Source organism: Tigheibacillus halophilus, from assembly GCF_042683165.1.
In the GTDB taxonomy this organism is placed as follows: domain Bacteria; phylum Bacillota; class Bacilli; order Bacillales; family Amphibacillaceae; genus Tigheibacillus; species Tigheibacillus halophilus.
Window position 1 is genome coordinate 780,628 of the sequence record NZ_JBHUIZ010000003.1, and the last position, 57,671, is coordinate 838,298.

Sequence of the window (57,671 nt, forward strand, 5' to 3'; positions counted from 1 at the left end):
AGAAGGGAAACATTTTGAAGGCAAAGAATGATGTAGCAAAAAATGACCGGATTACAGTGAAAATCTCAGATGCTCGGCTTGATTGCAGGGTCTTGGATATCAGGGAGGATTAAACATGGAATCTAAAGAAGAATTATCATTTGAAGATGCAATGAAGGAGCTAGAAAGCATCGTAGAGAAGCTTGAAGCTGGAGATGTTCCGCTTGAACAAGCAATTACCTATTATCAAAAAGGGATGGATCTTTCCAAAATTTGCAATGATAAATTAAGTGATGTCGAAGAAAAAATGGTGAGAATTATCAACTCCCAAGGAGAGACAGAGCCATTTGAGATGCAGGAGGAAGAATAACCGTGGCAAACAAGTTACAACCATTTTTCAGCGAAGTGCAACAGCTGGTTGATGAAAAATTTGACAGCTGTTTTGAGCAAGCAGGTATTCCGCAAAAACTGAAAGATTCTATGCTTTATTCGTTAAAAGCGGGTGGTAAAAGACTTAGACCGATTTTGGTGTGCGCAAGTTATTTCGCTTATGCCAAAGATGTGAATAAGGTAATCTCGACAGCTGCTGCGCTGGAGATGCTACATACATATTCACTCATTCACGATGATTTACCCGCAATGGATGATGATGATTACCGTAGAGGGAAACTGACAAATCATAAAATGTTTGATGAAGCAACAGCAATCCTGGCTGGTGATGCCCTATTGACAAACAGCTTTGGCCTGATTGCAAATGATGGACAACTGACTGCAGAGGAAAAGGTGGAAATCCTTGGTCTCCTGTCCTTATGCAGTGGCCCGGCAGGGATGGTGGCTGGACAGTTTCTGGATATGGAAGCTGAAGACAAAAAGTCGACGTTGCAACAGCTGGAACAGATTCATTCATTGAAAACAGGTGAGCTGATCCGTTTTGCCGTATATGCAGGAGCATATTTGGGCAATGCGAATGAAACGCAATTAACATATTTAAACAAATTTGCCTATCAGTTAGGACTGCTGTTCCAGGTACAGGATGATATTCTGGATGTGGTGGGGGATGCAGGGAAATTGGGCAAATCTGTCGGAAGCGATGAAGGCAATCTTAAAAGCACTTATCCAAAATTACTTGGTATCGATGGTGCGATAGCTAAAAAAGAAACCTACGCTCAATCTGCCAGGGAGCTATTGAAAAAAGCAGATGCAGAAGCGTCATATTTGCTGCCTTTGGTAGACTATTTCAGCCAGCGTGATCACTAATGCCTTGCAATTTGTCTGCTTGAGATTTGACTTTGATCTATGATATAATAATCATATATTAGGAATGGTGCAGTATTCTAGTCAGTCCTCCGTTTCTGAAGGCGGGGCTAAAAATCCGCTAAAGGGCACATCGATGAAGTTCCTTGTGCCGGCTTGAGGCGCCCAGCCTTGGGTCGGTGCTGGGAGTTAAGGTTTTCGGGCGATCCACAAAGGCATGTGGGCGATGACCCGATTACCGTGGAGGCCCATCTCTGTAGTAGCTTCTAAGCCTAGACACTGCTATGGAATGGGGTATGAACCTGCATAAAAGGGTAAGGGAAACCCAATTTGCAGCGTAGCCTGCCTTGAGTGGTGACCGAGGGGATTAAAGCCAAGGATGATAATACTGGTGGCCACTGGATTATCATTGTAGATCTTTATGAAATCGGCACTGCAAAAGAGGCTAGGATTCGGCCAAAGGCTGTTGAGGAAATCTCCTAGACTGTTCATCAGACATTTTTGCGGGATTATAGTGCGGACTTAGTGGTAATCCAGTCTAGCCTATGGTGACAAGCTAAGATGGATTTAAAGGGGAACCGCCTACATGGCAACATGTGGTATCTATCTGGGAAAACCTACTGGACCTATGCCGCAGTTTTAATCGTAAAAATGGCCATTCCTCTTACATAATTTTAATTATGGGGTTAAAAATGAAATCACAAATAAAACGTTCTGTAAAATTCAGCTTGATCATTGCCGTTATCACTTTTGTGTTAGCGGCAATTTTTTCAATCGTATCCTCCTCTATCCTCAGTAAAGTGATGTGGGTTGTAGGGCTTATTGTTGTTCTATTGATCGTTTTAATCGGTGTCATGTTTGACATGCTCGGAATTGCTTCAACTGCCGCGGATGAGGCGCCGTTCCATGCCATGGCAGCTGAAAAAGTAAAAGGGGCTAAACAGGCGGTGGTAATCATACGCAATGCGGACAAATTCGCCAGTTTTTGTAATGATGTTATTGGAGATATATCCGGAATTGTGAGCGGAACAGCGTCCGCTATTGTCGTTTTGCAGATTGCCAAGCTGCTTGGTCACTCAGATGGTTCCCCCGTCCAAATCACTTTATCGGTAGTCCTGACCAGCCTTGTGGCGGCACTGACAGTAGGTGGAAAAGCTGTCGGGAAATACTTTGCGATTCATGCTTCTACAGCAATCATTTTTAGAGCCGGAAAAGTAGTCGGGTTCCTGGAGGATAAATTGAACATCAGTATATTGTCAAATCAGAAAAAATGATGGCGTCCGGTTTTTTTGCAGCGGACTACAGAAAAGCGTTTGAATACTAGAACTTGGAAATTGATAATTTGAGGGATGCAAAATGAGCAAAAAAAGACTAGACGTCTTATTAGTGGAGCGTAATTTGGTTGAAACCAGAGAAAAAGCAAAACGTCATGTGATGGCGGGGCTTGTTTATTCCAAAACTTTGCGATTGGACAAGCCGGGGATGAAAGTGGACGAGGATATTCCCCTCACACTTAAAGGAAAAGTCCTTCCGTATGTGGGCAGGGGCGGGCTGAAGTTGGAAAAAGCGCTGCAAACTTTCAACATTGCTATCAACGGTGCGATCATGATCGATGTCGGTTCCTCCACGGGAGGTTTTACAGATTGTGCCCTGCAAAATGGTGCAAAACTTTCCTACGCTGTAGATGTCGGTTATAATCAGCTTGACTGGAAATTACGTTCGGATCCACGTGTCGTGGTGATGGAAAGAACGAACTTCCGTTACGTGACCGAGGATATGCTGCAACAAGGCAGACCCAATTTTGCAACAATCGATGTCTCCTTTATATCATTAACATTGATATTGCCTGTCCTGCGTACTTTGTTGTCTGCCGGCAGCGAGATTGTTGCTTTAGTGAAACCTCAATTTGAGGCTGGGCGGGAACAAGTCGGAAAAAAAGGCATCGTTCGCGACAAGGGTATCCATCTACAAGTATTGCAAAAAATCATCTCTTTTGCGGTAGCTGAAGGTTATGGAATTTGCGATTTGACATTTTCGCCCATCACAGGGGGGGATGGCAATATTGAATTTTTATTGCATATGTCTTGGGGAAAAGAACTCTTTGAGCCCGGATGGCAAGCGGAAGAAATAGAAAAAGTAGTAGAGCAGGCCCACGAAACTCTGAAAGCGAAATAAGAAGCGGTTATTAGATGGGGGGATTTGATGAGTAAACTGCAGCGTCATATTAAAATAAGAGAATTAATAACGGAAAAGGAAATTGAAACACAGGATGAATTGGTGGAACGGTTAAAAAACCTCGGTTATAACGTGACTCAAGCGACAGTTTCCAGAGATATTAAGGAAATGCATTTAGTGAAAGTTCCATCTTCATTTGGTAAATATAAATATAGTTTGCCCGCTGATCAACGGTTTAATCCGCTTGATAAATTAAAAAGGCTGATCAAAGATGCTTTTGTCAAAATTGATCATACAAGTCATTTTATCGTTTTACGTACTTTACCTGGAAATGCGCATGCAGTAGGGGTTTTAATCGACAATCTGGAATGGAATGAAATAATGGGAACCATCTGCGGTGATGATACTTGTCTGTTGATATGCAGGGATGAAGCAGATACAGTATCAGTAAAAGATCGTTTTCTGAATATGCTATGAGTTCTCGGAAAAGAGGTGTCGAGTGATGCTTACACAAATAAACATCCATAACTTTGCCATCATTGAAGATGTCTCAGTCACTTTTTCTGAAGGTTTGACTGTTTTAACAGGTGAAACGGGAGCAGGTAAGTCCATTATCATCGATGCTATCCAATTGCTGGCAGGCGGCAGGGGATCAGTTGAATTTGTTCGTCACGAAACAGATAAAGCCGAGATTGAAGGATTGTTTATTATTGATGGAAAGTACCATCCGATCTTTGAAGTCGCTAAAATGTATGGGTTGGAAATACTAGATGGACAGGTGGTTTTGCAAAGAACAATTACTTCAAGCGGAAAAAGCATATGCCGCGTCAATGGAAAGTTAGTCACGTTGGCAATTTTACGTGAATTCGGAAAAACGCTGATCGACATTCATAGTCAGCATGAAACACAGTCGTTGATGGACTCAGAAAATCACATTGACCTCCTGGATCTATATGATGAAGCAAAAATCAACCAAGCAAAAAAGGAATATCGCACACTGTATCATAAATTGGATAAATTAAGGAAACGATATCAACAATGGAACGAAAATGAGCAAGAGATGGCACAACGACTCGATTTAATACAATTTCAGCTAAAAGAACTGGAAGAGGCGGATTTACAGCCTGATGAAGACAAAATGCTGGAAGAAGAGCGCAACAAACTGGCCAACCATGAACATATCTACAAGGGACTCCAGGATGCTTATCGTGCACTGTACGGAGAACAAAAAGGAATGGATCTCATCAATGAAGCACAAATGGCGTTGTTGAACAACAGCGAATATGATGATTTTATTTCAGAAAAAGCGGATCAATTGGCGAATCAATATTATTTGCTCGAAGAAACCACCTTTGCGATACGTGATTACCTTGATAACCTGGAGTTCGAGCCACAACGGTTAAATGAAATTGAAGCTCGTCTTGATGAAATCAATCGTTTGAAAAGAAAATACGGACCATCCGTCAATGAAATGCTGCATTATATGGGAAAAATAGCTGAGGAAATCGAAGAGATTACGAATAAAGATTCGCATCTTGCCTTACTTGCAGAGGAAATGAAAGAAATAGAAAAAGATGCTGAAGTGGAGGCAATGGAGTTGCATGCGCTTCGCCAACAGTCTGCTGCTGCCTTAGTGAAAGAAGTGGAACAGGAATTAAGAAGTCTTTACCTTGAAAAAGCACGTTTTTCCATTCATGTTGAAACCGGAAAAAAATTGCAGGAAAATGGCTTGGATCATGTGGTCTTTTTAATTTCTACCAATCCTGGCGAACCATTGAAAGAACTTGCCAAAGTTGCTTCTGGTGGCGAGCTGTCCCGGATTATGCTGGTACTGAAAAAGATTTTTGCGAAGCATCAAGGTGTGACCAGTTTGATTTTCGACGAAGTTGACACAGGTGTCAGCGGAAGAGTCGCCCAAGCTATCGCGGAAAAGATTTATCAGATTTCCCGGGATTCACAAGTACTTTGTATTACTCATCTGCCTCAGGTGGCTTCCATGGCGGATACGCACAAGCTGATTGGCAAAGCGGAAAAAGACGATCGTACGAAGACATATGTCTTGGAACTGACCCGACAACAAAAAACTGATGAGCTTGCCCGAATGATCACCGGCAGTAAATTGACAGGAACAGCCATAAATCATGCTAAGGAAATGCTTGACCTTGCAGCAGCATATAAAATAACTGTTTAATTAGAAAGTCGACATCATCGGCTTTCTTTTTACCTCCGATCACCTCGCTTTCTTTATACAAGGAAATGTTACACAAGTTTTCTTCTCTTTCCCCAGTTTAAAAACACCGTTTTAAGGTCAAATTAGAAGTACACCAAAGAAAATTGGTATGGGTTGGGATCAGGAGTGTGAATAGATTGAAACAGAACCAAATTATCCGCATGTTTACCGGCCTAGTGCTGCTAATCGCTTTGATTACTATTCCCTTGATGCCCCCAGTAAAACATTATTTATCCATACCGAATAAAGTAGTCACTGTCAACAACAACTCCCCTATGCAAGTTGCTGATTTAGGCAGTGCTGTGAAAGCTGATTCTGTACCGAATAATGTCATGAAAGCCGCAAATAAAGATTTTTACGCGAAGTCCCCTGGTGAAGGTGAAATCTTATATAAACTCGCCGGGCTGCCAATAAAAAAGACGAATGTCTCTGTTCTAAAGAATAAAAAGGTTATACCAGGCGGGCAATCCATTGGGGTGCAGCTTCATACGAAAGGTGTCCTGGTTGTTGGCCATCATCTGGTACAAAACGGCGGAACAAGCGTTTCTCCTGGTGAAGATGCCAATATAGAAGTAGGAGACATCATTTTGCGTATCAATGGAAAAGACATCGGGAATATGCAAGATGTGAAACCAATTGTGAAGAAAGCTGGAAGTGACGGGAAACCATTAAGCATCACGGTTAAAAGAGGAGACAAGAAAATAAAGACCAAACTAAAACCTGTTAAAGATGACAAAGATAATGATTACCGAATTGGTCTATTCATAAGGGATTCGGCAGCAGGCATTGGAACAATGACTTTTTACGATCCACAATCAAAAAAATATGGCGCTTTGGGCCATGTCATTTCCGATATGGACACAAAAAAGCCAATCGAAATCAATAATGGCACTATTGTCGGTTCCACCGTGACTTCCATTGAAAAAAGCAGCAATGGCACGCCAGGAGAAAAACAAGCTAATTTTTCAGTGGAAAGAGACCGGATGGGAAAAATCACAAAAAATAGTGCGTTCGGTATTTTTGGAACACTGGATAACACTTTAACAGATGGGAAATATAACAAACCGATGCCGATCGCCTTATCCAATGAAGTAAAAGAAGGCCCTGCGAAAATACTGACGGTCCTTGACGGAGAAAAAGTGGAAGAATTTGATATAGAAATCATCAGCAGTATTCCACAAAAATCACCCGCAACAAAAGGAATGGTGATTGAAATCACTGATCCAAAACTGTTAGAAAAAACAGGAGGTATCGTCCAGGGTATGAGCGGCAGCCCAATTATTCAAGACGGCAAGCTCATTGGTGCAGTAACACATGTATTTGTAAATGATTCAACTTCAGGTTACGGTGTTCATATTGAATGGATGCTGGATGAAGCTGGAATAAATCTGAACGGAAAAGAAACACCAAAAGCAAGTTAATGAAGATGGCTCCCAGCAATGCTGCGAGCCATCTTTTTCAGTTGCATGTCCTTGTCGAATAATATCGAATCTATGCGAATAATAAAGAAAACGGGAGTAATTTTAAGGAAAACAAAATTATTTTAATTTTTTTTCTAAAAAAAAAGGGTTATATCATCATTATGTCGAATATTAAATATAAGAAGGTGAGTTGAATTTAAGGAGGATAAGCAAGTGGAGAAAATTACAGTATGTTTGGTGGACGATAATCGGGAATTAGTACAAATGATGGAAGAATATTTTGGTGAACAATCAGATATTGAGGTGATCGGTACAGCCTACAATGGAAAAGAATGTCTGGAAATGCTGGAGGATATGACTCCGGATGTACTTGTATTAGATATAATCATGCCGCATATTGATGGTCTGGCGGTATTGCATGATATGAAGGAAGTTGGCAAGAATGTCCACGTAATTATGCTGACAGCTTTCGGTCAGGAAGAGGTCATGAAAAAAGCTGCTAATCTCGGGGCATCCTATTTCTTGCTGAAACCTTTCGATTTGGAGCATCTGGCAAACCAAATCCGCCAGGCAAATGGTACCAATGCTTTATATTCAGCGACACCGAAGGGGAGGAAAAATGCTTCGGTAAATCGGAAGAAAAAAGACCTTGAAGCCAGTATTACAAATATCATTCATGAAATAGGTGTGCCGGCCCATATAAAAGGTTATATGTATCTTCGGGAAGCAATTACCATGGTTTATAATGATGTAGAACTTTTGGGCTCCATTACGAAGATATTATATCCAGATATTGCCAAAAAATTTAATACAACAGCATCGAGAGTAGAAAGAGCTATCAGGCATGCGATTGAAGTGGCTTGGAATAGAGGCAACGTCGACAGTATATCTGCTTTGTTTGGTTACACTGTCAGCGTCTCCAAGACAAAACCTACCAATTCCGAGTTCATTGCAATGGTGGCTGATCGTTTGCGGCTGGAGCATAAAGCGAGCTGATCGAATAAAAGTGCAATCATAGTACAATTAAGCACGAAACGAAGACTGCTGATGAAAGCGATTAGTCTTCGTTTCGTGCTTTGTTGGCAAGGGTTAGGCGAAAAATTTTTGATACAGTGATTTGATTGACTTTGTCATGTCTTTGTCTTCGACACCGAACATCATGGACACTTCTGATGACCCTTGATTGATCATTACAATATTGACATTTGCTTCAACAAGTGCGCTCGTAGCTTTTTGAGCGATACCAATGGTATTCATCATTCCTTCCCCCACTACCATGATCACCGCTAAATTCCGTTGTACCTTGATGGTGTCGGGTTGCAGCTCTTCTTTAATTTGTTCCAGAATCCTTTGTTCTTTATTGTCTGTTAATTGGTGTGCCCTGATAATAACAGTCAAATCATCAATACCTGATGGAATGTGTTCAAAAGAGATATTTTCTTTTTCCATGATTTCAAGCAGCTTTCTGCCGAAACCTAATTGTCGGTTCATTAAATATTTACTGACATAAATGCTTATAAAACCAGTATCACTTGCAATCCCGACTACACCATTTTGTTTCGTGGATTTTTCTGAAACAATCATCGTTCCTCTTTGATCAGGATTGTTCGTATTTTTGATTGCGACGGGGATTTTTTTGTTGAAAGCTGGCATCAATGCTTCGTCATGAAAGACAGAAAATCCAGCATAGGATAGTTCCCGCATTTCCCTATATGTAAGCTGGTCAATTTCCAACGGATCTTTGACGATATTTGGATTGACGGTATAAACGGAATTGACGTCCGTGAAATTCTCGTAAAGACTTGCTTGAATCCCCGCAGCGACAATGGATCCGGTAATGTCTGAGCCTCCTCTCGAAAAGGTAGTCAGCTTCCCTTCAGCTGTATATCCGAAAAAACCCGGAATGACGTAAATGCCTTTATGGTTTCGCAGATTGTATAGTTTTGGAAAGCTCTCGGGCAATATTTGAGCGTTTCCAGGTTCGTCTGAAACAATAATACCTGCATCTCTCGGGTTTAAATAATGTGCGTCCAATCCAATGGACTGAAGATATTGACTTATGATTTTTGCGGAACTGTCTTCTCCAAATGCTTTCAGACAATCATTTCTCGTATTCGACTGCATTTCAGTGATGGTTGACAAGTGCTGCAGCAGTTCTTCCAGCAATGCATCTGAAAGATCCAGCGAGCTGATTATGCCGGAAAGTCGCTGCGCGATTGTTTGAACATGGTCTTCAAAAATTTGGCTGCCTGTTGTTGAACCAGCCAGGCCGATTAATATGTCGGTGAGTTTCTTATCATTTGCAAACCTTTTTCCAGGTGCGGAAACCACAATGAATTTCCTGTCAGAATCTGCTTTGATGATAGAGGCTACTTTTTTAATTTGATCCGCGCTCGCAACGGAACTACCTCCGAATTTTGCGACTTTCATGATTCATCTCTCCAATAGGTTGTTCGATTTATTTTTAAAAATCATAACATAAAAACATACAAAAGTGTATTATCCGTACAAAAAATAAAACTACAAACAGGTGAAATGGCGCTCATCTGTTTGTAGTGTGTGATCGGTTTTGGTTGTACCGTTTTTCTTTTTTTCTGATTTGATGCATTTTGCGATCTCTGTAAAAAATGAATCCTCCAATAAAAGCCAATCCCCCGATAAAAAGGATACAACCAATAATGAATTGGATCCCCGCATTGAAAAATAAGAGGTAATAATCATTAAATAAAGCATCTCGTATTAGCTTGATGCCAATAGCAGAAAATACCCCGGGTAACAGCAATATTAAAAATGCAATGATTCTGGCCATATCTGCCTGCTCCTTTTACATAGAATCCTTGAAAAAAGCTATATAGTATCAGTATATCAAATTCCGTTTTGGAAATACATGGTTATCTAAGCTGTTGCAGATCGCATTGCATTATAATTTGCAAAAAACTGCAAGTTGCTTTAACATAAAACATGCATAATCTTGCAGGGGTGGGATGGAATGAAAAAAGTACTCATTATAGGGGCGGGCAAGGGTGGAAGCAGTTTACTCAAAACATTGCATGTAGCTTCTAAGTTGCAGGTTGCTGCAGTGATTGATCGAAATCCGTTTGCAAGTGGCGTGAAACTTGCGGAAAAACTTGGCATATCTGTTTCGTTGGACTGGGAGCAGTGGCTTGCAGAAAACCATGCATCGGTTGACATCGTGATCGATGCAACTGGTGATGAAGAGGTCCTGGCAAAATTGATGACTTATAGTAATACAAAAACACAAGTCATACCGGGCAGCATCGCTCATATCATATCGGACATGATCGAGGAAAAAGAAGACTTGTTAGAACATATGGAATTTCAGTCAAATAATCAGAAATTGATTCTGGATATCATTAGAGATGGCATGATTGTTGTAAGTAAACAGGGCAGGATCGAATTCATCAATAATAGTGCCGAAAATATTGTGGGGGTGACGAAAACGGATGTGCTGGGAAAAGATATAACTACGGTAATTGAAAATTCCCGTTTGCCCGACGTTTTGCGCACCCGACAAAAGGAGATCAATCAAAAATTAAATCTTGAAAACGGCAGGAGAATCATCACCACCAGAATGCCTATTATCAATGACCAAGAACAACTTCTTGGGGCCTTTGCGATATTTAAGGATATTTCTGAGATACTCGATCTGGCTGAAGAAAATACAGATTTAAAAGAAATAAAGACGATGCTCGAAGCGATTATTCAATCTTCTGAAGAAGCGATCAGTGTAGTCGACGAAAATGGGACTGGTATTATGATCAACCCTGCTTATACGAGAATAACCGGGCTTGCTGAAAAAGATGTTGTCGGAAAACCGGCCACTGTAGATATTTCAGAAGGAGAAAGTGTCCATATGAAAGTACTAGAGACAAGAAGACCTATCAGGGACGTTCGCATGAAGGTCGGGCCCGTCAAAAAAGACGTGATGGTCAATGCTGCGCCAGTCATTGTAGACGGTAAACTGAAAGGCAGCGTAGGTGTGCTGCATGATGTGTCCAAAATCCAATCTTTGACAAGTGAACTGAAACGAGCCAGACAGATTATCCGTAATCTGGAAGCAAAATATACCTTTGATGACATCATAGGAGCGTCATCTGAAATGAGACTGGCATTGGAAAAAGCTAAAGTTGGCGCAAGGACTCCCGCAACTGTTTTGCTGCGAGGTGAATCCGGTACCGGGAAGGAATTGTTTGCTCATGCCATCCATAATGAAAGTGAGAGAAAGCATCGCAAATTCATACGTGTCAATTGTGCAGCATTATCAGAGGCGGTTTTAGAAAGCGAATTGTTTGGTTATGAAGAAGGAGCATTCACCGGTGCGAAGCGTGGTGGAAAAATCGGCTTGTTCGAAGAGGCAAATCAAGGAAGCATTTTTTTGGACGAGATTGGAGAACTTTCACATAACATGCAGGCGAAATTGCTTAGGGTATTGCAGGAAAATGAAATCCTTCGTGTGGGAGGGACCACGCCGATTATGATAAATGTCCGGGTGATCGCCGCAACAAATGTCAACCTTGAAAAATCAATCATGGCAAAAACTTTTCGAGAGGATTTATATTATCGGCTAAATAAATTGCCAATTTTCATCCCTTCACTGCGAGAAAGGTTATCGGACTTGCCAGAGCTTATCCATCATCTTATCCAAAAATTGAATCAAGATTATGGGAGAAATGTAAAAAGTATTTCTGAGGAAGCAATTGATCAATTGTATCACTATGATTGGCCAGGTAATGTACGAGAACTTGAAAATGTTATTGGACGGGCCATGATTTATATGGATATCAGTAAAGAAATCATTGAAACAGCCCATTTGCCTAATCTTTCGGGAGAAATGCATCATACTGAACAGACAGTGAGTAAAATAACATCGGGAGAAAATAAAGCTTTGCAGGATAGAATGGATGCCTATGAAAAAGAAGTGATCGCGAAGGCATACAAAGAAAATAACCATAATAAGACGAAAACAGCTCGCGCCCTGCAAATCTCGATTCGCAACTTATATTACAAGCTCGAAAAGTACCGACTTGAATAATAATGCGTGCAATAAATTGCGTATATGCATATTGTTGCATTGTTTGGATCTCGCCAAATGAAGCGCTTACATTGTTTTGAGGTTGGCACGTGATTTGCATAATAGTAAACGGGAGGATCATGTTATATGCCCGACTTTTTAAAATTACTGGAGGATGATCAAGATGGAAATTTTCTCATACATGGAAGAATATGATTACGAACAATTGCTATTTTGCCAAGATGAAAATTCAGGTTTGAAAGCAATCATTGCTATTCATGACACAACGCTTGGCCCGGCATTAGGCGGAACTAGAATGTGGACATATAAAAGCGAAGCAGAAGCAATCGAGGATGCCTTGCGCCTTGCAAAAGGCATGACATATAAAAATGCTGCTGCCGGTTTGGATCTTGGCGGTGGTAAAACAGTCATCATAGGGGATCCAAAAAAAGACAAGAACCCGGAAATGTTCCGAGCGTTCGGTCGATATATCCAAGGACTGAACGGCAGATACATCACTGCTGAAGACGTAGGTACGACCGTGGATGATATGGATTTGATCCATTTGGAAACAGACTTTGTAACAGGGACTTCTGATGCTGCTTCATCCGGAAATCCATCCCCTGTAACAGCTTATGGTGTCTACAAAGGAGTTAAAGCAGCAGCGAAAGAAGCTTTTGGTGATGACTCGCTGGAGGGCAAAACAATTGCCGTTCAAGGTGTCGGAAATGTTGCATATACCCTTTGTGAACATTTACATAAGGAAGGCGCGAAATTGATCGTAACAGATATCAACCAAAAAGCTGTTCAGCGTGCTGTAGAAGCTTTTGGTGCAAAAGCGGTCGATCCAAATGATATTTATGATGTAGATTGTGATATTTATTCACCATGTGCATTAGGGGCGACAATTAATGACGATACATTAGGGCGTTTGAAAGCGAAAGTGATTGCTGGTTCCGCTAATAATCAGTTGAAAGAAGCGAAGCATGGCGATATTGTTTTCGAAAAAGGCATCGTTTACGCTCCTGATTATGTTATCAACTCCGCTGGTGTAATCAATGTCGCAGATGAGTTACACGGTTATAACAGAGAAAGAGCATTAAAGAAAGTGGATACGATTTATGACAGCTTAAGCAGAATCTTCGAGATTTCACGAAGAGACAACATACCAAGTTATATTGCCGCAGATAAGATGGCCGAAGAACGGATTGCATCCGTTAGCAAATCAAGAAGTCAATTTTTACTAAATGGCCATCACACACTTAGCAGAAGATAAAGAATTTTTAACAGGGGGGTGGGCTACATGCAAACGCATCGAATATTAACAATCAATCCAGAAATACATGCGACGAATGTATGTGTATTTGATGATGATGTGTGCATATTCGAAAAATCGATTCACCATCACCCTTCCGAACTAAGACAGTTCGCAAACTTCCATGAGCAGGCAGCATTTCGCGAGAATGAAATATATGACCATTTGGATTATGAAGGGTTGAATGTCTCTAAACTCCATGCAGTCTGTGGCAGAGGAGGGTTACTCCATCCGATTGAAGGAGGAACATACTATATTAACGAAGCGATGATTGCTGACTTGGAAGCTGACGTTTTTGGAAAACATGTCAGCAATTTAGGCGGCATTCTTGCATTTGCTATCGGTAAAGGGTTGCATGTTCCTTCTTTTGTCGTTGACCCCGTAGTTGTGGACGAATTGGAACCTGTTGCCAGAATTTCTGGCTTCCCAGAACTGCCACGTAAAAGTATTTTTCATGCTTTGAACCAAAAAGCTGTGGCGAGAATGGCAGCTGCAGATCGAAAGGCAACATACGAAAATCTGAATATGATTGTCGCGCATATGGGTTATGGTATCACTATCGGCGCACATCGGAATGGGAAAGTAATTGATGTGAACAATGGCTTGAATGGCGAAGGCCCCTTTTCAATGACCAGAGCGGGGACTGTGCCAATCGGTGATTTGCTGAAATGGTGCTTAGAAAAGGGATATGGCATTAGTGAAATAAGCAGTAAGTTGTTTTCACGAGGCGGTATGCAAGCTTATTTGCAGACAGATGATATTGCTGATGCGGAAAGAAAGATCGATCAGGGTGATCAACTGTCGGAAACTGTATATCATGGGTTGGCCTATCAAATTTCAAAAGAAATTGGCGCAATGGGGAGCGTGCTGAATGGACAGGTGGATGTCATCGTCTTAACTGGTATGCTGGCTTACCGAAAGAAATTAACCGAGTTGATTTCGAAGAGCGTTTGCTGGATATCTGATACGCTGGTCTACCCAGGTGATTATATTATGCCTGCGCTTGCTGCTGGGGCACTACGGGTGTTAAGAAAGCAAGAGGAAGCGAAACATTATGAAAGTATAGAATGAAGAGGAGGAGCATCGCATGACAAAAGAATACGATCTCGTTGTACTTGGCGGTGGGACGGGTGGATATGTAGCTGCAATCAGAGCTTCTCAGCTGGGCATGCAGGTTGCGGTTGTCGAAAAATCCAATCTGGGAGGTACTTGTTTACATAAGGGATGTATCCCTTCTAAAGCTTTATTGAGAAGCGCGGAGGTATTGCGGCAGACCAAGTCAGCAAAAGCATTCGGCGTAACAGCGGAAAATGTAGCGATCGACTTTCAGGCTGTACAGCAACGGAAATCCAATATTGTCAATACCTTGTATCAAGGGGTACAGGGCTTGATGAAAAAAGGCAAGATAGATGTCTTTTCTGGTTACGGCCGTATTTTGGGTCCAAGTATTTTTTCGCCTGTTGCAGGAACAATTTCGATTGAATACGATGACGGCAAGGAAAATACGATGATAGTTCCCAAAAATGTTCTCATTGCCACTGGATCCAGGCCAAACAGTCTGCCGGGATTACATGTTGATGGGGAATACATCCTAACTTCAGAGGAAGCACTGAAAATGGAAACATTGCCTGCATCAATAATTATAGTCGGAGGCGGTGTAATCGGTATCGAATGGGCTTCCATGCTTTGTGATTTTGGAGTGAACGTCACTGTTTTGGAATACTTGGATAAGATTTTACCGACTGAAGACGCCGAAGTGGCAAGAGAAGTGGAAAAAATGTTGGCAAAAAGAGGAGTCAAATTCATTAAAAATGCCAAGGTTTTACCAGAAACAGCAGAAAAAGAGGGTCAAGTAAAGATATCTGCTGAAGTTGATGGAGAAATCAAGCTGTTCACAGCGGAAAAAATGCTTGTATCTGTAGGCCGAAAAGCGAATACAGAAAATATTGGACTTGAGAATACAGAGATTGAACTTGACCGTGGATATATCCGGACTAATGCGTTTTACCAAACAAAAGAATCACATATATATGCCATTGGAGACTGTATCGGCAATATGCAGCTTGCACATGTAGCATCCCATGAAGGAATCACCGCGGTGGAACACATGGCGGATGCCAACCCGGCTCCATTGGACTATGAAATGATTTCTTCTTGTGTCTATTCGCATCCTGAAGCCGCAAGTGTCGGTCTGACAGAAGCATTGGCTAAGGAAAAGGGGTTTGAAATAAAAATTGGGAAGTTTAGCTTCAAAGCAATCGGTAAGGCTTTAGTCCATGGTGAACCGGATGGTTTTGTGAAAATCATCGCCGATAAAGCGACAAATGATATCCTGGGAATCCATATGGTCGGACCGCATGTAACAGATATGATATCAGAAGCAGGACTGGCAAAAGTATTGGATGCGACCCCTTGGGAAATTTCCCAGACTGTACATCCACACCCAACTCTTTCAGAAATCATCGGAGAAGCAGCTTTAGCAGTGGATGGACTGCAGATCCACGGATAAATTATCAAACTGATTATAGGAGGGATGACATTGGTAAAACATCGTCATGAAACAATGGGTTTATCAGATGAACGAGTTTTGAACATGTTTGAAACCATGCTGTTGGCACGTAAAATTGATGAGAGAATGTGGCTGCTTAATCGTGCAGGAAAAATTCCTTTTGTCATTTCCTGCCAGGGACAGGAAGCAGCACAAATCGGTGCCGCTTTCGCTTTGGACCGGGAGCAGGATTACATCGCACCTTACTACCGTGACTTGGGTGTAGTGCTTGCGTTTGGAATGACTGCGAAAGAATTGATGCTTTCCGCCTTTGCAAAAGCGGAAGATCCCAATTCCGGCGGCAGACAAATGCCAAGCCATTTTGGTCAAAAGAAGAACAGGATACTTACCGGTTCATCACCAGTAACAACACAGCTTCCGCACGCAGTCGGCGTCGCACTTGCAGCCAAAATGGAGAAAAAGTCATTTGCATCATTTGTAACACTTGGTGAGGGATCATCCAATCAGGGTGATTTTCATGAAGGACTCAATTTTGCCGGGGTGCACAAGCTTCCAGTAATAACGATGGTGGAAAATAATAAATATGCCATTTCGGTACCGATGGCGAAACAACTGCCTGCCAATGTTGCGGACAGAGCACAGGGTTATGGAATGCCTGGCATCACTGTAGATGGCAATGACCCGCTTGCGGTATATGAAGTTGTCAAAGAAGCGAGAGAAAGAGCCCTGAACGGGGAAGGTCCGACTTTGATTGAAGCAATCATGTACCGGTTTACTGCCCACTCAAGCGATGATGATGACCGTTATTACCGTGAAAAATCAGAAGTGGACGAGGCAAGAAAAAATGATGCGATTATCACTTTTGGCACTTACTTAAAGGAAGCTGGAGTATTGAATGAAGAGTCGGAAAAAGCGCTTCACAAGAAACTGGATGATATCGTGAATGAGGCAACCGACTACGCGGAAAATGCCGAATACGCTCCGGCTGAATCTGCCTTAAAATATGTATATGAAGAGTAAGGAGGATCATGATGCCTATTATGTCTTATATCCAAGCTGTCAACGCAGCTCTGAAAGAAGAAATGCACCGGGATGAAAAAGTTTTTATCTTAGGTGAAGATGTCGGGAAAAAAGGTGGAGTATTTCGGGCAACTGATGGTCTTTTCCAGGAATTTGGTGAAGAAAGAGTAATGGACACACCTTTGGCTGAATCGGCAATAGCAGGTGTTGGAATTGGTGCAGCCATGTACGGTTTGCGTCCGGTTGCCGAAATGCAGTTTGCAGATTTCATCATGCCCGCTGTCAACCAAATCATTTCTGAAGCCGCAAAAATCCGCTATCGTTCGAATAATGATTACGATTGTCCTATCACCATTCGCGCACCATATGGCGGCGGTGTTCATGGCGCATTATATCATTCGCAATCTGTTGAGGCAATTTTTGCCAATCAACCTGGGCTTAAAATCGTGATGCCTTCCACACCTTATGATGTGAAAGGACTTCTGAAAGCTGCCATTAGGGATAATGATCCCGTTTTGTTTCTTGAGCATAAACGTGCGTATCGTTTGCTGAAGGGAGAAGTACCTGAGGAAGATTATGTTTTGCCAATCGGTAAAGCGGATGTGAAAAGAAAAGGTTCAGACGTTACAGTAATCACTTACGGATTGTGTGTGCATTTCGCTCTTCAGGCTGCCGAAAAGCTTGCTGAAGAAGATATCGATGTTCATATTCTCGATTTACGCACTGTGTATCCATTGGACAGAGAGGCTATTATCGAAGCAGCAAAAAGGACAGGGAAAGTCTTGTTGGTAACAGAGGACACGAAAGAAGGCAGTATCTTAAGTGAGGTAGCTGCAATTATCTCTGAAAGCTGTCTTTTCGAACTGGATGCGCCAATTCAAAGACTGGCAGGACCAGATATTCCTGCAATGCCTTTCGCCCCGCCAATGGAAAAGTTCTTTATGGTGAATCCGGATAAAGTGGAAAAAGCGATTCGGGAATTAGCTGAGTTTTAAGGAATAGATTTTGAATGCAGAGGAGCGTATATGAAATGGCAATTGAAAAAATCACTATGCCGCAGCTTGGGGAAAGTGTCACAGAAGGCACGATCAGTGCTTGGCTTGTCAAACCTGGCGACCAAGTCAATAAATATGACCCTATTGCCGAGGTGATGACCGATAAAGTTAACGCTGAAGTACCTTCATCGTTTAGTGGTACAATCAAAAATTTAATAGCAAACGAAGGAGATACGTTGGAAGTTGGAGATGTCATGTGTGAAATAGAAGCAGCGTCAGCTAAAGATGCAGCACCTGTGGCGACAAATGAAAAACAAGAAGATGCCCATGCTCCAAATCAGGACGCTGCTAAACCGGAAGATCCATCAATGAAAAAACGCTATTCACCAGCTGTACTGAAGATAGCGCAAGAAAATGACATAGATCTTAATCAGATACAGGGAACTGGTAAAGGCGGAAGGATCACCCGGAAGGATCTGGAGAAATTATTGGCTTCTGGTGAGGCCAAGACGCCTCAAAGTACTGCTGCTCAGCCAATAAAACAGCCTTCTCCGAGCAAAGACAAAAAAGCAAGTGCGGCTTCTGCTAATGTACCGACAGCTGCAGGTGATGTGGAAATTCCCGTCACGGGCGTGCGAAAAGTGATTGCACAAAATATGGTAAGGTCCAAGATGGAAATCCCCCATGCTTGGATGACTGTAGAAGTGGATGTGACTGATCTTGTTGCGTATCGCGACAAGTTAAAGCTGGAATTCAAACAAAAAGAAGGATTCAATCTGACTTACTTTTCGTTCTTTGTGAAAGCAGTAGCACAAGCACTGAAAAAATATCCTCAGCTAAACAGCATGTGGGCTGGAGATAAAATCATTCAGAAAAAAGATATCAATATATCCATTGCTGTGGCAAATGAAGACCAGTTATTTGTTCCGGTTATCAAGAATGCTGATGATAAAAGCACAAAAGGCATTGCAAAAGAAATTAATGAGCTTGCTGTCAAAGCAAGGAGCAACAAGTTAACAACAGAGGATATGCAGGGTGGCACATTCACTGTAAATAACACGGGCTCATTTGGTTCCATCCACTCCATGGGAGTGATCAATTATCCGCAGGCAGCCATTTTACAAATTGAATCGATCGTGAAACGTCCTGTAATTATAAATGGGATGTTCGCCGCCCGGGATATGGTCAATCTGAGTCTGTCATTGGACCACCGTATATTGGATGGTCTTGTTTGTGGAAGATTCCTTGCTCATGTAAAAGAAATCCTGGAAAATATCAATGAGGACAATACAAGTATGTATTAGCATGGATACGGGTTTTCTCCATCCCCTTTACAAGGGGGGAGTGTGAGTCCGACTTAGGGAAAGCGATATGCAAAATAGATAATGGTACACAAGGTGCAAGATCAGTTCAACAAGCAAAATAGTTTTACATTGATATTTACCACTAATATTGGTAAGCTATCATTGAAGCATGAATTACTAATAGTAAGGGGATGAATATTCACATGGATTTCAACCTATTCATGAACGACGTTGTCGACGCGGCACGTAAAGATATTCGCGAAGCGGGCTATGAAGAATTAAGAACGGAAACAGATGTTGAAAATGCAATGTCTCGTCCTGGGACCACACTGGTCATGGTCAATTCTGTTTGTGGCTGTGCCGGCGGTGTTGCACGTCCAGCAGCAGCAAACGCAATTCATTATGATAAACGGCCGGACAATCTGGTTACTGTATTCGCCGGACAAGACAAAGAAGCTACTGAGAAAGCAAGGGAATATTTTGAAGGGTACCCGCCTTCATCGCCTTCCTTCGCTTTCTTGAAAGACGGCAAGATTGTTACCATGCTCGAAAGACATGATATTGAGGGTTTTAGCGCAATGGATGTCATGGGAAAACTTCAAAATATCTTCGAAGAGAACTGCGAAGAAGTATAATATGAAGATACTTAGCAAATATTTAGGCTGTCCCCGTAGCTGTGATGGGCAGCCTAATTTTTGGTTAATCAAACCGATTTATTTGCAGATGGCGTGAGCCTATATAAATTAACTTCTGAAGGAGAGAAATAGGGTCGTGAAGATTGGCTATCGTACAATTAAAACAGCCATAGGCGCACCAATCGCAATCACTATCGCCCAACTTCTGGGGCTGCAAAATTTTGCCACAGCGGGAGTATTGACGATGCTATGTATCCAGCCTTCAAGAAAGCGGTCCGTACTAACTGCTTGGGATAGATTTCTTGCGTGTGTCCTTGCAAGTCTGTTTTCCTTTGTATTTTTTGAACTGTTGGGATATAACACAATTGTGCTTGGTCTGATGCTGGCTATTTTTATTCCAACTACTGTGGTCATGAAGATCACACAAGGCATCATGACAAGCTCTGTGATCATCATCAACTTGTATATTTCCCAACATATCGATTACGCATTTTTGTTCAATCAATTCATGCTGATTCTTGTCGGAATCGGTGTTGGCCTGCTTGTCAATGTGTATATGCCGAGCATGGACAAAACTTTTAAGGAAAAACAGCGGAAATTGGAACAGAATTTCCAGATTATCTTATTGGAAATTGCCGCTTATATTAGGAACAATAATAAAACCTGGGATGGCAAGGAAATAACTCAAACAGAGGAAATGTTGGAGAAGGCCACTGATCTTACGGAGGTAGATAAAGAGAACCATATGCTGCGCAGCGAACATACTTATTATGACTACTTTGTAATGCGCAAAAAGCAATTCGAACTGCTGAAGCGCATGTTGCCGCTTGTAGCGAAATTGCCAAATCATGATAAATTTTCTGATAGAATCGCCGATTTTTTTGAGAAACTTTCTGAGGCGGTGCATCCGGGAAATACTGCGATTTTGTTTTTGGATGAACTGGCAGATCTGAGGAAGTCTTTTTATGAAAGTGAGCTGCCCCAGACAAGAGAAGAGTTTGAAACGAAAGCGAATCTATTTCGGCTGCTCCATGAAATTGAAGATTATTTGCTTATCAAAAAAAGATTTAAAAAAAGTGATATAACAGAAGGAAAAAAACATAAAAAGAAAGCTTTGGATTAAAAGTATTATGGACGCCAATGCATGTTTTTTTCCTTCGTTGAAACTTATAGAAACATTACGAGTCCTGTTGTTATGGAAGATAAAAGCATGGCGATAATCATGATATATACAACGAGTTGCATACGGCGCTGACGTTTTGACTTTTTTCCAGGACGTGCTTTTGCTATCTGTTGTTGTTTCGCTCCCATCAATGTTTACCTCCTATTCACTATATATTTGTATTTTATCGTGAATAAGAAATTCGGACAAGGGTAAAATGGAGAAAAAACTTCGTATGCGAAAGACACTGCATGCATTGGAGGAAAACAGTCTTGGATAAAATCGCGCATATCGGCATAGCGGTTAACAGCATTGCGAAAGCCCTGCCTTTTTATACAAATATACTTGGAATGACAGTCGAGCACGCAGAGCACATCGAAAGAGAGGATGTCCATGCTGTCTTTCTGGCAGGTGGTGGACTAAGGATCGAATTACTGGAACCTACAAGTCAATCATCTGCTGTTTTTCGGTATATACAGAAAAAAGGTGAAGGAATTCATCATATCGCACTTGAAACGAAAGAAATAAATGGCCAGCTTGATCGGCTGTCAGCATCAAAAGTCCGTCTGATTGATAAACGGGCGAAAAAGGGAGCGTATAATAGTCAAATCGCATTTATACATCCTGAGGCTGCCAATGGTGTACTATTTGAATTATGTCAACATACATAAAGGTTAACTAGTCATTTTCAAAGTTGAAAAACCCACTTTTATTCAGAAAACTAATGAATAGCCTTGCTGCATGACCACGACTTGGGTATTCGCTATGCTTCTTTAGCGTTGCAAAGGTTTCTATACTGGAAACTGGTAAGTTGTAGGTGGTATGATTATGAATATCTATTATTTACTGTTAGGGCAATCACAATGAAATGAAGGGAAGAAGAATCATGGTTGAAATCAATACAGAACGACTGGTCGAGGAATTCATGGAATTAGTAAAAGTGGACTCAGAAACGAAAAACGAAGCTGAAATTTGTGCTGTTTTAAAAGAAAAGTTCACTGCACTGGGCTTAGAAGTCGTAGAAGATGATGCAAAAGAGAAAACAGGGCATGGCGCAGGCAATCTCATATGTACATTGAAAGGGCGCAAGACAGACGCTGATGTCATATATTTCACATCACATATGGATACTGTAGTACCAGGCAATCAAATCAAACCATCTATTAAAGATGGTTACATCGTTTCAGACGGTACAACAATATTGGGATCTGACGACAAAGCAGGCTTGGCTGCGATCTTGGAAGCTATCAGAAGCTTGAAAGAAAATAACACTGAACATGGTGATATCCAGTTCATTATTACTGTTGGAGAAGAGTCAGGACTTGTTGGTGCTAAAGCACTGGACGAATCATTGCTGCGTGCGCAATATGGCTACGCAATCGATAGTGACGGTCCGGTCGGAAACATTGTTGTTGCAGCACCGACACAGGCTAAAGTACTGGCTACTGTTAAAGGAAAAACAGCACATGCCGGTGTTGCTCCTGAAAAAGGTGTTTCAGCTATCACACTGGCAGCCAAGGCAGTGGCAAATATGCCGCTTGGCCGTATTGATGCTGAAACAACAGCTAATATCGGCTATTTTCGCGGCGGTCAGCAAACCAATATTGTTTGTGATTACGTAGAGATTTTAGCAGAGGCTAGATCGCTGGTCCCTGAAAAAATGGAGAGACAGGTTGAAAAAATGAAAACTGCATTTCGATCTGCTGCTGAAGAATTCGGTGGCGAAGTGGAACTTGATGTGCAGGTAATGTACCCAGGGTTCAAGCATCAGGCAGGAGATAAAGTAGTTGAAGTAGCTAGGGCGGCAGCAAGGTCGATTGGAAGAGAAAGTGAGCTTGTTCAAAGCGGAGGCGGAAGTGACGCCAACGTTATCGCAGGTTATGGCATTCCAACCGTGAACCTTTCTGTCGGCTATGAAGAAATTCATACTACAAATGAAAGAATTCCTGTTGCTGAACTTGAAAAAGTATGTGAGCTTGTCACTGCCATTGTAGCGGAAGCAGCTAAGTAAAACTGTAAACGGAAAATTCACCGGAGTCCACTGGGACTGCTGAAATAAGCTTTTTGGTTCAAGATTTATTTACTAACAACGAAATCTCCCCAAATTTTCCTGGATAGGAATGTTAGGGGAGATTTTTTTAATAAAACAAGGGATATTTCGCTAAATATGCTTCCTAGCCAACAAGGAAAATCCACCGCTTTATGTTCAATAAGCGCGCGCATCCGGGTTATCGGAATAAGAGCGTACTTTTGTTTTTTTTGTACAGTCCTTTTAGATGATGAAGCGTCAACTTAATGCGGGAATAGCTGCTTAATCTTTCTTCGTTTTCCACTGTTGGTCAGGAGCTCCCTGCCATAGTAAAAATGAAAAAATCTGGTATAATGGGAACAGATGATTCTCTAGCAAACTGTACCAAGGGGGGGAGGATATGGCTGGTAGTATGAATAGATCCCGAGTCATTTTCCATATTGATATGAACTGTTTTTACGCTTCGGTTGAAGTTGCCGCGAATCCTAAGCTAAAAGGGAAACCATTGGCGATAGCCGGAAACCCGCAGGAAAGAAAGGGCATTATTGTCACCAGCAGTTATGAGGCGAGAGCAAAGGGAGTTAAAACGACAATGCCCTTGTGGGAAGCAAAAAGACTTTGCCCAAATTTGATTGTGCTGCGTCCCGATTTCACTAAATATCGCGCAGCCTCTGAAAAGCTGTTTCGAATGCTTGCTGAGATTACTCCGATAGTTCAACCTGTATCGATAGATGAGGGCTATATGGATTTATCTGAAATAGCCTTGAAACAACATCCGGTCGAACTTGCTTATAAGTTGCAGAACAACATTCTTCAAGAACTTCATCTGCCAGCAAGTATCGGGATTGCCCCGAATAAATTTTTGGCAAAGATGGCCTCAGATATGAAAAAACCACTTGGAATCACCATTTTGCGAAAACGTGATATCCCCCAGAAACTATGGCCCTTGGCTATTGGAGAAATGTATGGCGTGGGCAGCAAGACAGCGGAAAAATTTGAAAGAATCGGGGTCCATACGATAGGTGATTTGGCACACGCCGATTTGTACCAATTGAAGCGGCTGCTAGGCATCAACGGCGAAAGACTTCAAAATAGGGCGAACGGAATCGACAGCAACCCAGTTGACCCAGATGCTGTCCATGAATTTAAAAGTATAGGCAGTTCACAGACTTTGCCTGAGGACACAGTAGATCTTAACGAGATACAAAAGTTGATTTCCAAACTTGCAGAAAATGTGGAAAAACGTTTGCAGCGCAAACAAGCAGTTGGTAAAACAGTTCAATTGATGATTCGTTACCACGATCGCAAAACCATTACAAGAAGCAAAAAGCTGCCGAATTTTATTGATAGCAAAGAAGATATCGTGCAAATCGCGGGCGAATTATTGCAGAAGCACTGGAATCAGGATCCTGTCCGTCTTATAGGTGTCACTGTTCTCGACGCTGAAGATAAAACAGCTGCTGCGAAACAATTAAACTTATTTACGTATGAACAGGAAGAAAACAAAGCAAAGCTGGAGAGCGTAATAGGTGAAATGACAAAGAAATACGGAGAAAACATCATCAGGAGAATGCAAACTGACCACAAAGAAGACAATCAAGTGAGAACGAGTTTTCAAAAGGACTTTCTAGATGATTTCAGAAAGAAAAAGTGAAAGAGAATGCACAATTACGCATTGCATTCTCTTTCACTTTAGCTTTTGTCAATGAAACAATTTTTGGATAAGTCTTTTGCCGATTTTACTGTTAGGATAGCGCAATCCAACGTCAAATTTAGTTGTTTGCTTCATGATGCTTTTAGAATGGGAAAAAGTTTCAAAACTGTATTTACCATGATACGCTCCCATACCACTTTCTCCAACTCCCCCAAAGGGTAAATAAGGATTAGCAAGATGGTATAATGTGTCATTGATGCAGCCACCGCCAAATGAAACATTTTCTATCACTTGCTGCTGACTCTGCTCATCTTCCCCAAAATAGTATAAAGCAAGAGGCTTTCCTTTTGTTTTCAATATCTCGATTACTTCGCTCAGCTTATGAAAAGTAATAACCGGCAACAGCGGTCCGAAAATTTCTTCCTGCATGATGGGACTGTCCCAGTCTATCTGGTCGATGACAGTTGGTTCTATCTTGCGTTTTTCTTCATCAATTGCTCCGCCAAGTAGAATATTACCGTCATCCATGAAATGCTGCAGACGCTGAAAGTGCTTTTGATTCACAATACGTGTGTAATTTTTATTTTCTAATGGATTTTTTCCATAAAGTGCACGCATTTGTTTTTTCATGGAACGCAGCAATTTATTTTTCACCTTTTCATGGATGAACAGATAATCTGGAGCGACACAGGTTTGACCGGCATTAGTGAACTTTCCCCATACAAGTCTTTTTGCTGTTACATCAATTTTGGCATCTTTATCGATAATGGCAGGACTTTTGCCGCCAAGTTCAAGTGTCACAGGTGTCAAGTGCTCGCTGGCGGCCCGCATTACCGCTTTTCCCACAGTGCTGCTGCCGGTAAAGAAAATGTAATCGAATTTTTCTTTCAGCAACGCTTCGCTCGTTTCTTTCTCTCCCAGCACTGCGCAAAAAAATGCTGGATCGAAGGCTTCAGAAATTATTTCAGCCAGACATGCTGATGTAGCAGGACTATACTCTGACGGTTTTAAAACCGTCGTATTCCCAGCTGCGATTGCCCCGATAACAGGAGCTATAGCTAATTGCAGCGGGTAATTCCATGGTGAAATCACAAGTGTCACGCCATATGGTTCTTTCACAATGTAGTTTGCAGTTCCTTTGTGAGTGATAGGGGTACTCACTTTTTCCGATTTCATCCAATTTCTAAGGTTTTTCGCAGCCATATCAATTTCAGCATAGAGAAAACCTATTTCTGTTGTCAGTGATTCCTGGCGTGATTTGTTCAAATCTTTCCGTAACGCCTGGTACAGCGCTTCTTCGTTTTCTTTCAACATCGTCTTTAATTTTTTTAACTGTTCCATACGAAACGGATGGGCCAAAGTTTTCCCCGTTGCAAATAAGTCATGCTGTTCAGCGACTATTTTTTTGATATCTGTCATTTTAACCTCTCCTCTTTAAGAAATATGGACAGTGTGAAAATCACTGGCTATTTCCGTATTGGGGAATACCTCCCTGGATTCCTGCAGCAGGCCTGGTACATCCTCTGCCTGATAGCGGGAAGAGATGTGAGTAAGAACCAGCTTTTTAACGTTAAATTGTTTTGAAAGCTCTGCAGCCTGGACCGTTGTAGAATGAAAGTAATTTTTAGCCATTTCAGAACTTATGGCGTTAAAAGTGGCTTCATGGACCAAAATATCAGAATCAGTGACAAAAGGGCCGTGGGCTTCCGGTAAAGACCTAGTGTCACCCAGAATGGTAATGATTTTACCACGCTTAGCCGGTCCGATGAAGTCTTTGCTTTCGATGATACTTCCTTCTGGAAGGACCACCGTTTCGTTCTGTTTTATTTGTTTATAAATTGGACCAGGTTCAATTCCGAGCTGTTTCAGTTTATCGACAAGTAATTCACCTGGTCTATCTTTTTGCATAATGCGGAAACCATAACTGTCGATGCCATGATCAAGCTTCATACATTTCACCTGGAAATTTTCCTCATCAAAAACCATTCCATCCGCAATTTCAACAAATGAAAGGGGATAGTTTAGATGTGCTTGACTGACAGCTAAGCTGACTTGAATAAATTCTTTTATGCCTCTTGGTCCATAGACGGTTAAACCTTCCTTGCCGCCTTGAAAAGACCTGCTGCTTAGAAATCCGGGCAATCCGAATAAATGATCACCGTGCAGATGGGTGATAAAGATTTTATTGATTTTGCCTGGTTTAATCGTTGTATGCATGATTTGGTGCTGGGTGGCTTCGCCGCAGTCAAAAAGCCAGATGTGGTTTTCTTCTTGCAATAGCTTTAAAGCGATCGATGTCACATTTCGTTCTTTGGAAGGAATGCCGGCACCGGTCCCTAGGAATAGCAATTCCATTTCGTTTCACCTGCCAATATTTATTTCCATCCTCGTTCATATTGCCGAGGTGCTGTAATCTCCTCTTGCAGTTCATCAGCAGCAGCTTTTGCCCAATAAGGATTCTTTAGCAAGGCTCTTCCAACAAAGACCAAATCTGCACGTTCATTCTGCAAAATTTCTTCTGCCTGTAGGCCGTTCGTGATTAAGCCGACTGCTCCGGTGGGAATATCTGTTTCATGTTTGATCTGCTCACAGCGCCTGACTTGGTAGCCGGGAAATACAGCGATCTTCGCATGGACAACACCTCCGGAACTGCAATCAATGAGATGAACGCCATCCTTCTTCATTTCTTTTGCAAAGTAAATCATATCTTCCTGACTATTGCCATCCTGGTGATATTCATCGGCTGAAATACGAACAAACAAAGGCCCGTCCCATACTTTCTTGACGGTCTGAATGATTTCTTTCAAAAAACGATATCTATTCTCTGCATTGCCGCCATACATATCAGAGCGTTTATTAGACAACGGCGACAGGAATTCATTGATCAAATAGCCATGAGCTGCATGGATTTCTATTAGGTCAAAATCTGCTTGCTTTGCTCTTGATGCGCTTTTCCCGAAAGCTGCAATGGTTTTTCGGATATCCGCTTCCGTCATCTCATTCGGTTTCTTAGCGTCTTTATCAAATGGAATAGCAGAAGGGGCGAAAATGTCCTCGTCCAATACCGCCTTCCTTCCTGCATGTGCCAACTGGATCCCGGTTTTTGCACCATAGCTGTGTAATTGTTCATTCAAGACACTAAGCCCTGATATTTGTCCATCATCCCAAAGGCCTAAATCCTGTGGAGAGATTCTTCCTTCTGGAAGCACCGCAGTTGCCTCAGTCATGATCAAACCGACTTGTCCAACTGCTCGTGAGACATAGTGGCTCATGTGAAAGTCCGTTATTTTCCCATCTTCATCTTCACACGAGTACATACACATAGGTGACATAGCGATTCTGTTTTTCAACGTAAGATTTTGAATAGTTACTGGTGTAAATAGTTTTGACATATCTATTCCTCCCGATGGTGAATTAAAGCTTTAAAATTTTGCGGCACGCAACTGCCTTATCCGGATAATCCGTGATCAAACCATCGCATCCAAGCAGCATGCAGTGCACAAGCCGTCTCTTTCTGTTTGGGGTATACACCCTTAATTTGATGCCTTCTTTATGACAGGCTTTTACCAGCTTCAGATGGAGAAGTGTTGTCTTTATATGCAGTGCATCTGCGCCGGCTGCTTTGGCCGCTGCCAGCGGATTTGCAAAACGTCTTCCGGTAAGCAATGCGGTTTCTATATCTGGATTGATCTGTTTCAATTTTTTTAAACTAAGTGGGTTGAAACTGGAAATGACTGTCCGGTCCAGCAAATTGTAAGCATCCAGCTGTTTCAGCACGATATCTTCCAGATGCCTATATGTTATTTTATTATTTTTAAGCTCCAAATTTAAATGTAAAGGTTTATCTTTTGCCCATTCCAGGAATTCCTCCAGTGAGGGAACAGGGGTATTCACCTCGGTTGGAAAGCCAGCATTGGCATTCAGCGCTTTGATTTGCTGGTATGTAACGTCCTTGACATACCCTCCGGTTCCGGTGGTACGCCTCAAACGTTCATCATGAATGAGAACGGGCACGCCGTCTTTTGTAAGCTGCACGTCAGTTTCAATACCTTCCGCTTCTTCAGATAATGCTATGCGAAATGCGGCCATGGTATTTTCAGGAGCTTTGCCGCTTGCTCCGCGATGTGCATAAATAACAGTTGTCATTTCTTCACCCCTTTTAATGATTGTGTTTGTTTTTTGGCAGAAAGTCAAAGAAGATGCAACAGAGTTTAGTTTGAGCATGAAAATACTTTATTCTTTGCATAGTACAGCCAAAAAACACCAGACGCAGAGGATGTGACTTTCTGCAGGAATGCGGGTAGAATGATGGTAAAAACGTCTGTATTGGAAAATGGATGCAACGCCAAGCGAAACGGCAGAGAGGATTGCAACAGAATGACTGATGATAGATTAAACAATAAAAAAATTATCGTGACAGGGGCTTCCAGTGGAATTGGCGCGCAACTTGCCAAGGAAATCGCCAAAGCAGGAGGCAAGCCAATATTGATTGCAAGATCTGCCGATAAGCTGGGAGAATTGTGCAAAACCATCTACAGGGATTACCAAATCGATTGTCCCGTCTACCCCCTTGACTTAAAGAGTGAAGCAGCCGTTCAATCGACCGCTGAAGTTATCTTCGAGGACAATGGGGAGATCAATGCTTTGATCAATAATGCCGGCGCAGGGAGATTTGCTGGAATACAGGAATTCAGTATGGGAGAAATTGAGGATGTGTTTTCGTTGAATGTGAAAGCACTCATGCAAATGACAATGCTATACTTGAATCAGTTTTCGAGTACTCAGGGGGATGGCCATATTATTAATATCGCTTCACAGGCAGGGAAACTGGCTACACCAAAGTCGGCAGTTTATGCTGCATCGAAACATGCTGTCCTTGGTTTCTCCAATGCGTTACGAATGGAGCTGGCCCCCATAGGAATTCATTTAACTACTGTCAATTTGGGCCCAGTAAACACGAACTTTTTTGATAATGCTGATCCGAGCGGGAAATATCGTCAAAGTGTAAGAAGATATATGCTGGATCCGCATAAGGTAGCACAAAAAATTGTAAAAAACCTCTTTAAGAAAAAAAGAGAAATCAATTTACCTTGGTGGATGGAAGCTGCAAGCAGAATGCATGGGATTGCTCCACGATTTTTGGAAACTATGTTAAAGAAACAATTCAATAAAAAATGAAAGAGTTGAATGAATGTGAAACTCAAACTAACGTTAAATGCAAGCGAAAAATTACGGGAATTAAATAAAGGGAAATATCATTATTTGGTACTTTGGTACGATATTGAAGGGTGCGGATGCGGGGTAAATGGAGTAAATAGGATCATTTTCTCCAATGATGTCAAAGATACGTATCGAAAGGTCGATTCAAGCAGTACGGAATTTTCCATATGGGTACCTGAACAGCAAGCTATTTTCTTTAGTGAAGAACTAGCATTGGATTTTAAAAATAGTATGTTTCGGCTGTCCAGCGCGGGAGAAATACTCAACGCTTTCATTTCTCCACGTAGTTTATTCCATGAATGAAAACAGGACTAGCACGATGTCTTGTCCTGTTTTCATTCATGTTCATGTTAGCGGTGGTTCGTATATTTATTTTGCTTTGTCAAGTGTCTCAGTTGTTCATAAACCTTCTTGCTGACTGGAGCAAGACTTGCAATATTTTCATGTAATTGATTGATAGAACTAGCACCAAAAACAACACTGGCGACAGCGGGTTGTCTAAGAATATATTGTATGGCAAGCTGGTTGACAGACTTTCCTTGCACAGCAATCTTTTCCAATTCCAGCTGAATGGAACGTAATTCATCAACGGTATACGTTAAATAACCTTCAGGATGTTTATCGAACAATTTTTCTTTTCCTTTTTCAGTAAGGATGCCTTTTGCCAACGGTCCGCGTGCAAGTATGCTGATTTGTTCTGCTTCTAACAGATCGATTATCTCTTCCTCTGCACGGCGGTCGAGCATACTGTATTGAAGCATGACAGCATCGATATTGGATTTTTTCACAAATTCCCGAATTACATTTGGCCTGATGGACGAAATGCCATAAGCACGTATTACCCCTTCTTTCTTCAATGATTCAAAGGCCGCAATCGTTTCATCTATCGGGTCGTCCAGTGTACCGCCATGCAACATATAAAAATCGATATAGTCCGTTTGCAGGCGCTGCAGGCTAGCTTTTACAGCTTTTTGAATATAAGAAGCAGAAGGATCCCAGAACCAGTCTTTTGTTGCTTTATGGAAGTGATTGCCGACTTTTGATGTGATGATAAGGTCTTCACGCTTGTTTTTGATAGCTGTGCCGACCATTTTTTCATTTTCACCAAAATCATATAAATCTGCCGTGTCGAGGTGGTTGATGCCATGATACAGCGCTTCATCAATGATCCTCATAGATTCTTGTTTGCCCGGGGCTAAGGACATGCATCCCAGAGTCAGCTCCGAAATATAGATACCTGATTTACCAAGCTGATTTCGTTTCATCAAGAATTCCTCCTCATACTAAGTAGTACAATGTGATGTAATCTAATCATAAAGGGTTCGTACTTGTGAAACAAAACATTTACTTTGCCGTATAAAGATAGCGTGTAAAATAATATGTTAAAATAAGAGTAAAGAATGAAGAATTAGGTGATATCGAATGGATAAATTTGTGGAAAAAACATTAAGCACTGAGCAGATATACAGTGGCAAAATCGTTCATTTACAGGTCGATAAAGTGATGTTGCCAGACGGGAAGATCGCAACCAGGGAACTGATCAAGCACCCAGGAGCAGTTGCTGTCATTGCAATAAATGATGACAATAAATTGATCCTGGTCGAGCAGTACCGAAAGCCGTGCGAACGGACCCTTGTGGAAATTCCTGCCGGCAAATTGGAGCAGGGGGAAGATCCAAAGCAGGCTGCAGTGCGAGAATTAGAGGAAGAAACCGGTTATGTGGCGAAGGAGTTGAAATATATAACATCGTTTTATTCATCTCCTGGCTTCGCTGATGAATTGCTCCACATATATTTCACAGACAAACTGGTGAAATCGGATGATCCGAGAGAAGCTGACGAGGATGAGTTTGTAGAAGTTCTTGAACTAAGTTTGCAGGAAGCTAAGCAGTATGCTGCCATTCAAAAAATATGCGATGCCAAAACAAATTATGCAGTCCTTTATTTGGAAATGCAGGAAATGATGCAACGATGATGCAAACCTATTTTGCCGATATGCATATTCATATTGGCAGAGATATGTACAACCACCCTGTAAAAATTACCGGTGCAAAAACGCTCACATTGACAAATGTTCTAAAAGAAGCCAGCAGAAACAAGGGTATTGATTTGGTGGGGGTAATTGATTGCCATTCCCCGCATGTGCAAGCGGAAATCAAGCAGCTGATTGCGGAAGAGAAGGCATATGAACTCACTGATGGGGGAATCCGTTTTGAAAAAGTGACGCTTTTGCTCGGCAGTGAAATTGAAATATATGATGATCATTGCCAGGGTCCGATTCACGTCCTTTGTTTTCTTCCAAGTATGATGGCAATGGAGAGATTCAGCGAATGGCTTGCTGAAAGAATGAAAAATATCTCGCTGAGCTCACAGCGCTACTATGGAACTGCAAAAGAGCTGCAATATAAAGTGAAAGAATTAGAAGGTATATTTATTCCGGCACATGTTTTTACACCTTTTAAGAGTCTATTTGGCAAAGGTGTGCGCAAATCTCTTCAAGAGGTGCTTGACCCGGTGTTGATTGATGGCATCGAACTTGGGTTGAGTGCAGATACGGAAATGGCTGATCAAATTGCCGAGCTGCAGAATTATACATTCGTTTCAAATTCAGATGCACATTCCCTCGCGAAGATTGCCAGAGAATATCAGGCAGTCCAAATGGAGGAACCATCATTTAAAGAATTCTGGTGGGTACTGCATGGGATAAAGGGAAGAAAGATCGTCAGTAACTATGGTATGAACCCATTGCTTGGAAAATATTATTCTACAGTGTGCAAAAATTGTCTGCGTACCTTGTCTGCGGGGGAGAGTATTTGCGGTGAATGCGGTTCTGTAAATATCATTAAAGGAGTATCTGACAGGATAAAGGAACTTGCTGATGCATCTGACCGGGTGAAAAGACCTCCATACTTGTACCAAGTCCCGCTTGAATACCTGCCAAAGCTTGGACCCAAAACTTTTGCGAAGCTTCTCAAGCGGTTCGGGACAGAGATGCAGGTAATTCATTACGCTGCTCAAACAGAATTAGCAGAAGTCTTGCCCCCCAAAATTGTCGAGATGATCATGCAAATGCGCAAAGGTAAATTGGCCATTCATGCTGGCGGCGGCGGAAAATATGGGCATGTGGAATCATAATACTCACCCGTGCTTTCTTCCGGTCAAATAGTTGATAGATTTTTGGTATTTTTGCAAGGAATTCTTCATAGATTTCTTATAACAGAGAACTATTTTTGAATGGAGGATTCCTATGCAGTTTAAAAGAAGCCACGCAGTAAGCCATGTACAAAACAATGCCAGCATTTACATATTCATGATTATTCTGTTCCTGACCGGGATCATATTTGGTGCTATAATTGTCAATAGTATGGACTTTGTCCAAAAGCAGGACCTGTACTTTTATTTGGAAAGATTTTTCGGAGAAATATCGCATGAACAAGCGATCGAACGAACCGCTATATTAAGAGAGAGTTTTTTCTATCATTTAAAATATCTGCTGTTGATGTTTGTTCTAGGTTTTTCAGTGATCGGTTTACCGATTGTATGGGTGCTGTTATTTTTAAAAGGAATTGTAGTAGGTTTTTCAGTTGGATTCATCGTCAATCAGCTTGGAATGCAGGGGTTTATGCTTGCCTCATTATCAATCGCACCACAGAACTTGATCATTATCCCGATATATATTGTGGCTGGCAGTCTTTCGATGATTTTCTCATTGGCTCTGATCAATAAATTGTTTTCAAAACGTATTTCCAGACCTGTATTCCATTCTTTCGGAAAATATTTTGCATTATTTTTCGCCTTGGTTGTGCTTGCGCTTGGCGCTGCTGCAATAGAAGCATATGCCGCCAACGGAGCGATGGTTTCCCTGATTAAATCATTTTATACAAAGTCCTGATATTCTAATTGAGAATGAATCTGCACTCATCGAGATTACTTTGTTTTACTAATTGTAAAAGATACTATATAATAATTAGTATAAATTTAATCTTGCATTGAATTTATTTTGACAGCTGTTTTATGTGTGCATATAATAAAGATGGGATATGAGGGAGGGGAACCTGTCATGGAACATCGCATTGATCGGATTAAAAAGCTGCTTCATGCGCAAAGCTATAAATTGACACCACAGCGGGAAGCTACGGTCAGAGTCTTGCTTGAAAGAGAGGAAGACCACCTTAGTGCAGAAGATATATATTTACTGGTGAAGGAAAAAGCACCGGAAATCGGCTTGGCAACTGTATACAGGACTTTGGAATTGCTATCTGAACTTAAAATCGTTGATAAAATCAGTTTTGGTGACGGCGTTTCACGATATGATTTACGCAAGGAAGGTGCAGAGCATTTCCACCACCATCTTGTTTGCATCGAATGTGGCTCTGTCGAAGAAATCGTTGAAGATTTGCTGGTGGATGTGGAAAAACTGATTGAATCGGACTGGGGATTTCAAGTGAAAGATCACCGGTTAACTTTTCATGGCGTTTGTAAACAATGCCAAAAAGCAGCCGTAAAAACTCCGCTTTAAATTTGGCCATTTCTTACGAGGAAAGGCCTTTTTACTTTTAATACACTACCCGCACTTCCATGTAATCATAATGCCAGAAGATGGGCGGATACCTTTATAATATTCATGCGATGTGTATATGCTGCGGAATTGGAAAAGGCTGGTCGGACAAATGCTTTCTTTATCCGGAGGGGCAGGTTTTATTAAAAAATGGACTAGTTCCAAAGATAATGTATAATCTCTTACTTTTTTGGCATATCTTTTAATATTAAGGTACGTTCAGAAAGATTAATAACTTTTTGCGCGAATAACAGATGATATTAAGGGAGAATCGCCAATGAAACAAATGGTATGGGACACGATGAAGGTATTTATCATTTTTGTTGCCTGCACATGTTTATTTTATTTCGGATTGCGAATGATGCACGATGAATATGAACAGTACCATCGCTACGATTTACCTGAAGGTCCCGCTGTGAAAGTTTTCGGTGACCATTCGAGCCTCGTGGATAGATTGCCAATTATATTCAGATTTGGGGAGTAGATATGATTAAAAATGCATTGGAAGATTTCTTTCATTACTTACAGATTGAAAAAGGGCTGGCAGACAACACTCTCCAATCTTACCGGCATGATTTATTACTTTACGCTACATATATATCAGAGAAAGCAAATAAAAAAGATTGGAATTTAGTCGTGCGACATGATATTATCGGACATTTACAGAATTTGAAAGATCAGGGAAAGTCTGCAGCGACGCTTGCCCGGACGCTCTCTTCCATTCGGACTTTCCATCACTTTCTAGTACATGATGGTGTTTCAGATAACGATCCCAGCCATCATATTGAAACGCCGAAAAAAGCAAGGAATCTGCCGGGCATTCTTTCATCGGCTGATGTAGAGGCTTTATTGAACATCACTGGAAAAAAGCCATTGGATATTCGCAATAAAGCGATGCTAGAGTTGATGTATGCAACCGGCTTAAGGGTTTCAGAGCTTACTGCTCTGAATGTAGCGGACTTACATTTGACAATGGGTTTTTTGCGTTGCTTCGGAAAGGGTGCGAAAGAGAGAATTATCCCAATTGGCGATTCGGCCATCGATGCCGTGGAAGTATACTTGCAACAATCACGCTACAAATTAATCAAGAGAAATAAAACTGAAAACGCTTTATTCGTGAACCAACATGGTAAACGCCTTACCAGACAAGGGTTCTGGAAACTTATTAAAAAAATTGCTGTGGACAAGCAGATAAAAAAAGAAATCACACCGCATACATTACGGCATTCTTTTGCGACACATTTGCTGGAAAACGGAGCTGATCTCCGGGCGGTGCAGGAAATGCTTGGCCATTCAGACATCTCCACCACACAAATATACACACATGTGACAAAAAATAGGATGAAAGAGGTTTATCAACAGTTTCATCCAAGGGCATAATATATTTGTTTTTAGTTGTCTGACATCTAACGACGAGGTAAAATGAAAACAAAGAGTAAAGCAAACTTATCAATAAATTATTTGGGAGGAAATCATCATGGGAGAATTCAAACGCGTTTTTTTAATTGTCATGGATTCCGTAGGTATTGGAGAAGCCCCGGATGCGGCACGCTTCGATGATGCGGGTGCAGATACTTTCGGCCATATCGCTGGGCATATGGGCGGGCTTCATATGCCTAATATGGGGAAACTCGGCCTCAGCAATATCCGTGAGATTAAAGGTATCCAGAAAACTGATCATCCGATGGCTCATTATACGAAGATGCAAGAAGCTTCTAATGGCAAAGATACCATGACCGGCCATTGGGAGATTATGGGACTTCATATACAGAAACCATTTCGCACATTTCCTGAGGGTTTCCCAGATGAATTGATTCAAGAACTGAAGAAGCGTACAGGCAGAGACATAATTGGAAATAAACCTGCCTCAGGAACAGTGATTCTGGACGAGCTTGGCGAACAGCATATGAAGACTGGGGCACTGATCGTATACACTTCAGCTGATTCGGTCCTGCAAATCGCCGCTCATGAAGATGTCGTTCCGTTAGATGAATTGTACCAGATTTGTGAAACTGCCAGAGAGCTTACACTCGATGAGAGATATATGGTCGGGAGGGTCATTGCGAGACCGTTCATTGGGGTTCCAGGAGCCTTCGAAAGAACACCGAATCGCCACGATTATGCATTGAAACCATTCGGCAGAACTGTTATGAATGAACTGAAAGACAGTGGCTATGACGTTATTGCCTTAGGGAAAATCTCTGATATTTACGATGGAGAAGGAGTCACTGAAGCAATCCGTACAAAAGATAATGGAGACGGAATGACGAAGCTCTCTGAAACAATGGACAAGAATTTCAATGGAATCAGCTTTCTCAATCTAGTGGATTTTGATGCGAAATACGGCCACCGCCGCGATCCACAGGGGTATGGTGAAGCATTAGAATACTTTGATAAACGATTGACAGAAATATTGGATAAACTGAACAGTGATGACTTGTTGATCATTACTGCGGATCATGGGAATGATCCTGTGCATCATGGGACAGATCACACCAGGGAATATGTGCCATTAATCGTTTACCATACTGGAATCGAGGAAGGAAAAGCAATCCCGCTCCGAGAAACGTTTGCCGATATTGGAGCAACTATTTCTGAAAACTTTTCAATCAAAATGCCTGAACACGGAACAAGTTTCTTGAAAAATATCATCCACTGATGAATGGGGGACGGAAGAATGGTGTATGAAAATTATATCAACGATGCTAGTATTTATATTGAACAAAAAATAAATACGAAACCAACAATCGGATTAATTTTGGGGTCCGGTCTTGGGGTATTGGCAGATCAAATTAAAGATCCAGTCACAATCGCCTATAAACATATCCCCCATTTTCCTGAATCCACTGTATCAGGGCATAAAGGACAGCTTGTCATTGGGGAACTGGAAGGACAGCAAGTCATAGCGATGCAAGGCCGTTTCCATTATTACGAAGGTTATACGATGCAGCAGGTAACTTTTCCTGTACGTGTCATGAAAGAGCTGGGTGTCGAGACACTGATTGTCACTAATGCAGCAGGTGGAATTAATACAGATTTTGAACCTGGCGCCTTGATGATCATTACTGACCATATAAATAACATGGGGAATAATCCGCTGATAGGGCCAAATGAGGAAAGTGCCGGACCGCGTTTTCCGGATATGTCTCAAGCTTATGATCCTGAACTTATTAAGCTTGCAAAAGTTTGCGCGAATGGGTTGGGTCTTGGAGTAGAACAAGGTGTCTATGTCGCTAATACTGGACCAGCATATGAGACTCCAGCTGAAATTCGTATGCTTCGCGCCATGGGAGGGGACGCAGTAGGTATGTCCACTGTTCCAGAAGTCATTGTGGCCCGTCACAGCGGAATGAACGTTCTTGGGATCTCATGCATTTCCAATATGGCAGCCGGAATTATGGACCAACCACTCACCCATCAGGAAGTCATGGAAACAACCGATAAAGTGCGGGAAGATTTTCTTCGCTTTATTAAGAGAATCGTTCACAATATCTTTGAAAAGAGAGTTGGGAAGTAATGAGAATTTCTGACATTATAGAAAAAAAGCGGGATGGAAAAGAACTCACGGAAGAGGAAATTCGCTATTTTGTGAATGGATATACGGATGGCGCCATCCCTGATTATCAGGCAAGCGCATTACTGATGGCTATTTATTTCCGGGATATGAACGAAACTGAACGTGCAGTTTTGACGTCTGCTATGGTAGAATCAGGGGATCAAATCGATCTTTCTGCCATTGACGGCACCAAAGTGGATAAGCATTCCACTGGGGGTGTTGGTGATACCACCACACTCATTCTTGCGCCATGGGTTGCATCTTTAGGTGTTCCTGTCGCCAAGATGAGCGGGAGAGGACTGGGACACACAGGCGGAACGTTAGATAAGCTGGAGTCGATTCCAGGTTTTCATATAGAGCTGTCTAATGATGAGTTTATCGAATTAGTGAACCGCAATAAACTGGCTGTTATTGGACAATCAGGCAATCTGACTCCAGCTGATAAAAAACTGTACAGTTTACGCGATGTCACTGCAACTGTGAATTCCATCCCATTGATCGCCAGCTCCATCATGAGCAAAAAAATCGCTTCTGGCGCCGATGCCATCGTACTAGATGTAAAAACCGGATCTGGCGCGTTCATGAAGGACTTAAGAGATGCGGAAAAACTGGCACATGCTATGGTATCCATCGGTAATCGTGTTGGCAGGAAGACAATGGCTGTCATTTCCAACATGAGCCAGCCGCTTGGATTTGCCATCGGAAATGCTTTGGAAATTAAAGAAGCGATAGAAACGCTGCAGGGCAATGGCCCAGATGATTTGACGGAGCTTTGCCTCACACTTGGAAGTCGAATGGTATTGCTGGCCGGAAAAGCTGAAAGCGTGGATGGAGCAAGAGAAATGCTTATACAGAATATGCACAATGGCAAAGCCTTTGCGCAATTCAAGAAGTTCCTGATCGCCCAAGGCGGAGATGCAAAGGTTGCAGACAATCCTGAACTATTACCTGCTGCGACATGGCGGATTGAGCTGCCTGCAAAAAAATCCGGTTACATAGATTCGATAGTGGCAGACGAAATAGGCAAAGCAGCGATGTTGTTGGGAGCTGGGCGTGCTTCAAAAGAATCAGAAATCGATTTGGCGGTAGGTATTGTTTTGCACAAGAAAATCGGAGATCCTGTTAAAGAGGGAGAATCATTACTGACGCTCCACACTAACAGTGAAGATGTAGACAATGTGAAACAAGCCATTTACCAGAATATCACGATTTCCGACCAGCCAGTCCAAGCACCTTCGTTAATTTATAAAACTATTGAAAGTTGATTTGAAATAAAAGCATCTGCTTTAATGGTACCGACCCCCGAAAATTAGATTTTTACTCTAACTTTTAGGGGTAACCACCAATCCGCAGATGCTTTTATTTATATTGAGAAGCAATCGCTGGAGATTTTACCGCCTGGCGCTCTATGCTATGCACTGTACCTCAAGCAAACCCGGAAGTTTTCTTATATTTATAGTTATAAAAACACCTCGGAATGGACAGCATAGTTCTATATTGAATGCTGGAGGTAGAATAATGAAAAAATGCGTTTTTTCACTGGTGGGAGCGTTATTGATCTTGGTTTCAGGCATGCAGCCTGTGGTGCATGCTGAAGAAAAAGACGATCAAACATTAGGTTTGGCCAAAGAAACAAAATCTGCAATTTTGTTGGAAAGAGATACAGGGAAAATATTATTTCAAAAGGACGCAGACAAAAGGCTTCCTCCCGCTAGCATGACCAAACTCATGACATTACTCATCATTATGCAGGAGTTGGAAAAAGGCGACCTGACAAAAAATGAAAAAGTCAGGGTCAGCGAAAATGCTGCCAGTATGGGGGGATCTCAGATATTTCTCGAGGCTGGAGAGGAAATGTCAGTGAATGACTTGCTCAAGGGTATTGCGGTAGCATCTGGTAATGACGCCAGTGTCGCAATGGCAGAAAAAATAGCAGGCAGTGAAAGTTCCTTTGTCAAGCGAATGAATAAAGAAGCGAAAAAGCTGAATTTGAAAAATACACAGTTCCAAAATGTATCGGGGCTCCCGGCAAAAAACCATTACAGCACAGCTCACGATATGGCGATGATCGCCAAGGAGTTACTGCGTTATGAAGATATCACGAATTATACATCCATCTATGAGGATTACTTGCGCAAAGGCGAGGAAAACGAATTTTGGCTGGTCAATACGAATAAGCTTGTTAAACATTATCAAGGTGTGGATGGATTGAAGACAGGTTTTACAAACGAGGCAAAATATTGTTTGACCGCGACTGCCAAAAAAGAAGGCATGCGTGTTGTCACTGTAGTGATGGGGGCTGAAACGATTAAGAAACGTAACGCAGCAACAGCAGAACTGCTCGATTATGCGTATAATCATTACAATACGAAACAACTATTCAAAAAAGGACAAACAGTATCTAAGCTCGATATGTTCAAAGCAGAAAACAGACATGTCAATGTCGTGACCGCGGCCTCTGTCAGTACATTATTGAAAAAAGGGGAAAAACCGGAAGAAATCTCAACAGAGACTATGATGAACGAAAACTTCAACCTGCCAATAAAAAAGGGCGATCAGGTTGGGGAATTGCGAGTCAAAAAAGGTAATAAAGTGTTGTCTGCGACCCCGTTGATAGTAGAAGATGATGTTGAACCAGCAACTTATTTCACATTATTCAAGAGATCATTACAAAAATTGTCGAAATCAAATTGAATCATATCGAATTGATTCTAGTTTTGTCTAAAAGCAGGAATATTACCTTCTGGCAAAGAATAGTTACATATAAGAAAGCATGCGAGGAGGAAATGAAATGGGTTTATCCTATACGTTCAATGTGAAAGAGGATGTGTTGGTTGTTCGTTTGGATGGGGAATTGGATCACCATGAATCCGAAAAATTACGTCAGGACTGGAAAGAGATGATTGAAGAAAATCCAATTAAACATATCATTCTAAATCTGGGCTCTGTCACATTTATGGACAGTTCCGGACTAGGAGTAGTATTAGGAAGATACAAGGAAGTCTTGCAGCTAGGCGGTGAAATGGTTGTCTGCTCCATTTCACCTGCTGTAAAACGTTTGTTTGACATGTCTGGCATGTTTAAGATCCTTCGTTTGGAAGAAAATGAACAATTTGCTTTAAGAACGTTGGGGGTGGCGTCATGAAAAATGAAATGACTGTGGAATTTTCCAGTGTTAGCGAAAATGAATCGTTTGCAAGGGTTACTGTAGGTTCATTCATCACACAACTTGATCCTACGATGGAAGAATTGACTGAAATTAAAACAGTGGTATCCGAAGCAGTAACAAATGCGATCATTCATGGTTACAATAACGAGCCGGATCATAAAGTGGTGATCACGTGTATGTTGCTGGACGATGAAGTGGATTTGACAATCAAGGATTACGGGATAGGTATTGAAAATGTGCAAGAAGCCAGACAGCCTCTTTACACTTCAAAGCCAGAGTTAGAAAGATCGGGTATGGGTTTTACCATCATTGAAAATTTCATGGATTCTGTTGAAGTCACTTCCTCGCCGGAGTGTGGAACAACAGTCCGCATGAGAAAGCAAATTGCCAAAAATAAATTGGCTTACCAATAGGGAAACGGCTATGAATGTAGATGTAAAGCAAAATAAGAAGTCAAAAGAGACCTTGACTGATGATAAAACCCGCGAATTGATCGCCAGCAGCCAGGCTGGGGATAAAGATGCCAGGGATTTACTGGTAGAAAAAAATATCCGCTTAGTATGGTCAGTTGTACAGCGGTTTTTGAACCGGGGTTATGACCCTGATGATTTATTTCAAATTGGAAGCATCGGTTTGATAAAATCGATTGACAAGTTCGATTTAACTTATGATGTTCGCTTTTCAACATATGCCGTCCCGATGATCATCGGAGAAATCCAGCGTTTTCTCCGAGATGACGGCAGTGTGAAGGTCAGCAGATCTTTAAAAGAAATTGGAAATAAAGTACGGAAAAAGAAAGACGAAATGACTAAAAAGCTAAAACGAACACCGACTATCAACGAAATCTCTGAGGAGTTGGGTATCACTCCCGAAGAGGTCGTGCATGCACAGGAGGCAGCGAAATCTCCACAATCCATTCATGAAACTGTGTTCGAAAATGACGGTGATCCTATCACGTTACTGGATCAAATTTCAGACAAGCACAACAATTGGTTCGATAAACTTTCGTTGGAAGAAGCGATTCGCAGCTTGGACGAGAGGGAAAGACTAATTGTCTATTTGCGGTATTACAAAGATAAAACCCAGTCGGAGGTAGCCGACAGGCTTGGAATCTCGCAGGTTCAAGTTTCCAGGCTTGAAAAGAAAATACTGGTAGATATCAAAAATAGTATTGATACGTAGCAGACTGAGTCGGATCAGTCCCTTGCTTGCAGCAACGCTTATATTGCCAAAGTTGCGGCCGGGGCTGATCTTTTTTTGTCTGGAGACTTGTGCACAATACCGGGATGGATTTTTTGGTTTTCGTTTATAAAATCTGGATAAATGACTCATACTACATTTATATGAGATGCTGAAGCTTCGTATCCTGCTATGCGAACTTGACATTTGTGTTGACAAATTAGCCGATACTTCAAATGGAGTGATTGAATGCAAAGCAAGAAAATACCTTCCAAAATAGAAGACATAAGCAAATATATGAAAGATCATGTGGGTGTTGGTAAATCCTATGATTTTGGATTCCGTGAAATTGTCGTTTTAAAAAGAAAGATACAGATTTATTATGTCAATGGTCTGGTAGACAGCTCCATTATCGTGAAACTGATGGAAGAGCTATTGTACTTGAACGATCATGAAATCCAATATAAAAAGGCGCCGGAAATCATCGAAAACCGTCTCATTCATGAACAGGTGGAGAAAGTTAAAACACTTGATGAGGCAGTAGATCAAGTGCTGTCCGGTTTAATAGCTATCTTTGTTGATGGCTTTGATCAGTCATTTATTGTTGACGTCCGGCATTATCCAGGAAGAAGTCCGGAGGAACCAGATACCGAAAGGGTTATACGTGGATCAAGGGACGGTTTTACAGAAAACATTGTTGAGAATACAGGCTTGACAAGAAGAAGGATTCGGGATGAACGTCTGCGTCATGAAATGATGAAAGTAGGAGAAAGATCCAAGACAGATGTTTGTGTAGGTTATATAGAAGATGTGGCGGATAATGACTTCGTAAAATATGCCAAAGAACGTTTGGAAGCTATGGAGGTTGACGGTATACCCATGGCAGACAAAACAGTCGAAGAATTTATATTAGGCCACAAATGGACCCCATTTCCAATGGTACGCTATACAGAACGCCCTGATGTAGCTGCAAGTCATCTGATGGACGGTCACGTTATTTTGTATATTGATACGTCACCTACTGTCATCATCTTGCCTACTACCTATATTAATTGCCTGGAACACGCTGAGGAATATCGTCAAGCACCTTCTATTGGAACGTACATCCGTTGGACAAGACTGCTGGCAGTGTTTTTGTCTGTGTTTCTTTTGCCGCTTTGGCTGTTATTCACCTTAGAGCCCTCTCTTTTACCGCATAGTTTACAATTTATCGGTCCTGGCAAAGAGGGGCATATTCCGATTGTTTTACAAATCATCATGGCGGAGGTCGGTGTTGAGTTTATGCGGATGGCAGCAGTGCACACACCTACACCTTTGGCAACAGCCATGGGCTTGATTGCTGCTGTGTTGATAGGGGATATCGCTATACAGGTAGGTTTTTTCAGCCCGGAGGTTATTTTATATGTAGCGATCGCAACAATTGGCTCTTACGTTACACCAAGTTATGAGTTAAGTGTGGCAAATAAAATTTTAATGTTTTTCCTGGTGATTGTTACTGCAATTTTCCGAACCAATGGTTTTATATTAGGAACATTGATTATTTTCCTGTATTTGATAAGTTTGAAGGCTTTTCGCACACCGTATTTGTCACCGTTTATACCGTTTGATCCCGGGGCGATGTTAAGGTTCTTATTACGGATACCAATGCCTTATGCAAATACTCGACCAAATTATGTGCACCCAAAAAACTTTTACTCTCAGCCATTGAAAAATTCAGAAAAGAAATAAGTGATGAGAGTAATTTTAAACTATAAAATCTTTGTGTTAGGAAGAAAGCATTTGGCAGTGCGGGTTTATTTGTGGAAATGCTGATTGTTGATACGACAGAAACCTAAATGGCCATCAAGTATGTGTGACAGGGGATGTAGCAGTGGATCATTTGATTAATATTCTCAAAGAACTCAAAAGGGGGCAGTCTCGGAATGCCGTTTTAGCAACAATTATCAAAGTTGAAGGCTCGGCTTATCGCAAAGAAGGTACTTGTATGCTGATTAGTGCCGGGAAAAACGTTGGAATGCTAAGTGCCGGCTGCTTAGAAGAAGAATTACAATATCAGGCAGCCGACATGATTAAAAATCAGCTGCACGCACAGGTGCTGGTATATGATATGAGCGCGGAAGATGATCTAGGGTGGGGAAAAGGTGCCGGGTGTAATGGAAAGATTCATATCTTGCTGGAAATGATGACGGACACTTTATATGAGAATTTATTGCAGGTGGAAGAATTGATTGAAGGAGGCAACACAGTACAGAGAGTCAAATCTTTCGAACAAAATAATCAATGGAGTTTGTATATATCTGATAATGAGTGTTTCTTTGGTGATAAAAGCAAATATAATGGCGTAGCAAAATATTTACTTCGTTCATCTGAACATTCCAGCACTTTCCAATTGAAAGGGCAGTGCTTCATCCAAAGGGTGACCCCGCCACCCCGTATGTTCATTTTCGGTGCTGGAGAGGATGTTAAACCTTTAGTCGTAATCGGGGCACAGACCGGATTGGACATACATATATGGGATTGGCGGCCTGCAAAGCTGGCAGAAATGAAACAATTCAATGTGAAAGTGACGAAAGATGTCAGCATCTTTAACTTTGTCAGGAGTTTTTCTTTTAAGCCAAATGACGCAATCATCGTAATGACGCATGCGTTTCAAAAGGATCAGGAGATATTAAAACATATTATTGCTTGCAGGCCGCCATCCTACGTAGGGGTGATGGGGCCAAGAAACAGGACAGCAAGATTGTTGACAGCCAATGAAATGAAACCGATACCAAATTTAGATACACCCGCCGGGGCGGCTATCGGTGCCCAGGGTGCGGAAGAAATAGCTGTCTCTATCATGGCGAATGTGATAAAGCACATCAGAATGTCCATTCATGATAATGAAAGGCGTAATAAGAATGGAGAAACGGATAATAGGTATCTATCTGGCAGCGGGTAAGAGTCTGCGTTTTGGAAGGAACAAACTAGCACAACATCTAAAAGATCAGCCATTAGGAAGTCTGGCTCTCCAGACGGTATTACAATCCAGTATCACACACACGGTAGTGGTTTGCTCCTGCGAGGACCCGTTGATATGGATTACGGATAAAATTGAACAATTGAGGCCAGCCCTATGGGATAGCCTACTATGTAAATCTTTGCAGCAATCCTATTCTTTGAAAGCGGGTTTGCAAAAGGCCCAGTTTCTGCGTGCAGATGCAGTTATAGTATTTTTGGCTGATCAACCATTCATCTCTACCGCATTGATCGAAAAATTGATAGATGTATATATGCAACTTGATAAAAATAATGAAACGCCTTGGTTCATTTCTTCAGGTTTTGGGGATGCATCAAGGCCTCCTGTGTTAATCACTCCAGCAATGTTTCCGTATCTTTTCCGATTGCGTGGAGATCGAGGTGCAAGGTCACTGATTCAAATGCATAGGGAAAAAGGAAAGATAATCAAATTCAATGATCCAGATCTTTTTTTTGACATAGACACACCACGGGACTTTGCTGCTGCTCTACAGAAAAAATCCAAATAAAATAGACGGCTGCCATTCCGTAGCAAAGAGAATTTTTCGCAAAACGCTGTGTAACTTGCAATCCAAGGGACCGGCCGGAAATTTTGGAAAAACGAGTTACAATACCGGACGTCGCATTCCATATGGTCTTGCTTTGTCTTAAATGCCAGTGCCTGTTTCATATACGCTCTGCTTTTAGTTTATCTTTTTTTCCTGTTTTGTCCTACGCAGGTTTATGAAACATCGTCAGTGATATGCATGTTTTTTGGCAGTGCTGCGTACGATCGCTGATTTTCCGCTTTTCATCACTTCGTTAGTATGGTAAAGTATTGATATTATTTTAACTTCTTAAGGAAGTGGGTTTAAAGATGAAAATTGAGGCATCTAAAATAAATCAAAAGGGCCATCTTATGTTTGGAGGCCTGGACACAGTCGAACTTGCAAAAAAATATGGTACACCAGTTTATATTTACGATGTATCCATGATTAGACATAATTGCCGTGCTTTTGTAGATTCCTTTAAGAAGCAGCAGGTGGCATTCCAAGTGGCATATGCTAGCAAGGCCTTCTCATCCATAGCGATGATGCAGGTCGCGAAGCAGGAAGGCATGTCCATAGATGTTGTTTCCGAGGCAGAATTATATACTGCGCTACAAGCCGGATTTCCCGTGGAAAGGATCCATATGCATGGCAACAATAAGAGTGAGGCAGAATTGGAAATGGCCATCACGAACCGAATTGGATGTATTGTTATCGATAATTTTTATGAAATAACGTTGCTTGATCGTTTGCTGAGAAAACACGATTGTCAAATGGACGTTTTGATCAGAGTCACGCCAGGTATAGAGTCTGAAACGCATAAATACATTATGACAGGAAACGTAGACTCCAAATTCGGCTTCAGTATACAGAACGGCCAGGCTGAACAGGCTTTTCTACAACTGCAGCATCATGATTACATTCAGTTGAAAGGACTTCATTGCCATATTGGTTCCCAGATATTCGATTCGGATCGTTTTATTATGGCAGCGGAAATACTATTTGATGAGTTACGTGATTGGAACCAAAAATACGGTTTCGTTTCAGAAGTTCTTAATCTAGGAGGAGGATTCGGTATCCGCTATACTTCTTCTGACAAGCCTCTTCCTTTGGAAGTTTATGCGGAAGAAATTGTCAAAGCCCTGAAACAATACTGGGATGGTGTGGATTTTCCTTTTCCTGAAATTTGGATAGAGCCTGGAAGATCTATTGTCGGAGAAGCGGGAATGACATTATATACGGTCGGGTCTATGAAAGATATCCCCGGCATTAGAAGATATGTGGCAGTTGACGGGGGGATGGCTGACAACATCCGTCCGGCATTATATGAAGCGGAATATGAATGTATAGTAGCGAATAAAGCTGATCAGCCCGACAGAGAAGTTGTCTCTATTGCAGGAAAATGTTGTGAATCGGGAGATATGTTGATCAAGGATATTGCGCTTCCTGATCTTGAAGCGAATGACATCATAGCCGTCCTGGCAACTGGAGCGTATGGCTATTCGATGGCCAGTCATTATAATCGTTTTGCAAATGCTCCGGTCGTCTTCCTGGAAAACGGTGTAGACCATCTGGTAGTACGCGGGGAAACCTATAAGGATGTCGTTCGCAATGACCTCCCCTACGAAGAATGATAGTTTTCTTTGAAAAATGCTTAAGAAATGATAAGATATACTATGGTAAAACAGGACTGATAGAAGAGGAGATTTAAAATGAATAAAGAAGGATATATTGTTTTGGATAATGGCAACAAAATCGAGTTTGAATTGTTTGCTGATGACGCACCCAACACAGTGGCGAATTTTGAAAAACTTGCTAATAGCGGTTTTTATAATGGACTGACATTTCATCGTGTTATTCCGGGGTTCGTCAGTCAAGGGGGCTGCCCGAATGGCAACGGTACTGGGAATGCCGGGTATACTATCAAATGTGAAACAGAAGGCAATCCAAACAAGCACAACCCTGGGACGCTTTCGATGGCACATGCAGGAAAAGATACAGGAAGTTGTCAATTTTTCATCGTTCATGAATCCCAACCACATCTGGATGGTGTCCACACCGTATTTGGACAAGTAACTTCAGGGTTGGAATATGCTAAGGAAATGCAAAATGGTGATGTGATGAAAGAAGTTCGTGTCCTTTCTTAATTGACACGATTATTTTACCGATGAATGGACTGTTTATAGATATATGCTACTTGCTGTTTTTTATCGGACCGATTAGTATATTCATTCATGAATCAGGCCATGCGGCTGGGGCCATAATCGAAAAGGCATATCCAATAACGGTGCATATCGGCAAGGGGAAAAGATTTTTCCGGTTGCATATAAAACGTGTGAATATTATTGTTTACCGCTGGTACTTTCTTGGTGGGGCGACAGATTTTTCCAGAGCAGTCCCTTGTTCAATAAAGAAAATGATCTTGACATCTCTGGCTGGTCCGTTATGTAATTTGATAGTGGCAGCATTTTTCCTAATGATATCTTTAAAAACGACAGATGAACAATATTTGCTGTGGTGTTTGTTTAACACATGGCTTGGCTTGTCTAATATCATTCCATATAAGTGGAGGGGAAATCCTTCTGATGGATATCTTGTTTGGCATGCGGTTCGTTGCCGGGACAACGGCTAAAAGAGCACACAAGCGAAAAGGGTGTTTGAAAAATGAGCGAGCGCAAAAAAAATATTATCCTATTTGTTGCATTACTGTCAGTTGGTCTTTTATGGGGGATTATCTACTGGATGGTATTTGTGTGAAAACCATTGACAAATGCAAATTGATTTGTCATTAATAGTCTTATATCATGATTGCTTGAACAGTGAGTTTTTGCACCGATCCAATCTAATTCAAAAAATATTTTCTACAGAACCCGGCATGACAACTATTATTGTTAATGAGGGATATCTATGTTAATAAGATATAAAAAAAACTTTGAAAAAATAGCAATGGGTTTATTATCTTTTATGCCAGAAGTGAAAGATATAAAAAAATTGCAGGAAACGATCAAAAAGTATGAATCCGATGAAAAATGGCATTTACATCTTTGGAAAGAAGATGATGATATTCTTGGAGCGATTGGTATACGAATCGAAAACGAACTAAATGTCATCATACAGCATATTTCTGTAAATCCATCACACCGAGGCCTGGGAATCGGTAAAAAGATGGTTCAAGCGATCCAACAGCAGTATCAGAATAAATATGCAGTCTGTCCAACAGATGAAACAAAAACATTTTACGAAGCAGCGATGGAAGAAGAGCAGGATTAACGCTTCAAAATGATAGTAAAAAAACCAGCCCGCAGAAGGGGCTGGCTTTTTACCTCATTACATCTAAAGTGACTGTGCTGATATCGGAGCTGCTTAGAACCAAGCTGCTCCTACGATGATCAATAAAATGAACAATACAACGATCAACGCAAATCCTCCGCCATATTCAGCACCCATAAAAATTCCTCCTTTTTCTTTACCATAAATGTTTTAGCAGCAACATTTATCTTTCACAAATAATGTATGCAGAAAAGAGTAAACTGGTATGGGCTTAAGTCTTGGCGGTGCTTTTTTACCTTGTTTGCAAAGAGGTGAGGTACAAATGAATCATACATATCAAGTGAAATTGGATGCATTTGAAGGTCCGCTCGATTTATTGCTGCATTTGATTAACCATTATGAAATAGACATATATGATATTCCCGTTGCCCAAATTACTGCACAATATATGCATTACATCCACACAATGCAGCATTTGGAACTGAATATTGCCAGTGAATATCTAGTCATGGCTGCTACCTTGCTTGCAATTAAAAGCCAAATGCTGCTCCCGAAGCCGGAAATCCTCGACGAAGACACGGAATATGAAGAAGATCCGCGAGATGAATTGATGCAGAGATTAATAGAATACAGGAAGTTCAAAGAAGCTGCAAAAACATTCCACGACAAAGAAATGGAAGCCCAGCAAATTTTCACGCGGTCGCCGCACGTTTTCGAAAATACGGAAAGAAGGGCACCTGTTAATCAAGGAGACGTTTCCATCTATGATATGTTGGATGCACTTGGCAAAATGTTCAAACGCAAACAATGGGAAAAGCCTCTCGAAACCAGAATCCAGCGTGTAGAAATACCGATAGAAAAAAGAATGGAAGAGATTCTCGACAAGGTGAAAAAAAATAAAAAAGGTGTATTGTTCGATGAACTATTTCCAGAAAAGACTAGACCTTATATTGTTGCAACATTTGTCGCTTTACTTGAACTGATGAAAAATAATCAAGTGTCATGCCGGCAGCATAAGCATTTCGAGGATTTATATATATATTAAAATTTTCCATAGCAGGACATAAAGGATGAGACAATATGGAAATGCATGACTACAAGGCTGTCCTGGAGGGATTACTTTTTGTGGCAGGAGATGAAGGGGTCACCTCAAGTCAGATTGAAAAAATACTCCAGCTTCCAAACTCAGCCGTTTGCCATCTGATAGAAGAGCTGAAATATGACTGTGAACAATCGAATCGAGGCATGATGATCATGCAATCGAATGATTTGCTACATCTTGCTACGAAACCGGAGCATAGTGAATTTTACAAAAGAATGCTGGATACACCACATACATCGAAGCTGTCTCAGGCTGCTTTGGAAACGCTGGCGATCATCGCGTATAAACAGCCAGTCACACGTGCCGAAATCGAAGAAATCAGAGGGGTTAAAAGTGAAAGGCCGATCCAGACTTTGCTGGCGCGCTCCATGATTGTCGAGGCCGGGCGCAAGGAAGGGATCGGAAGGCCAATTTTGTTTGCCACCAGCAAGGATTTTTTAACATATTTTGGTTTGACATCGCTTGAAGAATTGCCTCCGCTGCCGGATGACTATGATTCAAATGAAATCGAAGCCGATGCGGATTTGTTTTTTGAAAGATTTCAAGAGCACATGGATGATGAAAATGAATGATTCAATGGCTGGAACAAAACAAGCCGAGAATAACTAAAAATGGGTTCGATCATCAAAGGCCGATGATCGAACCCATTTTTTTCTTGTCTTATCCCTAGGGTTATTTGTGTAATCATAAGGTCTTCTTGGCAGCCTAGACTTCTGATTTGTCTGGCATAACATTGCTTGACAAGCATAAAATGTACAGATAGTCCACTCTTGGGAGGAATGGAATTATGCGTACCAGGCTATTGATTACCGGGATATTGATTGCACTTATTACTTGCGTTGCATTACCAGTTGATGGACGAGCAGAGATGACGGTATCAGCACGCAATGCGATATTGATGGATCAGAAAACCGGTAACATTCTTTTTGAAAAGGATGCAGACGAAAAACGGCCGATTGCCAGTATTACAAAGATCATGACAGCAATCGTCGCCATCGAATCTGGCATGTTAGAGGAACAGGCAACAGCAAGCAGAAAAGCTGTTTACACTGAAGGATCCTCCATTTATCTGGAGCAAGGCGAAAAAATGACCATTAAGGATCTTGTCTACGGACTTATGCTGCGATCAGGTAATGATGCCGCCGTTGCAATCAGTGAACATATCGGGGGAAGTGAGGAAGGATTCGTCTATTTGATGAATGAAAAAGCACGCTGGCTTGGCATGACGAATACGCATTTTAAAAATCCGCATGGATTACATGAGAAAGGCCATTATTCCACTGCGCATGATATGGCGATCTTAATGAGGTATGCCATGAGCAACAAACTATTCAGAGCAGTTACCGCAGCAAAAGTCTATAAAGCTGAGAACCGTTCCTATGCATGGGGAAATAAAAATAAGCTGCTAACCAAATACTATGATGCATGTGTAGGTGGAAAAACAGGGTACACCAAAGTTGCCGGCAGAACATTGGTTAGCGCAGCAGAAAAGGAAGGCGTAAAGCTAATAGCGGTTACACTTCAAGCTTCTGATGATTGGAATGATCATATGGCCATGTATGAAAAGGGCTTTAAGGAACAACAAGCGGCAAAAAGGAAAAGTCCTACAGTCTTTTCGCACACTGGAAAACTTTCGACACAGGAGCTATTTACAAAAGCATTCCAGCATCTGATCGGACTGAATGGGTTATGGTAAACATCATTTGGGCATCTATGGCGATCATCGGAATCTTTTATGCCATGATGAACGGAACAATGAATGAAGTGAATAAAGCATTATTTGAAAGTGCAGAGCAGGCTGTGACCATTTCCATCGGCTTGATCAGCATCATGGTATTTTGGCTGGGCATCATGAAGATTGCAGAAAAAGCTGGTATTCTGCGAGTACTGGCAAAGCTCATGCGTCCGGCGATACTGAAAATATTTCCGGATATACCTAAGGATCATCCAGCCATTGGATACATATTATCCAACTTTACCGCAAATATGTTCGGACTTGGGAATGCAGCAACACCTATGGGCATTAAAGCGATGCAGGAAATGAAGAAGCTTAGTGGAACAGAAGAAGCTTCCCGTTCCATGATAACATTCTTGGCATTGAATACTTCCAGTTTAACCCTGATTCCGACAACCGTTATTGCTATCCGGATGCAGTATGGTTCCTCACAGCCGACTGAAATCGTGGCAACAACGCTTATCGCAACAGTGGTCTCCTCCATAAGCGCACTGCTTATCGATCGTTTCTATTACCATAAACAGAAGTGGGGTAAATAACATGTCTGTTATTACCGGGATCAGCATTTGGATTATCCCGATGTTTATTTTAATTGTACTGTTAACAGCAATGCTTAAGAAATTACCTGCATATGAATTGTTTGTCGAGGGTGGAAAGGAAGGAGTGAAGATTTCTTTTTCTTTACTTCCTTTTTTAGTTGGTATGCTGGTATCCATCTCCATTTTAAGAAGTTCAGGTGCATTGGATGCATTTGTTGATCTGATCACACCAGTTCTTTCTTATATCGGTATCCCTGCAGACATTGTTCCTCTTGCTTTAGTCAGACCGATTTCAGGTAACGCTGCACTTGGAGTTACTACGGAATTGATTGCCGAACACGGGCCTGACTCATTTATCGGACGATTGGCCTCTACTATGCAAGGGAGTACAGATACCACCCTGTATATACTGACTGTTTATTTTGGTGCAGTAGGCATCAGGAAAATGGGTTATGCGCTGAAAGTAGGTTTATTAGCTGATTTGATTGGACTGACAGCTGCTGTGGTAATTGTCACCATTGTTTTCGGATCTTAAAATGATGAATTTTATAAAAATACCAAAATAACAAAGGTATAATACCTATTGCTAGCGTTAACTCGTTGTTAACGCTATTATTGTATACTGAAAGAGAACATGGTTCTTCTTTCAAATACAATTCGATAAATATATGGTGATTAAATGGCTAATAATGAAGAACGACTGCAAAAAAGAATAGCACAGGCTGGCTACGCATCGCGCAGAAAAGCAGAACAGCTTATATTAGAAGGGAAAGTCAAAGTGAATCATCAAGTGGTGACAACCCTTGGAACAAAAGTAACTCCGAAGGACCTGGTCGAAGTATCAGGAGTACAATTGGAAAATGAGCGTAAGGTCTATTATTTGGTGTATAAACCGAGAGGCGTGATTTCCAGTGTAAAAGATGACAAAGGCCGGAAAGTAATCACAGATCTCCTTCCCGAGGTTTCCGAAAGGATTTTCCCTGTCGGTAGGCTGGATTATGATACATCCGGGCTGATTTTGCTGACAAATGATGGGGATTTCGCCAATTTATTAATGCACCCAAGCCATGGTGCAGAAAAAAAATATGTGGCAAAAATCAAAGGTGTTCCAGAGCCTTCTGACCTGAAACAGATGAGAAAGGGACTCAGAGATGGAAAAGATCTTTTAAAGGCAGTAGGGTATAAAATTTTATCTTCTGACAGGAGAAAAAATACGACAATCTTGGAAATAACTTTAATCGAAGGCAAAAATCGCCATGTAAGGCGGATGATGGACAAGCTGGGGTATCAGGTGTTGAAACTCAAGCGTGAAAAGTATGCCTTTTTAACACTGGATGGTCTTCAGCCAGGAGATTATCGTGAGCTGACTCCGAAAGAACTAAGTAAATTGAACGCTGAAATTGGGAAAAATGTTAAATAATGGACAAATTTGCCTCTATATTTCGATGTTATAATGGTTCAAGGAGTGAGTGATAAAATGGGCTTGGATCAGATCAGGGAACAAAAAAAGAAAAAAAAGAAAAAACGTCTTATTTATCGTTCAATAATTTTGGCTCTGCTGTTGATTGCTGTGGTATATGCGCTGATATCGAATTTATCGGATGAAAAGACGACGTACGAAGCCGGAGACGATGCCCCTGATTTCAAATTAAATCAGGTGAATAAAAATAACGATACAGACCATATTCAGCTAAGCAGCCTAAAAGGAAAAGGTGTCATGCTGAATTTCTGGGCAACTTACTGTAAGCCTTGCGAGAAAGAGATGCCTTTCATGCAGCATCTGTATGCAAAATACAAGAAAAAAGGTGTCGAAATCATCACTGTCAATCTGGATGCCAATAAGCTGGTGGTCAACAGATTCATCGACAGATTTGATTTAACATTTCCCGTATTATACGATCAACAGGATCAAGTAAGGGAATTGTACAATATCGTGCCAATACCGAGTACATTTTTTATCGACTCGAAAGGTAAAATCGTCAGAAAGGTCGAAGGCGGCTTGACGCTGGAAAAATTAAATGGGTATTTGCAGGAAATAGAACCCAAATAACCGGATTTAAAAGAGGGATACGGATGGATAATATCAAATGCGAATGCGGCCACGTCAACCCGGAGGGAACAGTTCTTTGTGAGGCATGTGGTAAGCCGATTGAAAAAAATCAGCATATTGATGGCAATGATAAGAAAAAACTGCTTAATATGCGTTACGATGGGACGGCCAGACGTTCCCAAACTTATAATAAGTCGATCATTGATAAAGTTTGGGGCTTTTTTTCTTCAGTAAAAGTGGGAATTTGGCTGATTGTGATCGCATTGGTCGCTTCTGCCATCGGGACGATCTATCCACAAGCTATATACATACCGACCGATGCACCAGATCGGGACCCCGCCGTGTTTTATGAGGCAGCATACGGTTTGCCTGGAAAAATATTTTATCAACTTGGATTTGATCACCTGTACAGCTCATGGTGGTATATGCTGGTCATCTCATTAATTGGTGTTTCATTGGTGATTTGCAGCCTGGACAGGTTCATCCCGCTTTATCGCGCTTTGCGAATACAGAAGCCGAGACGGCACGAGACATTTCTTAACAGACAGCGGTTTTATAGCAAATCAGAAGATGTGTCTGATGAAGACCGGGAAAAAATCAAGAAAACCCTAAAGAAAAATCGCTATCGTATTACAGAACAAGATGGACATATATTAGCGGAAAAAGGGCGATTTTCTCGGTGGGGTCCCTATGTCAACCATATTGGATTGATTATCATCCTGCTCGCAGCATTGCTGCGGACTTTGCCATGGTTTTATCTGGATGAATATATGTGGGTTAGGGAAGGGGAGCAAAAAGTGGTTCCCGGCACAGATGGGGAATACTATATTAAAAATAATAAATTTATCATGCAGTTATATAATGAAAAAAATGATAAACGGTTTAAATCTGCACTGGAAAAAAAGGGTGAGGATGTTCCGAGTAATTTCCAGACAAATGCTACTGTCTTCAAGAAAAAAGGAGATACTGTTGCAGGCGCTGACCCGGAATTACAAAAGGTCGAGGATGCTAAAATCCGGCTGAATCACCCGTTGAAATTTGGCGGTTATACGGTTTATCAATCAGGCTACCAGCAAAATGAATTCAAAGATATGACTTTTAATTTGCATGAAACAGAAAACCCTAAAAAAATAAAAGGAACATTTACCGTTGATTTTAACGACGTGAAAGGAAGTTATGATCTAGGGAATGGTTATAAAGTCAGTGTTCAAAACTATTACCCTGAATATTACTTGGACGAGGATGACAAAACGCCGCGTTCCAAGTCAAAATATGCCAGGTTCCCGGCATTTGTTTTCTCTGTTGAGGCACCAGGTAAAAAAGATCCCGAAATGAGCTTTGTAGGGATTGGCAAAAACATTGATGCTACTGGTAAAAATAAATTCAAGCTTGGAATAGAAGGCTATGATACATTGTATAGCAGCGGATTGAGCGTCAAACGCGATTATACGCTGCCACTCTTTGGAATCGGTGCCCTGATTTTCATGATCGGTGTTGTACAAGGAATGTACTGGCAGCACCGCAGAATTTGGCTGCACCCGAAAAACGATGCCTCATTGCTCCTTGCGGGACACACGAATAAAAACTGGCATGGTCTCAGAAAAGATATCGAAAAAGCGATTGAGGGCACTTCTGTAAAAACGGTTGATGACCAGCAAGAATTGGATCAATAGATTCACAAAGGAGGAAGAAAATGAGTTTAATCAGTATCAGCAGTACGATGCTTTATACCGCTTTCCTACTATACCTGATTGCCACTGCTTTTTTTGGGGCTACCATCAAAGCCAAAAAAAATAGTTTTTCTGCAAAAGCCGGAATTACGCTTACATTACTCGGCTTTGCGGCACAATTGGTTTATTTTATTACAAGATGGATAGCAAGCGGGCATATCCCTGTCAGTAATATGTTCGAATTTGTGACATTTTTTGGGATGGCAATGGTTTTCGCGTTTATCATTCTTTATTTTATTTACCGGTTGACAGTACTTGGCTTGTTCGCTTTGCCTGTCGCCATTATCGTCATCGCATATGCAAGTATGTTTCCGAGAGATATCGCACCATTAGTTCCTTCTTTGCAGAGTCACTGGTTATATATCCATGTGACGACTGTTGCGCTTGGGGAAGGGATCCTATCCATCAGTTTTGTTGCCGGATTGGTCTATCTTCTCCGAACAATTGATCAAAGTGTACGAAGTAAAAGGACAACATGGCTAGAAATCGTTTTGTTTACCTTGTTTGTCTTTATCGGTTTCAGTGTTATCACAGTCATATTTAATATTTCTGGTTATGATACACAGTTCAAATATGTTGAAAATGAACAAGAAGTGACCGTGGACTACCATATGCCACCGATCATTGGTCCAAACAACGGTGAAATGATTACCAAGGATGCAATGAATCCTTGGGTTGAATTGCCTCATTGGATGCGTGGAAAGGATGCACCTCGGAAGGCCAATACGATTTTGTGGTCTTTATTCACTGGAGCAATCATCTATCTGTTAACAAGATTGATTATCCGCAAAAGGGTCGGAGCTGCTTTGCAGCCTTTGATGCGTAAAGTAAGCCCGGATATGCTTGATGAGATCTCATACCGTTCAGTGGCTATTGGTTTCCCTGTATTCACGCTTGGCGGGCTGATATTTGCCGCCATCTGGGCGCAGATAGCCTGGAACCGTTTTTGGGGATGGGACCCTAAGGAAGTTTGGGCATTGGTCACTTGGCTATTTTACGCAGCATTCCTCCATTTAAGACTATCCAGAGGCTGGCATGGTGAAAAATCTGCATGGTTGTCGCTTGGCGGTTTTGCTATTATTATGTTCAACCTTGTCGGTGTAAACTTAATATTGGCTGGGATGCATTCCTACGCAAGCTAATCGTTTCAAATAGAAGCAGTTTTATAAACTGTGCAAAGCACGGCATAATGGAGCAATGTTCTGTTTGCCGTGTTTTTTCATACCGTTAAGAGGTTATCTTACGGAAACGGATGCTTGTACTTTTTAATTATATTTACTTGGTTTATACTAATGGTAGACAGGT

At 41.5% G+C, this 57,671-nt stretch carries 61 protein-coding genes (1 of these 61 running past the window's edge); 52 read left to right on the forward strand and 9 right to left on the reverse strand.

Going from position 1 to position 57,671, the window contains the following annotated elements; translation table 11 throughout:
• The 9 genes from xseA to spo0A all read left to right on the forward strand — a co-directional run.
• On the forward strand, positions 1–113 hold the 3' end of the coding sequence (gene xseA, locus ACFSMW_RS04440; protein ID WP_390353357.1) for an exodeoxyribonuclease VII large subunit. The gene continues 1,225 nt to the left of window position 1, outside the view; only the last 113 of its 1,338 coding nucleotides appear in the window; the start codon falls outside the window, past its left edge; the stop codon is at positions 111–113.
• Between the two features lie 2 nt (positions 114–115).
• Entirely contained in the window at positions 116–349 is a 234-nt protein-coding gene (gene xseB, locus ACFSMW_RS04445; RefSeq protein WP_390353358.1) for an exodeoxyribonuclease VII small subunit, read from the forward strand.
• A gap of 2 nt (positions 350–351) precedes the next feature.
• Entirely contained in the window at positions 352–1,236 is an 885-nt protein-coding gene (locus ACFSMW_RS04450) for a polyprenyl synthetase family protein (RefSeq protein ID WP_390353360.1), read from the forward strand.
• A gap of 689 nt (positions 1,237–1,925) precedes the next feature.
• Positions 1,926–2,507, forward strand: a complete 582-nt coding sequence (locus tag ACFSMW_RS04455; RefSeq protein ID WP_390353362.1) for a hypothetical protein — start codon at positions 1,926–1,928, stop codon at positions 2,505–2,507.
• Between the two features lie 82 nt (positions 2,508–2,589).
• Positions 2,590–3,408, forward strand: coding sequence for a TlyA family RNA methyltransferase (locus tag ACFSMW_RS04460; RefSeq protein ID WP_390353364.1), 819 nt, complete (start codon positions 2,590–2,592; stop codon positions 3,406–3,408).
• A 27-nt stretch (positions 3,409–3,435) separates the two neighbouring features.
• Entirely contained in the window at positions 3,436–3,885 is a 450-nt protein-coding gene (ahrC, locus tag ACFSMW_RS04465) for a transcriptional regulator AhrC/ArgR (RefSeq protein WP_390353366.1), read from the forward strand.
• Positions 3,886–3,910: 25 nt separating this feature from the next.
• Positions 3,911–5,599, forward strand: coding sequence for a DNA repair protein RecN (gene recN, locus ACFSMW_RS04470; RefSeq protein ID WP_390353368.1), 1,689 nt, complete (start codon positions 3,911–3,913; stop codon positions 5,597–5,599).
• Between the two features lie 200 nt (positions 5,600–5,799).
• The gene (gene spoIVB, locus ACFSMW_RS04475; protein ID WP_390353927.1) at positions 5,800–7,059 is read left to right on the forward strand and encodes a SpoIVB peptidase; all 1,260 of its coding nucleotides are present in this window, start codon (positions 5,800–5,802) and stop codon (positions 7,057–7,059) included.
• A gap of 213 nt (positions 7,060–7,272) precedes the next feature.
• Entirely contained in the window at positions 7,273–8,055 is a 783-nt protein-coding gene (gene spo0A / locus ACFSMW_RS04480; protein WP_390353369.1) for a sporulation transcription factor Spo0A, read from the forward strand.
• Positions 8,056–8,148: 93 nt separating this feature from the next.
• Here spo0A and ACFSMW_RS04485 read toward each other — a convergent pair whose 3' ends face one another.
• Together ACFSMW_RS04485 and ACFSMW_RS04490 are read right to left on the reverse strand one after the other, a co-directional pair.
• Positions 8,149–9,489, reverse strand: coding sequence for an aspartate kinase (locus tag ACFSMW_RS04485; RefSeq protein ID WP_390353371.1), 1,341 nt, complete (start codon positions 9,487–9,489; stop codon positions 8,149–8,151).
• A 112-nt stretch (positions 9,490–9,601) separates the two neighbouring features.
• Complete coding sequence (locus tag ACFSMW_RS04490) at positions 9,602–9,868, reverse strand: DUF2627 domain-containing protein (RefSeq protein WP_390353373.1); 267 nt, start codon at positions 9,866–9,868, stop codon at positions 9,602–9,604.
• Between the two features lie 180 nt (positions 9,869–10,048).
• On the opposite strand from ACFSMW_RS04490, the gene ACFSMW_RS04495 reads away from it, so the two are divergent.
• The 9 genes from ACFSMW_RS04495 to ACFSMW_RS04535 all read left to right on the forward strand — a co-directional run bounded on the left by ACFSMW_RS04495 (position 10,049) and on the right by ACFSMW_RS04535 (position 20,992).
• Positions 10,049–12,112 carry a sigma 54-interacting transcriptional regulator gene (locus ACFSMW_RS04495; RefSeq protein WP_390353375.1) on the forward strand — a complete coding sequence of 688 codons (2,064 nt, stop codon included), beginning with the start codon at positions 10,049–10,051 and terminating at the stop codon, positions 12,110–12,112.
• Between the two features lie 163 nt (positions 12,113–12,275).
• Entirely contained in the window at positions 12,276–13,367 is a 1,092-nt protein-coding gene (locus ACFSMW_RS04500) for a Leu/Phe/Val dehydrogenase (protein WP_390353377.1), read from the forward strand.
• Between the two features lie 27 nt (positions 13,368–13,394).
• On the forward strand, positions 13,395–14,477 hold the full coding sequence (gene buk, locus ACFSMW_RS04505) for a butyrate kinase (RefSeq protein ID WP_390353379.1): 1,083 nt from the start codon (positions 13,395–13,397) through the stop codon (positions 14,475–14,477).
• 16 nt (positions 14,478–14,493) lie between these two features.
• A complete protein-coding gene (gene lpdA / locus ACFSMW_RS04510) occupies positions 14,494–15,915 on the forward strand; it encodes a dihydrolipoyl dehydrogenase (RefSeq protein WP_390353380.1) in 1,422 nt (473 codons plus the stop codon).
• A gap of 24 nt (positions 15,916–15,939) precedes the next feature.
• Complete coding sequence (locus ACFSMW_RS04515) at positions 15,940–16,935, forward strand: thiamine pyrophosphate-dependent dehydrogenase E1 component subunit alpha (protein ID WP_390353382.1); 996 nt, start codon at positions 15,940–15,942, stop codon at positions 16,933–16,935.
• 11 nt (positions 16,936–16,946) lie between these two features.
• The gene (locus tag ACFSMW_RS04520) at positions 16,947–17,930 is read left to right on the forward strand and encodes an alpha-ketoacid dehydrogenase subunit beta (protein WP_390353384.1); all 984 of its coding nucleotides are present in this window, start codon (positions 16,947–16,949) and stop codon (positions 17,928–17,930) included.
• A 35-nt stretch (positions 17,931–17,965) separates the two neighbouring features.
• Positions 17,966–19,234, forward strand: coding sequence for a dihydrolipoamide acetyltransferase family protein (locus tag ACFSMW_RS04525; protein WP_390353385.1), 1,269 nt, complete (start codon positions 17,966–17,968; stop codon positions 19,232–19,234).
• A 203-nt stretch (positions 19,235–19,437) separates the two neighbouring features.
• Positions 19,438–19,869, forward strand: coding sequence for a BrxA/BrxB family bacilliredoxin (locus ACFSMW_RS04530; RefSeq protein WP_390353386.1), 432 nt, complete (start codon positions 19,438–19,440; stop codon positions 19,867–19,869).
• A 136-nt stretch (positions 19,870–20,005) separates the two neighbouring features.
• Positions 20,006–20,992 carry an aromatic acid exporter family protein gene (locus ACFSMW_RS04535; protein ID WP_390353388.1) on the forward strand — a complete coding sequence of 329 codons (987 nt, stop codon included), beginning with the start codon at positions 20,006–20,008 and terminating at the stop codon, positions 20,990–20,992.
• 44 nt (positions 20,993–21,036) lie between these two features.
• Here the strand turns inward: ACFSMW_RS04535 and prli42 are convergent, their stop codons facing one another.
• On the reverse strand, positions 21,037–21,180 hold the full coding sequence (gene prli42, locus ACFSMW_RS04540) for a stressosome-associated protein Prli42 (RefSeq protein ID WP_390353390.1): 144 nt from the start codon (positions 21,178–21,180) through the stop codon (positions 21,037–21,039).
• Positions 21,181–21,303: 123 nt separating this feature from the next.
• Between prli42 and mce the strand changes: the two genes are divergently transcribed.
• The 3 genes from mce (at position 21,304) to ACFSMW_RS04555 (ending at position 24,714) form a co-directional block, all read left to right on the forward strand.
• Positions 21,304–21,702 carry a methylmalonyl-CoA epimerase gene (gene mce / locus ACFSMW_RS04545; protein ID WP_390353392.1) on the forward strand — a complete coding sequence of 133 codons (399 nt, stop codon included), beginning with the start codon at positions 21,304–21,306 and terminating at the stop codon, positions 21,700–21,702.
• Positions 21,703–21,917: 215 nt separating this feature from the next.
• Entirely contained in the window at positions 21,918–23,042 is a 1,125-nt protein-coding gene (locus ACFSMW_RS04550) for a M20/M25/M40 family metallo-hydrolase (protein WP_390353394.1), read from the forward strand.
• Positions 23,043–23,460: 418 nt separating this feature from the next.
• Positions 23,461–24,714: a DNA polymerase IV gene (locus tag ACFSMW_RS04555; RefSeq protein ID WP_390353396.1), complete on the forward strand. Its 1,254-nt coding sequence runs from the start codon at positions 23,461–23,463 to the stop codon at positions 24,712–24,714.
• Positions 24,715–24,762: 48 nt separating this feature from the next.
• Here the strand turns inward: ACFSMW_RS04555 and ACFSMW_RS04560 are convergent, their stop codons facing one another.
• Genes ACFSMW_RS04560 through ACFSMW_RS04575 form a run of 4 tightly spaced genes read right to left on the reverse strand, consistent with a single transcriptional unit; the run spans position 24,763 to position 28,860 of the window.
• Positions 24,763–26,133 (reverse strand): aldehyde dehydrogenase, encoded by a 1,371-nt coding sequence (locus tag ACFSMW_RS04560; protein ID WP_390353398.1) that lies wholly within the window; start codon positions 26,131–26,133, stop codon positions 24,763–24,765.
• Positions 26,134–26,148: 15 nt separating this feature from the next.
• A complete protein-coding gene (gene rnz / locus ACFSMW_RS04565) occupies positions 26,149–27,069 on the reverse strand; it encodes a ribonuclease Z (RefSeq protein WP_390353399.1) in 921 nt (306 codons plus the stop codon).
• Between the two features lie 20 nt (positions 27,070–27,089).
• A complete protein-coding gene (namA, locus tag ACFSMW_RS04570) occupies positions 27,090–28,106 on the reverse strand; it encodes an NADPH dehydrogenase NamA (protein WP_390353401.1) in 1,017 nt (338 codons plus the stop codon).
• 22 nt (positions 28,107–28,128) lie between these two features.
• Positions 28,129–28,860 (reverse strand): glycerophosphodiester phosphodiesterase family protein, encoded by a 732-nt coding sequence (locus ACFSMW_RS04575; protein ID WP_390353403.1) that lies wholly within the window; start codon positions 28,858–28,860, stop codon positions 28,129–28,131.
• A gap of 159 nt (positions 28,861–29,019) precedes the next feature.
• On the opposite strand from ACFSMW_RS04575, the gene ACFSMW_RS04580 reads away from it, so the two are divergent.
• Positions 29,020–29,892 carry an SDR family NAD(P)-dependent oxidoreductase gene (locus ACFSMW_RS04580; RefSeq protein WP_390353404.1) on the forward strand — a complete coding sequence of 291 codons (873 nt, stop codon included), beginning with the start codon at positions 29,020–29,022 and terminating at the stop codon, positions 29,890–29,892.
• Between the two features lie 15 nt (positions 29,893–29,907).
• A complete protein-coding gene (locus ACFSMW_RS04585; RefSeq protein WP_390353406.1) occupies positions 29,908–30,237 on the forward strand; it encodes an iron-sulfur cluster biosynthesis family protein in 330 nt (109 codons plus the stop codon).
• Positions 30,238–30,284: 47 nt separating this feature from the next.
• Here the strand turns inward: ACFSMW_RS04585 and ACFSMW_RS04590 are convergent, their stop codons facing one another.
• Positions 30,285–31,199, reverse strand: coding sequence for an aldo/keto reductase (locus tag ACFSMW_RS04590; RefSeq protein WP_390353408.1), 915 nt, complete (start codon positions 31,197–31,199; stop codon positions 30,285–30,287).
• Between the two features lie 157 nt (positions 31,200–31,356).
• Between ACFSMW_RS04590 and ACFSMW_RS04595 the strand changes: the two genes are divergently transcribed.
• The 20 genes from ACFSMW_RS04595 to ACFSMW_RS04690 all read left to right on the forward strand — a co-directional run bounded on the left by ACFSMW_RS04595 (position 31,357) and on the right by ACFSMW_RS04690 (position 49,210).
• Positions 31,357–31,908 carry an NUDIX hydrolase gene (locus ACFSMW_RS04595; RefSeq protein ID WP_390353410.1) on the forward strand — a complete coding sequence of 184 codons (552 nt, stop codon included), beginning with the start codon at positions 31,357–31,359 and terminating at the stop codon, positions 31,906–31,908.
• Entirely contained in the window at positions 31,908–33,068 is a 1,161-nt protein-coding gene (locus tag ACFSMW_RS04600; protein WP_390353929.1) for an endonuclease Q family protein, read from the forward strand. Before ACFSMW_RS04595 ends, ACFSMW_RS04600 begins: the two co-directional genes overlap by 1 nt.
• A 112-nt stretch (positions 33,069–33,180) precedes the next feature.
• Positions 33,181–33,825 (forward strand): stage II sporulation protein M, encoded by a 645-nt coding sequence (spoIIM, locus tag ACFSMW_RS04605; protein ID WP_390353412.1) that lies wholly within the window; start codon positions 33,181–33,183, stop codon positions 33,823–33,825.
• Positions 33,826–33,993: 168 nt separating this feature from the next.
• Complete coding sequence (gene fur, locus ACFSMW_RS04610; RefSeq protein ID WP_390353414.1) at positions 33,994–34,452, forward strand: ferric iron uptake transcriptional regulator; 459 nt, start codon at positions 33,994–33,996, stop codon at positions 34,450–34,452.
• 316 nt (positions 34,453–34,768) lie between these two features.
• The gene (locus ACFSMW_RS04615) at positions 34,769–34,975 is read left to right on the forward strand and encodes a YqzK family protein (RefSeq protein WP_390353416.1); all 207 of its coding nucleotides are present in this window, start codon (positions 34,769–34,771) and stop codon (positions 34,973–34,975) included.
• A gap of 2 nt (positions 34,976–34,977) precedes the next feature.
• A complete protein-coding gene (gene xerD, locus ACFSMW_RS04620; protein WP_390353418.1) occupies positions 34,978–35,871 on the forward strand; it encodes a site-specific tyrosine recombinase XerD in 894 nt (297 codons plus the stop codon).
• A 97-nt stretch (positions 35,872–35,968) separates the two neighbouring features.
• Positions 35,969–37,150: a phosphopentomutase gene (deoB, locus tag ACFSMW_RS04625; RefSeq protein WP_390353420.1), complete on the forward strand. Its 1,182-nt coding sequence runs from the start codon at positions 35,969–35,971 to the stop codon at positions 37,148–37,150.
• 18 nt (positions 37,151–37,168) lie between these two features.
• Positions 37,169–38,008, forward strand: a complete 840-nt coding sequence (locus ACFSMW_RS04630) for a purine-nucleoside phosphorylase (RefSeq protein WP_390353421.1) — start codon at positions 37,169–37,171, stop codon at positions 38,006–38,008.
• A complete protein-coding gene (locus ACFSMW_RS04635) occupies positions 38,008–39,312 on the forward strand; it encodes a pyrimidine-nucleoside phosphorylase (RefSeq protein WP_390353422.1) in 1,305 nt (434 codons plus the stop codon). The genes ACFSMW_RS04630 and ACFSMW_RS04635 overlap by 1 nt, the downstream gene beginning before the upstream one ends.
• Positions 39,313–39,565: 253 nt before the next feature.
• A complete protein-coding gene (locus ACFSMW_RS04640) occupies positions 39,566–40,741 on the forward strand; it encodes a D-alanyl-D-alanine carboxypeptidase family protein (RefSeq protein WP_390353424.1) in 1,176 nt (391 codons plus the stop codon).
• 97 nt (positions 40,742–40,838) lie between these two features.
• Positions 40,839–41,192 carry an anti-sigma F factor antagonist gene (gene spoIIAA, locus ACFSMW_RS04645; RefSeq protein WP_390353426.1) on the forward strand — a complete coding sequence of 118 codons (354 nt, stop codon included), beginning with the start codon at positions 40,839–40,841 and terminating at the stop codon, positions 41,190–41,192.
• Positions 41,189–41,629 (forward strand): anti-sigma F factor, encoded by a 441-nt coding sequence (gene spoIIAB / locus ACFSMW_RS04650; protein WP_390353428.1) that lies wholly within the window; start codon positions 41,189–41,191, stop codon positions 41,627–41,629. The genes spoIIAA and spoIIAB overlap by 4 nt, the downstream gene beginning before the upstream one ends.
• 10 nt (positions 41,630–41,639) lie before the next feature.
• The gene (sigF, locus tag ACFSMW_RS04655; protein WP_390353430.1) at positions 41,640–42,398 is read left to right on the forward strand and encodes an RNA polymerase sporulation sigma factor SigF; all 759 of its coding nucleotides are present in this window, start codon (positions 41,640–41,642) and stop codon (positions 42,396–42,398) included.
• Between the two features lie 246 nt (positions 42,399–42,644).
• Positions 42,645–44,123, forward strand: a complete 1,479-nt coding sequence (locus ACFSMW_RS04660) for a spore germination protein (RefSeq protein ID WP_390353432.1) — start codon at positions 42,645–42,647, stop codon at positions 44,121–44,123.
• Between the two features lie 142 nt (positions 44,124–44,265).
• Positions 44,266–45,336, forward strand: a complete 1,071-nt coding sequence (locus ACFSMW_RS04665; protein ID WP_390353434.1) for an XdhC family protein — start codon at positions 44,266–44,268, stop codon at positions 45,334–45,336.
• Positions 45,296–45,922, forward strand: coding sequence for an NTP transferase domain-containing protein (locus ACFSMW_RS04670; protein ID WP_390353436.1), 627 nt, complete (start codon positions 45,296–45,298; stop codon positions 45,920–45,922). Before ACFSMW_RS04665 ends, ACFSMW_RS04670 begins: the two co-directional genes overlap by 41 nt.
• 347 nt (positions 45,923–46,269) lie before the next feature.
• Entirely contained in the window at positions 46,270–47,574 is a 1,305-nt protein-coding gene (gene lysA / locus ACFSMW_RS04675) for a diaminopimelate decarboxylase (protein ID WP_390353438.1), read from the forward strand.
• A gap of 78 nt (positions 47,575–47,652) precedes the next feature.
• Positions 47,653–48,087 (forward strand): peptidylprolyl isomerase, encoded by a 435-nt coding sequence (locus ACFSMW_RS04680; RefSeq protein WP_390353440.1) that lies wholly within the window; start codon positions 47,653–47,655, stop codon positions 48,085–48,087.
• Positions 48,088–48,107: 20 nt separating this feature from the next.
• A complete protein-coding gene (locus ACFSMW_RS04685) occupies positions 48,108–48,572 on the forward strand; it encodes a site-2 protease family protein (protein ID WP_390353441.1) in 465 nt (154 codons plus the stop codon).
• A 275-nt stretch (positions 48,573–48,847) separates the two neighbouring features.
• The gene (locus ACFSMW_RS04690; RefSeq protein ID WP_390353443.1) at positions 48,848–49,210 is read left to right on the forward strand and encodes a GNAT family N-acetyltransferase; all 363 of its coding nucleotides are present in this window, start codon (positions 48,848–48,850) and stop codon (positions 49,208–49,210) included.
• Positions 49,211–49,303: 93 nt separating this feature from the next.
• On the opposite strand, the gene ACFSMW_RS04695 is transcribed toward ACFSMW_RS04690, so the two are convergent.
• Entirely contained in the window at positions 49,304–49,387 is an 84-nt protein-coding gene (locus ACFSMW_RS04695) for a YjcZ family sporulation protein (protein WP_390353930.1), read from the reverse strand.
• 145 nt (positions 49,388–49,532) lie between these two features.
• Between ACFSMW_RS04695 and ACFSMW_RS04700 the strand changes: the two genes are divergently transcribed.
• The 9 genes from ACFSMW_RS04700 (at position 49,533) to ccsB (ending at position 57,508) form a co-directional block, all read left to right on the forward strand.
• Complete coding sequence (locus tag ACFSMW_RS04700; protein ID WP_390353445.1) at positions 49,533–50,255, forward strand: segregation/condensation protein A; 723 nt, start codon at positions 49,533–49,535, stop codon at positions 50,253–50,255.
• Between the two features lie 35 nt (positions 50,256–50,290).
• A complete protein-coding gene (gene scpB, locus ACFSMW_RS04705; RefSeq protein ID WP_390353447.1) occupies positions 50,291–50,884 on the forward strand; it encodes an SMC-Scp complex subunit ScpB in 594 nt (197 codons plus the stop codon).
• A gap of 215 nt (positions 50,885–51,099) precedes the next feature.
• On the forward strand, positions 51,100–52,008 hold the full coding sequence (locus ACFSMW_RS04710; protein WP_390353449.1) for a D-alanyl-D-alanine carboxypeptidase family protein: 909 nt from the start codon (positions 51,100–51,102) through the stop codon (positions 52,006–52,008).
• Positions 52,002–52,586 (forward strand): nucleoside recognition domain-containing protein, encoded by a 585-nt coding sequence (locus ACFSMW_RS04715; protein WP_390353451.1) that lies wholly within the window; start codon positions 52,002–52,004, stop codon positions 52,584–52,586. The genes ACFSMW_RS04710 and ACFSMW_RS04715 overlap by 7 nt, the downstream gene beginning before the upstream one ends.
• A gap of 1 nt (position 52,587) precedes the next feature.
• Positions 52,588–53,121 carry a spore maturation protein gene (locus ACFSMW_RS04720; protein ID WP_390353453.1) on the forward strand — a complete coding sequence of 178 codons (534 nt, stop codon included), beginning with the start codon at positions 52,588–52,590 and terminating at the stop codon, positions 53,119–53,121.
• Between the two features lie 144 nt (positions 53,122–53,265).
• A complete protein-coding gene (locus ACFSMW_RS04725; protein ID WP_390353454.1) occupies positions 53,266–54,006 on the forward strand; it encodes a pseudouridine synthase in 741 nt (246 codons plus the stop codon).
• Between the two features lie 57 nt (positions 54,007–54,063).
• The gene (gene resA / locus ACFSMW_RS04730; protein ID WP_390353456.1) at positions 54,064–54,636 is read left to right on the forward strand and encodes a thiol-disulfide oxidoreductase ResA; all 573 of its coding nucleotides are present in this window, start codon (positions 54,064–54,066) and stop codon (positions 54,634–54,636) included.
• 23 nt (positions 54,637–54,659) lie between these two features.
• Entirely contained in the window at positions 54,660–56,309 is a 1,650-nt protein-coding gene (gene resB, locus ACFSMW_RS04735) for a cytochrome c biogenesis protein ResB (protein ID WP_390353457.1), read from the forward strand.
• A 20-nt stretch (positions 56,310–56,329) separates the two neighbouring features.
• Positions 56,330–57,508: a c-type cytochrome biogenesis protein CcsB gene (gene ccsB / locus ACFSMW_RS04740; RefSeq protein WP_390353458.1), complete on the forward strand. Its 1,179-nt coding sequence runs from the start codon at positions 56,330–56,332 to the stop codon at positions 57,506–57,508.
• The last annotated feature ends 163 nt before the right edge of the window (positions 57,509–57,671 follow it).

Coding starts and splice junctions, on each gene's coding strand:
- xseB (WP_390353358.1), top strand. CDS start 116: ATGGAATCTAAAGAAGAATTATCATTTGAAGATGCAATGAAGGAGCTA.
- ACFSMW_RS04455 (WP_390353362.1), top strand. CDS start 1,926: ATGAAATCACAAATAAAACGTTCTGTAAAATTCAGCTTGATCATTGCC.
- ACFSMW_RS04460 (WP_390353364.1), top strand. CDS start 2,590: ATGAGCAAAAAAAGACTAGACGTCTTATTAGTGGAGCGTAATTTGGTT.
- ahrC (WP_390353366.1), top strand. CDS start 3,436: ATGAGTAAACTGCAGCGTCATATTAAAATAAGAGAATTAATAACGGAA.
- recN (WP_390353368.1), top strand. CDS start 3,911: ATGCTTACACAAATAAACATCCATAACTTTGCCATCATTGAAGATGTC.
- spoIVB (WP_390353927.1), top strand. CDS start 5,800: ATGTTTACCGGCCTAGTGCTGCTAATCGCTTTGATTACTATTCCCTTG.
- ACFSMW_RS04485 (WP_390353371.1), bottom strand. CDS start 9,489: ATGAAAGTCGCAAAATTCGGAGGTAGTTCCGTTGCGAGCGCGGATCAA.
- ACFSMW_RS04490 (WP_390353373.1), bottom strand. CDS start 9,868: ATGGCCAGAATCATTGCATTTTTAATATTGCTGTTACCCGGGGTATTT.
- ACFSMW_RS04495 (WP_390353375.1), top strand. CDS start 10,049: ATGAAAAAAGTACTCATTATAGGGGCGGGCAAGGGTGGAAGCAGTTTA.
- ACFSMW_RS04500 (WP_390353377.1), top strand. CDS start 12,276: ATGGAAATTTTCTCATACATGGAAGAATATGATTACGAACAATTGCTA.
- buk (WP_390353379.1), top strand. CDS start 13,395: ATGCAAACGCATCGAATATTAACAATCAATCCAGAAATACATGCGACG.
- lpdA (WP_390353380.1), top strand. CDS start 14,494: ATGACAAAAGAATACGATCTCGTTGTACTTGGCGGTGGGACGGGTGGA.
- ACFSMW_RS04515 (WP_390353382.1), top strand. CDS start 15,940: ATGACATTGGTAAAACATCGTCATGAAACAATGGGTTTATCAGATGAA.
- ACFSMW_RS04520 (WP_390353384.1), top strand. CDS start 16,947: ATGCCTATTATGTCTTATATCCAAGCTGTCAACGCAGCTCTGAAAGAA.
- ACFSMW_RS04525 (WP_390353385.1), top strand. CDS start 17,966: ATGGCAATTGAAAAAATCACTATGCCGCAGCTTGGGGAAAGTGTCACA.
- ACFSMW_RS04530 (WP_390353386.1), top strand. CDS start 19,438: ATGGATTTCAACCTATTCATGAACGACGTTGTCGACGCGGCACGTAAA.
- prli42 (WP_390353390.1), bottom strand. CDS start 21,180: ATGGGAGCGAAACAACAACAGATAGCAAAAGCACGTCCTGGAAAAAAG.
- ACFSMW_RS04550 (WP_390353394.1), top strand. CDS start 21,918: ATGGTTGAAATCAATACAGAACGACTGGTCGAGGAATTCATGGAATTA.
- ACFSMW_RS04555 (WP_390353396.1), top strand. CDS start 23,461: ATGGCTGGTAGTATGAATAGATCCCGAGTCATTTTCCATATTGATATG.
- ACFSMW_RS04560 (WP_390353398.1), bottom strand. CDS start 26,133: ATGACAGATATCAAAAAAATAGTCGCTGAACAGCATGACTTATTTGCA.
- rnz (WP_390353399.1), bottom strand. CDS start 27,069: ATGGAATTGCTATTCCTAGGGACCGGTGCCGGCATTCCTTCCAAAGAA.
- namA (WP_390353401.1), bottom strand. CDS start 28,106: ATGTCAAAACTATTTACACCAGTAACTATTCAAAATCTTACGTTGAAA.
- ACFSMW_RS04575 (WP_390353403.1), bottom strand. CDS start 28,860: ATGACAACTGTTATTTATGCACATCGCGGAGCAAGCGGCAAAGCTCCT.
- ACFSMW_RS04580 (WP_390353404.1), top strand. CDS start 29,020: ATGATGGTAAAAACGTCTGTATTGGAAAATGGATGCAACGCCAAGCGA.
- ACFSMW_RS04590 (WP_390353408.1), bottom strand. CDS start 31,199: ATGAAACGAAATCAGCTTGGTAAATCAGGTATCTATATTTCGGAGCTG.
- ACFSMW_RS04595 (WP_390353410.1), top strand. CDS start 31,357: ATGGATAAATTTGTGGAAAAAACATTAAGCACTGAGCAGATATACAGT.
- ACFSMW_RS04600 (WP_390353929.1), top strand. CDS start 31,908: ATGCAAACCTATTTTGCCGATATGCATATTCATATTGGCAGAGATATG.
- spoIIM (WP_390353412.1), top strand. CDS start 33,181: ATGCAGTTTAAAAGAAGCCACGCAGTAAGCCATGTACAAAACAATGCC.
- fur (WP_390353414.1), top strand. CDS start 33,994: ATGGAACATCGCATTGATCGGATTAAAAAGCTGCTTCATGCGCAAAGC.
- ACFSMW_RS04615 (WP_390353416.1), top strand. CDS start 34,769: ATGAAACAAATGGTATGGGACACGATGAAGGTATTTATCATTTTTGTT.
- xerD (WP_390353418.1), top strand. CDS start 34,978: ATGATTAAAAATGCATTGGAAGATTTCTTTCATTACTTACAGATTGAA.
- deoB (WP_390353420.1), top strand. CDS start 35,969: ATGGGAGAATTCAAACGCGTTTTTTTAATTGTCATGGATTCCGTAGGT.
- ACFSMW_RS04630 (WP_390353421.1), top strand. CDS start 37,169: ATGGTGTATGAAAATTATATCAACGATGCTAGTATTTATATTGAACAA.
- ACFSMW_RS04635 (WP_390353422.1), top strand. CDS start 38,008: ATGAGAATTTCTGACATTATAGAAAAAAAGCGGGATGGAAAAGAACTC.
- ACFSMW_RS04640 (WP_390353424.1), top strand. CDS start 39,566: ATGAAAAAATGCGTTTTTTCACTGGTGGGAGCGTTATTGATCTTGGTT.
- spoIIAA (WP_390353426.1), top strand. CDS start 40,839: ATGGGTTTATCCTATACGTTCAATGTGAAAGAGGATGTGTTGGTTGTT.
- spoIIAB (WP_390353428.1), top strand. CDS start 41,189: ATGAAAAATGAAATGACTGTGGAATTTTCCAGTGTTAGCGAAAATGAA.
- sigF (WP_390353430.1), top strand. CDS start 41,640: ATGAATGTAGATGTAAAGCAAAATAAGAAGTCAAAAGAGACCTTGACT.
- ACFSMW_RS04660 (WP_390353432.1), top strand. CDS start 42,645: ATGCAAAGCAAGAAAATACCTTCCAAAATAGAAGACATAAGCAAATAT.
- ACFSMW_RS04670 (WP_390353436.1), top strand. CDS start 45,296: ATGGAGAAACGGATAATAGGTATCTATCTGGCAGCGGGTAAGAGTCTG.
- lysA (WP_390353438.1), top strand. CDS start 46,270: ATGAAAATTGAGGCATCTAAAATAAATCAAAAGGGCCATCTTATGTTT.
- ACFSMW_RS04680 (WP_390353440.1), top strand. CDS start 47,653: ATGAATAAAGAAGGATATATTGTTTTGGATAATGGCAACAAAATCGAG.
- ACFSMW_RS04685 (WP_390353441.1), top strand. CDS start 48,108: ATGAATGGACTGTTTATAGATATATGCTACTTGCTGTTTTTTATCGGA.
- ACFSMW_RS04690 (WP_390353443.1), top strand. CDS start 48,848: ATGTTAATAAGATATAAAAAAAACTTTGAAAAAATAGCAATGGGTTTA.
- ACFSMW_RS04695 (WP_390353930.1), bottom strand. CDS start 49,387: ATGGGTGCTGAATATGGCGGAGGATTTGCGTTGATCGTTGTATTGTTC.
- ACFSMW_RS04700 (WP_390353445.1), top strand. CDS start 49,533: ATGAATCATACATATCAAGTGAAATTGGATGCATTTGAAGGTCCGCTC.
- scpB (WP_390353447.1), top strand. CDS start 50,291: ATGGAAATGCATGACTACAAGGCTGTCCTGGAGGGATTACTTTTTGTG.
- ACFSMW_RS04710 (WP_390353449.1), top strand. CDS start 51,100: ATGCGTACCAGGCTATTGATTACCGGGATATTGATTGCACTTATTACT.
- ACFSMW_RS04715 (WP_390353451.1), top strand. CDS start 52,002: ATGGTAAACATCATTTGGGCATCTATGGCGATCATCGGAATCTTTTAT.
- ACFSMW_RS04720 (WP_390353453.1), top strand. CDS start 52,588: ATGTCTGTTATTACCGGGATCAGCATTTGGATTATCCCGATGTTTATT.
- ACFSMW_RS04725 (WP_390353454.1), top strand. CDS start 53,266: ATGGCTAATAATGAAGAACGACTGCAAAAAAGAATAGCACAGGCTGGC.
- resA (WP_390353456.1), top strand. CDS start 54,064: ATGGGCTTGGATCAGATCAGGGAACAAAAAAAGAAAAAAAAGAAAAAA.
- resB (WP_390353457.1), top strand. CDS start 54,660: ATGGATAATATCAAATGCGAATGCGGCCACGTCAACCCGGAGGGAACA.
- ccsB (WP_390353458.1), top strand. CDS start 56,330: ATGAGTTTAATCAGTATCAGCAGTACGATGCTTTATACCGCTTTCCTA.